The sequence below is a fragment of the Nonomuraea sp. NPDC050227 genome (assembly GCF_044459705.1).
Classification (GTDB): domain Bacteria; phylum Actinomycetota; class Actinomycetes; order Streptosporangiales; family Streptosporangiaceae; genus Nonomuraea.
Window position 1 is genome coordinate 57,243 of the sequence record NZ_JBITJF010000006.1, and the last position, 54,899, is coordinate 112,141.

The following is a 54,899-nucleotide window of genomic DNA, read 5'->3' on the forward strand; positions in this document are numbered from 1 at the left end:
CTCAGCACGCGGGACGTCGTGATCGGCGGCTGGAAACCCGGCAAGGGCCGCAGAGCCGGCGGGATCGGCTCGCTCGTCATGGGCGTCTTCACCGGTGAAGGGCTGACGTACGTCGGCCACGTGGGAACCGGGTTCACCGACGCCATCCTGGACGACCTCCACCAGGCCCTCCGACCTCTGGAGATCCCGCGCAGCCCGTTCACGAACGCGGTCCCGTGGAGAAATCGGTGGGTTAGGCCCGATCTCGTCGGGGAGGTGGGCTACACCATGTGGACCGACGAGCTGCGGCTGAGACATCCGGTGTGGCGCGGGCTGCGCGCCGACAAGCTCCCCGCGGAGGTGACGCTGTGAAGAAGGTGCCGGTCAGGGTCGACGGGCGCGAGCTGACGCTGAGCAACCTGGACAAGGTGCTCTATCCGGAGATCGGCTTCACCAAGGCCGAGGTCATCGACTACTACAGCCGCGTGGCCCCCGTCCTGCTGCCGCACCTCGCCGGCCGGCCCCTGACCGTCAAGCGGTACCCCAACGGCGTCACCGGCCAGTTCTTCTTCGAGAAGAACGCGCCCGAGCACACGCCCGACTGGGTCAGGAAGGTCAACCTGCCCGCCCCCGGCAGCACCAAGGGCCGCGAGAGCATCGACTTCGCCGTCATCGAGGACCTGCCGACGCTCGCCTACTACGCCAACCTGGCCGCGCTGGAGCTGCACGTGCCCCAGTGGCGGGTGGACGACGACGGCGCGGCGCTGCCGCCCGACACGCTCGTGTTCGACCTGGACCCGGGCGCGCCGGCGACCATCGTGGAGTGCTGCCGGGTGGCGCTCACGCTGCGCGAGGTGCTGAAGGGCGAGGGGCTCGACGCCAGGCCCAAGACCAGCGGCAACAAGGGCATGCAGCTGTACGCCGACTGGGACTGCCGCGAGGAGCCCTCCGCGTACGCCAAGAGGCTGGCCCAGGTCCTGGAGAAGGAGCACCCGAAGGAGATCGTCAGCGTCATGGCCAGGAAGGCCAGGCCGGGCAAGGTGTTCATCGACTGGAGTCAGAACAATCCGGCCAAGACCACCGTGGCGCCGTACTCGCTGCGGGCCAGGGAGCGGCCGACGGTCTCGACGCCGCTGTTGTGGAAGGAGGTCGAGGACTGTGAACACGCCGATGACCTGGTGTTCACCGCCCCTGACGTACTCGCCAGAGTGGAGAAGCACGGCGACCTTTTCGGCCGGGCGTAGTCTGGACCCGTCCGCACCAAGAGGGGGGCCGAAGATGTCGGAGATGGACACCCGCGGGGACGAGAGCGTCTACGACGAGGAGGAGGAAGAGGAGTTGTCGCCGGAGACGCCCGAGGCCGACGCCGCCGAGCAGCATCGCGAGATCCGCCAGGAGACCGCCCAGGAGCGCCGCGAGCTTCCGCTCGACGCCGACCCCGCCGACGCGGCCGACCAGGACCGCGTCGTCGACTACGACGACGACGACTACCGCTGAGCACGGGGCGCCCGCCAGATCGAGCGTGTATGACGATGACCGCCGAGGTGACGACCACCCGCACGTAGGATGTCGGCACAGTTCGCTGAGAGACCAATGGAGACCCGCGTGACCGCAACCCCGGACGCGAAGCCCCGGGGCACCCGGCTGCCCCGACTGGCCCGACGCCGGCAACTGCTGAGCGCCGCGCAGGAAGTGTTCGTGGAGAACGGCTACCACGCGGCCGCCATGGACGAGATCGCCGATCGGGCCGGGGTCAGCAAGCCGGTGCTCTACCAGCACTTCCCCGGCAAGCTGGAGCTCTACCTCGCGCTGCTCGACCTGCACGTCGACGACATGGTCAACCGCTGCCGCGAGGCCCTGGCCTCCACCCACGAGAACAAGCTGCGGGTGCAGGCCACGTTCAGCGCGTTCTTCGACTTCGTCTCCACGCAGGGGGAGGCGTTCCGGCTGGTCTTCGAGTCCGACCTGCGCAACGTCGCGCCGGTGCGCCAGCGGGTGGAGCGGTCCCTGCAGGAGTGCGCCGAGATGGTCAGCGCGGTCATCCAGGAGGACACCGGCTGCACCAGCGACGAGGCCCACCTGCTCGGCGTCGGGCTGGTCGGCATGGCCGAGGTGAGCGCCCGCTACTGGGTCACCGCGCAGGGCTCGATCCCCAAGGACGCGGCCGAGCAGCTCATGGCGCGGCTCGCCTGGCGCGGGATCAGCGGTTTTCCGCGTACGGCATAACCCGTTCGCTGGGCGCGATCATTCACCGCCTCCGGGCCTCCGAGCGGCGACGATGGAACCGAGCGCTAACCCAGTCGACTAGGGAGCCACGATGGAAGTCAAGATCGGCGTACGCTCGGTACACCGCGAACTCGTTGTCGAGACCGACCTCTCCGCCGAGCAGGTCGAAGAGGAGATCAGGAACGCGCTGTCGGTAGATCGCGGCGTCTTCGCCATCACCGACGTCAAGGGCCGGCGCGTGGTCGTGCCGGTGGCCTCGCTCGGTTTCGTCGAGATCGGTGAGGACGAGGCCAGGCCGGTCGGCTTCGGCGGCACCCTCTAACCACCCCAAAGGCCCACAACGAGGGTACGGCCACAATCAGCCGTACCCTCACCGGCCACGCACGCCGCCCGACGCCTCCACCAGGCCACGCCGGGAACGCGCCGGCGGCCACACCCGCATCACGGGCCACAGCCCTCGCGTTCGCCCGGTTGTCCGAGGCGGCAGCCCCGGACGCGGCGACGGCGCCGCTCGGCGTACTCCCGTCTCCGGTCGGCGTGGTGGCGGCTCTGGTCGGCGTGATCCGGTGTGTGATCGGCTTGATCCGGTGTGTGATCGGCGTGATCCGGTGTGTGGTCGGCTTGATCCCGTCTCTGGTCGGCGTGATCCCGTGTCTGGTCGTTCATCGGGCATTCCGCGCTTCCCCTCCGCAGCACGACGCGCGAAGTCCAGCGATTCGGCCCACATCTCGTCAAGGAACTGCCGTAGCGGCGCCAGGCCCTCATGTCTGGGACGGTACATCCGTTTCGTCCCCTCGCACCGCCCCACGACCGGACCGGTCTCCTTCGGCACCCGGCAGGAGGCGGCCGAGCTCCGGGGCCCAGCCACCCACGGTCGCCGTCCATCAGCCGGGCTAGATGCCGAGGGTGGCCATTCGCTTGTTGTGCGCCTCCGTCAGCGTCGCGAAGAGGCGTGAGATGTCAGGCGTCTCGCCCCCCGCCGCCCTGGCCGACTCCACCAGCAGCAACGCCAGCTCCGGCCGCGCCGTCGCCACCTGCTGCCCCTGGCTGAGCGCCTCGCCGACGAGCCGCCGGGCCCACAGCGCCAGCCGGCCGCCCGCCGTCGGGTCGGCCTCGATCCCGGCCCTGACCCGCTCGACGGCGAACTGCGAGCGCGCCTCGTCCACCAGCACCTCGTCCACCAGCTTGACGATCGACGGCTCCAGGTGCCGGGCCGCCTCCCGGTAGAAGTCGAGCGCGATCCCGTCACCCACGTACGTCTTGACCAGGGCCTGCAGCCAGTCGGCCGGCCGCGTCTGGGCGTGCCAGGCGTCGAGGGCCGCCACGAACGGCGCCATCGCCTCCTCCGGATCGGCCCCCAGCTCGGCCAGGCGGTCGCGCAGCAGGCGGAAGTGGGCGTACTCGGCCACGGCCAGCTCGCTGAGCGCGGCGCGGTCGGCGAGCGAGGGCGCCAGGGTGGCGGCGTCCTCGGTCATCCGGGCGTAGGCGCTGAGCTCGGCGTAAGCTAGAACCCCGAGCAGGTCGACGACTCCAGGAGACTCGTTCATGGAGGCAGCGTACTTCCCGAAATATGCGGGAACATAAGCGAGCTCGGCCAGCGTTGTGGTATCGAGTACACTGCTCTGTGAAAGTGCGACCGCACTGTGTTAGTTCGGGGGATTCCCCCGATAACCCCCGATTCCCCGGGTGCGCGGTCGCTGATGACGCGAGAGGGCTGGCTCTACCGCGAGGACCCACGTAACGGGGGCTGTTTTCCGCCCGTCGGTCCCGGCAGGCCCGCCTTCATTTGAGACTGAGGCAGGCCACGCTGACGACTTTCCGAGACCTCGGAGTCACACCAGAGATCGCCGATGCCCTCGAGACCGAGGGTATCGTCACACCGTTCCCCATCCAGGAGATGGCGCTCCCGCTCGCCCTGAGCGGCCAGGACCTCATCGGCCAGGCGCGCACGGGCACGGGCAAGACCTACGCGTTCGGCATCGCGATGCTCCAGAGCATCGGCAAGCCGCGCAAGAACCGCAAGAAGCCCCGCGGGCTGGTCGTCGTGCCGACCCGCGAGCTGGCCGTCCAGGTCAGTGAAGACCTGGTCACCGCGGCCGGCAAGCTCGGCTCCCGAGTCCTGACCGTCTACGGCGGCCGGGCCTACGAGCCGCAGATCGAGGCGCTCAAGGCCGGGGTCGACGTCATCGTCGGCACCCCGGGCCGTCTGCTCGACCTGGTCAAGCAGAAGCACCTCGACCTGAGCCAGGTCACCTCCCTCGTGCTCGACGAGGCCGACCGGATGATGGACCTGGGCTTCCTGCCCGACATCGAGCGGATCTTCAAGCTGATCCCCGCGGAGCGGCAGACGATGTTGTTCTCGGCCACCATGCCGGGCGAGATCGTCTCGCTGTCCCGCAAATACCTCAACCGTCCCACCCACGTACGCGCGGAGATGGAGAGCGGCGAGGGCGAGACCACCCCGCAGGTGCGTCAGATCGTCTGGCGCGCCCACCGGATGGACAAGATCGAGATCGTCGCCCGGCTGCTCCAGGCCGAGGGCCGCGGGCTCACCATGGTCTTCTGCGAGACCAAGCGGGCCTGCGACATGGTCGCCGAACAGCTCGACACGCGTGGTTTCGCGGTCGCGGCCGTCCACGGCGACCTCGGTCAGGGCCAGCGCGAGCAGGCTCTGCGGGCCTTCCGGGCGGGCAAGATCGACGTGCTGGTCGCCACCGACGTGGCGGCCCGCGGCATCGACATCGACGACGTCACCCACGTGGTCAACTACGACTGCCCCTCGGACGACAAGACGTACGTGCACCGCATCGGCCGTACCGGCCGGGCCGGGCGCACGGGCATCTCGGTCACCTTCGTGGAGTGGGAGGAGCTGACCCGCTGGAAGATGATCAACCAGATGCTCGGGCTCGACTTCGCCGAGCCGGAGGAGACCTACTCCACCTCGCCGCACGTCTACACCGAGCTGAACATCCCCGCCGGCACCAAGGGCGTCCTGCCGCACGCGAGCCGTTCGCGCGCCGGGCTGGCCGCGGAGCGCATCGAGGATCTCGGTGAGACCGGCCGGAGCCGCACCCGCGGCGGCAAGGGCCGGCGCGAGGAGCGCGAAGAGCGCGAGCGCCCGGCCCGCGCCCAGCGCCAGCGTCGCCGCACCCGCGGCGGCAGGGAACTGGCCGAAACCGCACCCGCCGAGACGCCGGAGGTCGAGATCGTGGCCGCCAAGACGGAGGAGACTCCCGCCATCTTCACGCCCGACGAGGTCCAGACGGCGGCCGCCGAGCCGAAGCGCACGCGCGTCCGCAGCAGGGGGGCCGCGTCGTCGGCCATCGAGCAGGCGCTGGCCGAGGCACCGGAGACCCCGGTGAAGCGGACCCGCTCCCGCAAGGCCGACCAGCCCCAGGCCGCCGACCCGCGGCCGCGCGAGGAGGCCGCCGAGGCGCCCGCGCGGAACCGTGCGGCCGAGGCCGCTCCCGTGGAGCCGGTCCGGAGCCGGGCGGCCGAGGTCGCGCCCGAGCCGGTCGTGGAGTCCGTGCCGGAGCCGAGCTTCCTGGCCACGCCTCCGCCGCCGGTCCGCAAGGAGCCGGAGCGGATCATCCCGCCGAGCCCGTTCGCGGTGATCTTCCAGTCACCCGACCTGGCCACGGACGACGATGACATCGCGCCGTCGGCGGCGACCGAGCGCAAGCAGCAGCGCCGCCAGGCCCGTGGCGGTGGCGGTGGCGGCAACCGCCGCCGCGCAGGCTAGCGACGACGAGAAGGAGGCGCGCATCCCGTTCGCGGGATGCGCGCCTTTTTCGTCCGTACGACACCGGCGCCGAGAGGGAGCCGTACGGGCCCCTCACGGCCTCGCGGACGCACCGCCCGACATATACGCCCTCCAGGCATCGCAGGACCCCAGAGGCCCCCTCAGAGCCCGCCACGCCCCACTGGGGACGAGGACGTCGCCCACCCGCCTCCGGAGCGTGAAAGCCGCAAAGCTCACAACTCACCACAACTCGCATCAGCGTCGAAGCTTTGCCGGTGTCGAGGCGCTGACCTCTGGGTATTGTTGCCCCACGTGAGTACGCCGCGATTCCTCGACCTGCCACCCGGTGTGACGCCGCAGAAGCTCGAAACGCCCCATGGCGCGTTCGCGGCTCTGGAGGCGCTTCCGGTCAGCGGGGTGGTCGAGCGCTGGCCCGCCCTCCTGGTCCCCGGCCTGACCGGCAGCAAGGAGGACTTCATCGCGGTCCTGATGACCCTGGCCCAGTCCGGTCGCCGGGTGGTGGCCGTCGACCTGCGCGGCCAGTACGAGACCCCGGGCCCCGACGACCCCGCCGCCTACACCTGCGCCGCCCTCGGGGCGGACGTCGACCTGATGGCCCAGGCCATCGGCGGCGGCGACCCCGTCCACCTGGTGGGCCACTCCTTCGGCGGCCTGGTCGGCCGGGAGGCCGTGATCGACGGGCGCACCCGGTTCGCCTCGTTCACGCTGATGAGCTCGGGCCCGGCGGCCATCGAGGGCAGGCGGGCGCGCAACGGCCGGGAGATCATGGAGGAGATCCCGGCCCTGGGGCTCGAACACCTCTGGCACCACCGGATGGAGCCCGAGGCGCTGGCCGCCGACGTCTCCGACGAGATCCTGGCGTTCCTGCGCAGGCGGCTGCTGACCAACTCCCCCACCGGCCTGGCCCGGATGGCCGAGCAGGTCCTGCACGCCCACGACCGCACCGACGAGCTGCGCGAGATCGAGATCCCCACCCTGGTCCTCTACGGCGAGCACGACGACGGCTGGTCGCCCGAGACCCAGTCGGAGACGGCCGCCCGGCTCGGCGCCGACTGCGTGGTCGTGCCCGGCGCGGTCCACTCCCCCGCCGTCGAGGCGCCGGAGACGACGGCCGCCGCGCTGGTCAGGTTCTGGAACGCGGCCGAGAAGCACTATTTGGACACAAGGTCCAACGCCATGTAATCATTCACTTACTATGACGGACGAACTCGTCGTCCAGGCGCCGCGGAGCGCGACCTGGCAGGTGCATCTCGACCGTTCGATGTGGGTGGGCGGCGTACGCGGCCTCATGTTGCAGGCGCTGCACCCGCTGGCCATGCTCGGCGTCTGGCAGAACTCCACCTTCCAGGACGACCCCTTCGGCCGCCTGCGCCGCACCGCCGACTTCGTGGGCCGGGTGACGTTCGGCAGCCCGGCCGAGGCCGACGAGATCGGCAGGCGGGTGCGCGGCATCCACAAGGCGCTGCGCATCACCGATCCGCGCACCGGCCGCACGCACCGGGTGGACGACCCGGAGCTGCTGCTGTGGGTCCACTGCGCGGAGGTGTCGTCCTACCTGGAGGTGGCCAGGCGCGGCGGGCTCGGGCTGAACGAGCGGCAGGCCGACCGCTACCTGCGCGAGCAGCGCAGGAGCGCCTCCTACGTCGGGCTGCACCCCGAGGACGTGCCGGGCTCGTGCGCCGAGATGGACGCCTACTTCAAGCAGGCCCGGCCCGCCCTGCGGGTGACCGAGGAGGCGGCGGCGACCGTGCGGTTCCTGCTGTGGCCCCGGCTGCCGCGCGAGCTGCGCATGTTGTCGCCGGGCAAACCGGCCTACTTCCCCTTCGGCGCGCTCTGCTACTACACGCTCCCGGAGTGGGCCCGCCGCATGTACGGCGTGCTGCCCGAGGTGCCTCCGGCGACGGTCACCGCGGCGCTGAAGGCGTTCCGGCTGGGCATGAACGCGCTGCCGGAGCCGGTGCACGACCGGGCGTTCATGCCCTCGACGCGGGCGATGCTGGCGGGCGCGCGGGCCCGCCTCGGCGCGGCCGGCTACGACGTGAGCAAGGGGCTGAAGGGCCTGACCGACCCCCGTCGCTGGCCGGCGACACGGGCCGCCTGACCGCTTCGCCGGGGGTCAGTCGGCCAGGCCGTCCCAGGGGTTGCGGTCGGAGCCGGCGGCCTGGCCCTCCGGGCAGTGGCGGCGGAAGTCGCACCACGAGCAGAGCGGGCCGGGGCTGGCGGCGAACACCGTGTCGAGCTCGGCGGGAACCTGGGCCGGGCCGACGACGGGACGCTCGCCCGCCCCACGACCCGCCGCCTGGGCCGGGCGCCTGGTCGAGGTCGGGGCGCCCATCACGGCGCGGTAGCGGTCGTCGGCGGCGGCGGCCTCGACGGCGATCTCCTCGGCGCGGCGCAGGTGCCGGCCCAGCGACTCGTCGGTGTGGCGCCACTCGACGATCTCGCCGGTGGGCAGGTGGTGCAGCTCGACCGCCCGGCACGGCGTGCGCATCATCGTGGAGGCCGCGATGGCGTACGTGGCCAGCGCGAGGGACGAGCGGGCGTCGTCCTGGGTCAGCGGGCGGCGGCCGGTCTTGTAGTCGACCACGACCAGCTCGTCGCCGCGCCGGTCGAGCCGGTCGATGCGCCCGGACAGCGCGACCACCTTGGTCCGCGTGGCGACCGTGCGCTCGACGCCGACCGGATCGTCCGCGGGATCTAAGGTCGTGACATATCCGGACACGAGGTCGCGGGCCCGGCCCAGCCACTCGGCCGACTGCTCGGCGTCCCTGAACCCCTCGGTGATCCACCCGTTCGTGAGCAGGACGGCGGCCGTCAGCGGCGTGCGCCGCTCGTACGGCTCACGCCACCACGCCGCCAGCGCGTTGTGCACGCTGGCCCCGACGCTGTTGTGCGCCCAGGCGGGCCCCTTGGAGGGCTGCGGCCGGTCCAGGTAGGTGAACCGGTAGCGGCGGCGGCAGTCGAGCCAGGTGTTCAACCGCGACGGCGTGCACGCGTAGAGCCGCCGCGGCATCCCGTCCAGCGGAAGCTGGTCGTACACCTACTCGTCGCCGGGGCCGAGCTTGATGCCGGAGACCCTGGTGCCGTCGGTCAGCGGGCCCTCGTCGTCGCGGGCGGCGGCCGGGTCGCGGGTCAGCGAGCCCGACACCCAGTCGTCGAAGTGCGGCTCCAGGTCGCCGACGGTGACCTCGTCACCGTGGTTGGCCAGCACCCGCGTGTCGGCCGGCAGGGTGAACAGCCGGCCGCCGATCGAGGTGAGCTGGTCGGCCAGCGCCGGGTACTCGCCGCCGAGCTTGCCCGGCCCGTCGGCCTGCAGGGCCTTGCCGGTGAAGACGGCGCCCAGCGCCTCGCAGTAGAGCGAGATCCCGCCGGGCGTGACGCCGGGCGTCTCCATGACGTCGAGCTGGACGTCGGCGACGCCGAAGACGCCGTCGTCCTCCATGTCGATGTCGGGCCAGGTCTCCCGCCAGGTCTCCCGCCACAGCGGCTTGTCCTTGGGGTGCAGGGCGACGACCGCCTCGTCTCTGCTGGCCACCTCGATGGCCGCGCCGACGTGGTCGGGCAGGCCCGCGGTGCAGATGACGGCCAGCACCTCACGCTCGCCGACCTGCTCAAGGATCTTCTCGGCGTCACGCGCCGCGTCGATGACGATGACTTCGTCGTCGTCACCGATGATCCAGGTGTTGTTCTCGACCTTGTGCTCGGTGCCGTCGATGTCGACGACGCCCTCGGTCACCACTCGCTCGATACGCGCTGTCACGCTTCCGAACTTTAGCCCGTCTGCATGAGAGCGCGAATCGCGTTGATGATGAGTTGCACGGCGAGCGCCGAGAGCAGCAGGCCGGCGATCCTGGTGACCAGCTCCACGCCGTTCTCCTTGATGACGCGGATGATGCTGACCGAGAAGCGCATGAACAGCCACAGCAGGATGTGCACGGCCGCGATGGCCAGCATCAGCGCGGCCAGTCCGTCGGCGCGTCCCTCGGCCTGCTGGGCGAAGACGATGGTCGCCACGATCGCGCCGGGCCCGGCCAGCAGCGGCGTGCCGAGCGGCACCAGGGCGACGTTGACGTTCGAGCGCACGGTGTCGGTGCGCGGCTCGGCCGTGCCGCGCAGCAGCTCCAGGGCCACCAGCAGGAGCAGCAGGCCGCCCGCGATCTGCATGGCGGGCACCTCGACGTGCAGGTAGGACAGGATGGCCCGCCCGAACACCGCGAACACCACCACCAGGCAGAACGCCGTCACCGCGGCCTGCCAGGCGATGCGCCTGCGCTCGGCCGGGGTGCGGCCGAAGGTGTAGGCGAGGAAGAGCGGGATGACGCCCGGCGGATCCATGATCACGAACATCGTCACGAACGCCTCGACGAAGAACCTGACCCCGGACACCGCTCCCCCAACCGGCCGCCAGGGGGAGGCGATCCTGTGCTCAGCTCGGCGCCCGGCCCTCCGGGCGCTCGACTTCCGGCTCTCAGTCTTCCAGCAGCGGCGAGAACCCGCCGAACGGCACCTCGAAGTCGCGGTCGCGGGCGTCCTGGAGGGACAGCTCGGCCAGCGCGATCATGCAGCCGGCCTCGGCGGGCCAGGCGATGGTCCACAACCAGTTGCCCAGCGCCTCACCGGCGTACACGGCCCGGTCGTCGATGCCGGCCAGGCACCACATCGCCGTGGGATGACCCAGCACCTCGATCTTCGCGTTGGGCGGCCCGGAGTCGAACCCCTCGCCGGGATCGGGCCCGTCGAGCCCCGCGAACGTCGCGCCGAGCCCGACGCCCGGTTCCTCGGCGATCACCAGCAGGTCGGCCGGCCCTTCGATCGGCGACGGCCCGCTCAGCGCGACCACGCTGGCCCGCGAGCCGGTACGGTCGTCGCCGACCTCGCCGAACCCGGTCACCGTCCAGCCGGGCGGCAATGGCCAGGGCAGCCACACGGGCACCACCGAGCGTTTCCGCATGGCCTCCAGCGATTCGCCCGTGGGCGGTCGCGGAGGCTGGTACGGCAGGACGTCGCCGTGCGTGTCGCAATGGAACGCACCGGACAGGGCGCTCGACCCGTGAAGCGGGCCGAAGCACCTTGGGCAGGTAGGAGCCGCTCTCACAGCTACCCACGGTGCTTCCTCCGGCCCGGTCGCGTCAAGACCGGGACCCGTTATCCCGTCGTAATCTTGGTCATGTGCGCGTAAATTGTGTCGGCGCGATCATTTTCGACGCCTCTGACCAGCTTCTTCTCATCCAGCGTGGCCGCCCGCCGGGCAAGGGCCTGTGGTCGCTCCCGGGCGGCCGGCTGGAGCCCGGCGAGAGCGACGCGGCCGGCGTGCGCCGCGAGGTCATGGAGGAGACCGGGCTGCGCGTCGAGGTGGGCCGCCTGGCCGGCACGGTGGAGCGTCCCGGGCCGGGCGGCGTCACGTACGTGATCCGCGACTACCTGGCGACCTGCGCCGGCGGCGTGCCCGTGGCCGGTGACGACGCCGCCGACGTGCGCTGGTGCGGCCCCGGTGAGCTGGCGCTCCTGCCGCTCACCGAGGGGCTGCTCGCATGCCTGACCGAGTGGGGCGTGCTCACCGGCTGGCGGTGAGGCTGGAGGTCCACAGGATCAGGTGGTCGGTGTCGTACGTCGTGGACCTGCCCAGCGCCACCACCTCCGTGCCGCTGATCGCCACGGCCGTCAGGGCCTGCATGCCGAGGCCGGAGAGCCGGTCCCTGGTCAGGGCCATGCGGTTCCACGACAGGCCGTCCTGGGAGACCCAGGCCGCGCTGTCGCCCTCGCCCGGGACGCCGTGCCAGCCGACCGCCACCAGGCCCTGGTCGCCCGCGGCCAGGTCGTGCACGGCCGCCGCCTGGTCCGCGGGCAGCCAGGCCGTCGTCCAGCTCTCGCCGTCGTCGTCGGAGACGGCGGAGAAGGCGCGGCGTGAGCCGTCCGTCACGGCCGTGCCGATCGCGACGAGCTTGTCGTGGTACGTCGTGACCTGCCGCAGCCCGGCCGACGTGGCGTCCGGCGGGGTGACCCGTTTGCGGGCGCTCCAGTTCACGCCGTCGTCGGAGAACCAGACCACGCTGTTCTCCCGGTCGCCGGTCCCCGACCCGCCGACCGCGACGTAGCCGCCCTGGGTCGCGATCACGTCGTGGACGCGTACGCCCGAGCCGCCCTGGGGCAGCTTCCTGGACCGGGTGTACTTGCGCAGGTCGGGCGTGAACCACATGGCGGCGGCCACCGAGCCCGCCTGGTCGTGGGACTCGCCGGCCAGCACGTACCCCTTCTTGCCCGCCGCGACGGCGTGGGTGTCCAGGTAGGGCCGGTCGCGGTCGCGGGCCAGGTCGCCGGAGACCGGCACGCGCCGCCAGTTCTCGCCGTCGTCGGAGGTGACGAGCAGGGGGTCGGTGACGGCCAGGTTCGTCTGGGTGCTGCCGGCCGCCAGCCAGCCGCGCCCGCCGTGGGCGACGTCCTCCAGGATCTGCCTGCCGGGGCCGCCGAGGCTCATCGACTTCCAGCGCTGCCAGTTGCTGATCGTCCACAGGCCGGCGTCGCCGGAGGCGGCGCCGACCGCTACGTACCGGCCGCCGGCGGCCGCCAGGCGGGTGGTCTCGCGCGAGACCCTGGTCAGGCCCTCGACCTGGCCGAGCTGGACGCGGGAGGCGGCGCCGCGCGGCGGCGCGGTCATCAGCACGAGCTGGTTGTCGACGTCGGAGGCGGCCTGGTCGCCGCCGGCGAACAGGGTGCCGCCGTCGGAGATCGTGAACCCGCGCAGCGTGGCGCCCGCCAGGTCGCCGAGGTCGGCCCGCTTGGCCCAGCCGCGGCCGTCGGCGCTGGTCAGGACCGAGTACTTGCCCAAGGTGGCCTGGCTGATCGCGGCCACGCCGGACCGGTAGGAGACCAGCGACTCCACCCCGGGGCTCTCGCCGCTCAGGCCGCCGATGGAACCGCACTGCGACCACTGGGCGCCGGTGGGCGAGCAGTAGACGCGCACGCCGCCGTCGACCGTACGCTGCCGGGTCGGCACCAGGACGAACCGTTTGGGCAGCACGGCCACCGTGCCCGTGCGCGGCTCGGCCTCGGGCAGCTGGAAGCCGGTCGCCTGCCAGCCGCGTCCGCCGTCGGAGGAGCGCAGCACCCGCGAGCCGCTTCCGTCGGACGGGCGGCCGACGGCCACGACCGTGTCGCCCTGGGCGACGACCGCCCTGATCTCCTGGACGTCCAGCCCTCTGGTCTCCACGCGCTCCCAGGCCCGGCCGTCGGACGAGCGCCAGGCCGCCGGGCCGGGGCCGCCGTCCCCCGGCGTGGCGCCGACGGCGACGAAGCCCGAGGCCGTCCTGGCGATGTCGTAGATCTGGTCGCCGGGGCGGAAGGCGGCCATGCCGGTCGCGTTGACCGTCGTCCAGCTGAAGCCGTCGACGCTGGTCCACAGGCCGCGCTCGCCGGACGGGCCGTCGCCGCCGCTGGCCAGCCAGCGGCCGTCGCCGCCGACCACGCGCTGGACGATGGGCGTGGAGGCGCCGCTCACCTGGCCGAGCTGCCAGTGCTTGCCGGCGTCGGGCGAGAAGAGGAAGAGCGGGCGCGGGGTCGGGCTGGTGGTGTCGCTGCCCACCGCGACCACCGCGCGGCCGACGGAGACGATGTCGTTGAGCTTCTGGTTGGTGCCGACGCCGGCGGCCGGGACGGTGAAGAGGTCGTCCCCCGAACGGCCGGTGCCGGCCTCCAGGCGCAGCCCGGTGGCGTCGGTGTCGCTCCAGCGCCATACGAGCACCCCTGCGGCCACCAGGAGCGCCAGGGCCATGGTGAGGGCTATGGGGGCGGCCCTGCTGCCCCGGTGCACGGGGCTGGACCTGCGTACGGCGGCCGGGGCCGGGCCTCTGTGGTGCCTGCCGCCGGCCCCGGCGGGGCGCGGCGGGCCGGTGGCGACCAGCAGGTCCGGTCTTGTGGGACGCCCGCCGGGCGGCCGGCCCACCCGCCTGACCTCGGCGTCCTCCTCGCCGGCCGCCGCGAGCCCGGCTTCCCGACCCTCGGGATCGCGGGACTCGGGGACGCGAGACTCCGGGACGCGAGACTCCGGATCGCCGGACTCGGGGGCGTCGGACTGGGGGTCGTGCGGTCCAGGGGCCCGGGATCCGGGGTCGTGCGGTCCGGGGGCCTGGGGGCCGGGGGTCTCCGGCTGCGAGGGCGGGGGCTGCGTGACGGGGGCGGTGGCCTCGTCGGCGGGGAGCGGCAGGTGGTAGGGCGGCTCGCGGTAGGGGCCCGCGGGGGCCGTGCCCTCCTGGGGGCCGTCGGCGAGCGGGGCCGGGGGCCCGGACGGGGGCGCAGGGGGTGGGGGCGCGGCGGGGGGTTCCTGGCGGGGCGGGCCGCCGGCGACGAGCTTGTCCGGGCGGTTGACGATGCGCCGGGGGCGACGGCGCGGCTCGACCTCGGGCTCGGCCGTCGGCGAGCTGTACGGTCTGCGCCCCTTGGGCGGCTCCTGCGGCGATTCCTCCGGGATCGGGGACGCGAACGGCGGCATGCCCCAAGGGGAGGTCAAGGGTAAGCCCCGGGCCCGGTCGTCGGTGGGGCCGGGCGGGGAGTGGCGGATCCTGGGCTCCCCGGAAGAGGCCCCGGCCTGCTCGGAAGAGGCCCTGGCCTGCCCGGGAGAGGTTCCGGGCTCCTCGGGAGAGGGGGGTTCCGCGGCGTCCTCGGGACGCGGGTCGTCGTCGTCCGGCGGTCGCCGTGGCGGATCGCTGGGGCCGGAGGCCACGCGCCGCACCTCCTAGTCGAACTCGTCGTACAGGTGGAACCCGTCGAATCGGACCTGGTCAACCGGGTTGCGCGGGGAAACGGTGAGCGAACGGGCCGTTTCTTTACGGACCGTTCCACAAATCCCGTCCCACCTTATGCGCCTATTTTCTACCCCGTCCCACCAAAACGATCACCTCCGTGACGCCCTCGCCTGTCCCACAGGAACCAGACCAGCATGCCTGAGCCGGATTGGCGAGACCTCTCTAGCGAGATTTCCGGAACCTCCCGCCTGATTTATCCAGAAATAGCACTAATTGCCCGCTTTTTGGATATATAGAACACACCAATCGCATACACCGCGAGCTGCACCACCGTTCCCGACAACGCCTGCCACGGGATGGGCGTCTTGCCCTGGTCCAGCGCGTCCTCCAGGCTGCCCGAGGCCGCGCTGAGCCCGAAGGCCAGCATGTTGTTCATCACGTGCAACGCGATCGGCGCCTCCAGCCCCCCGGTCCGCACGGCCAGCCAGCCCATCACCGCGCCGAAGGCGAACACGTCGAGCAGCCCCACCCACGAGTAACCGTGCAGCGACGCGAACAGCAGGGACCCGATGAGGATCGCCCACACCGGATTGCGCACGTGCACGCCGACCGCCTGGACGAACCAGCCGCGGAAGATGTACTCCTCGGTCGCCGCCTGGAACGGCACCAGCAGCACGATCACCACGAGGGCGGGCAGGAACCGCCCCCAGCCGACCCAGCCGAACAGGTCGGAGTAACCCTCCCCCGACAACGACAGGGCCGTGACCTGCGCGATCTGGCCCAGCACCAGCGCCAGCACGGCCAGGCCGAGGCAGCGCAGCAACCAGGACCAGCGCAGCCGTCCGGCGACCGACGACAGCGTGCCGGGCCTGCGGCGCTGGACGAGCGCGGCGGTGCCGAAGACGAGCGGCAGCACGGCCGCGATCGACAGCAGCACCATCACCAGCCCGAACACCGGATCGCCGAAGATCTGCCCGGGGTCGGTCGGCGCGGGCAGGCCGAGGATCAGCTCGGCGGCCTTGCCCACGAGCAGCACGCCGGTGCCGAGGACGAAGAACCCGACGCCCACGAGGATCGTGCCGGCGACGGCCCGCCACGGCTCGTTCGCCGCAGTGCGGGCGAGATGGTCGTAACGCGCCCCCCGCGGCGTCGGCAGGAACCAGGACCGCGGCTGCGGCACGGGCGGCGGCCCATAAGGATAGACGGGCGGCCCAGGCGGCTGACTGCCATATGGCGGATTCGGTCCAGGGTTCTCCTGCATCCATACATTCTGTCTGCCGGGTGAGCATTAGTTCACAGACGACCCGCCCCTTTGGGCGGATGCTCGGAGTCGTACGGCATTTCGCCCTTCCGACTTTGGGAGCAGTCCATGTCAAGGCTGGGACCATTCATCACCCTGGCGGCGGGCGCGGTCCTGGCCGCGGGGCTGGGCGTCGCCAGCGTCACCGCGGCACCGGCGGCCGACACCGCGGCCGACACCGCGGCCACTACCGACACGGCCGCGGCGGGATCCCCCGCCGAGGCCGCCGCCGCGCCGTCGCCCTCCGTGTCATCGTCCGTGTCGCCGTCCGTGTCATCGTCCGCGTCGCCCGCGCCCACCGAGGCCGTGAAGATCCCCAAGGCCGACTACGGCGGGTACGTCAAGGGCAACGGCGGCCTGATAGCGATCTCCGTCCGCGACGGCAAGGCCGTCGGCTACTTCTGCGACGGCAGGTCGGAAGCCTGGTTCAAGGGCGGCGAGGCCGGCGGGAAGGCCGTGCTGAAGGGCCCCGGCACGGCCCGGCTGACCGCCACGCTCGGCGGCGGACGCGCCAGGGGCAGCCTGTCCGTCGGCGGCGGGAGGTGGACGTTCACCGCGCCCGCCGTGGTCCGGCCGTCCGGGCTGTACCGGGCGACCGCGCAGGTCAGAGGCGCGAAGCTGCGGGCAGGCTGGATCCGCGTCCCGCGCCCCGGCGGCGGCTACGACCAGGTCGGCGCCGCGTTCCTGGGCCAGGACCAGGTGGAGATCCCCCGGCTGGACGCCGGGCGGCCCACCACCCCCGTGACCGTCGCCGGCGCCACCGTCCTGCCGAAGGACGTGGACGGCTTCATCGAGGAGATGCAATGACCGCCGTCCACCGGCCCTCGCACCGGCCCTCGCGCCGCACGGCCGCCGTGCTCCTGCTCCCGCTGCTGGTCGGCGGCCTGGTGGCGCTGGGGCTCGGCGTGTACGGCCGGGCGCACACGCCCACGGGGTTCGCGATCGGCCCGGCCGGGTTCTCCGGCGCGCTGCCGATGAAGGCGTGGCTGACGACCGGGGCGTTCGCGCTGGCGATCGTCCAGGTGGTCTCGGCGCTGTCGATGTGGGGAAGGCTGGGGATCGAGCTGCCGGACGGCGTCCACCGCTGGTCGGGGCGGCTGGCCTTCCTCCTCACGATCCCCGTCGCCTTCCACTGCCTGTACGCCCTGGGCCTGCAGTTCGACGTGCCGCGCGTGCTGGCCCACTCGCTGCTCGGCTGCTTCTTCTACGGCGTGTTCACGGCGAAGATGCTGGCGCTGCCCAAGCGCGACGCGCCGGGCTGGACGTTGCCGCTGCTCGGCGGGCTGGCGTTCACGGCGCTGGTCGGGCTCTGGCTGACCTCGTCGTTGTGGTTCTTCACCGCGGTGGGCGTCAAGGTGTGAACGACTTCGTCCTCGCCAGACCGGCCGCCCTGCCCTTGGCGGCGACGACGAGCGCCATCTTGCGGGACGCCTCGTCGATCATCTCGTCGCCCAGCATGACCGCGCCGCGCCGCTCCACGGTGGTGTAGTGCTCGTACGCCTCCAGGATCAGCTCGGCGTGGTCGTAGTCGTCCTGGCTCGGCGAGAACACCTCGTTGGCCGCCTCCACCTGCAGGGGGTGCAGCACCCACTTGCCGTCGAACCCGAGCGCGGCGGCCCGGCGGGCGATCCGGCGGTAGCCCTCGACGTCCTTGATCTGGAGGTAGGGGCCGTCGATCACCTGGAGGTCGTGCATCCTGGCGGCCATCAGCAGGCGCATGAGGATGTAGTGGTAGGCGTCGCCCTCCTCGTAGCCGGGCGGCTGCTCGCCGACCACGAGGGTGCGCATGTTGATCGAGGCCATGAAGTCGGCCGGCCCGAACACCAGGGCCTCCAGCCTCCTGGACGACCCGGCGATGGCGTCGACGTTGACCAGGCCGCGGGCGTTCTCGATCTGGGCCTCGATGCCGATGCGGCCCACCTCGTAGCCCATCGACCGCTCGATCTGGGTCAGCAGGGTGTCGAGCCAGACGACCTCGGTCGGGTCCTGGACCTTGGGCAGGATCAGGCAGTCGAGGAACTCCCCGGCGCCCTCCACGACCTCGATCACGTCCCGGTACGTCCACATCGTGGTCAGGTCGTTGACCCTGACCGCGCGGGTCCTGCCGGTCCAGTCGCCCTCGCGCAGCGCGGTCACGACGTTCTTGCGGGCCTCGTCCTTGGCCAGCGGCGCGACGGAGTCCTCAAGGTCGAGGAAGACCTCGTCGGCGGGCAGGGTCTGGGCCTTCTCCAGGAAGCGGGGGTTGCTGCCCGGCACGGAGAGCACGGAACGACGTGAGCGCATGCGCCAACGCTAACGGCTGCGGGGCCGCCCGCGGCAGGCGTCCCCCGTCTATGGGGACGATCAGCTGTTCCAGTAGCGCTGCTCGCGCCAGGGGTCGCCGTAGTTGTGGTACCCGGCCCGTTCCCAGAAGCCGGGCCGGTCGCGGTCGAGCAGGCGCAGGCCCTTGACCCATTTGGCGGACTTCCAGAGGTACAGGTGCGGGACCAGCAGCCGGGCCGGGCCGCCGTGCTCGGCGGGCAGCGGGTCGCCGTCGAAGGTGTGGACGATCCACGCCCTGCCGCCGCGCAGGTCGGCGAGCGGCAGGTTGGTCGTGTAGCCGCCGTGGCAGTACGCCTCCGCGAACTCCGCCCGCGTGTCCACGTCGTCGAGCAGGACGTCGATCGACACGCCCTGCCAGTCGGTGTCGAACTTCGACCAGCCGGTGACGCAGTGGAGGTCGGTGTGCGGGGCGCTCTGGGGCAGGTCGAGCAGCTCGTCCCAGGTCCAGACGCGTTCCCGGCCGGCCTCGGTGACCAGGGTGAACGTCCAGCCGGCGGTGTCCACCCGGGGCGTCGGGCCCGCGGACAGGACGGGGAAGCCGGGCGTGAGGTACTGGCCGGGCGGCAGGCGGTCGTCGTGCCCGCCGCGTCCCTTGAAGCCCTTCGAGACGACGGCCACGGTCAGCCACCTCCCTGCACGGGCGTCTCCAGCAGGCCGAGGCCCGGCATCGCGGCCATCATCCGGCCCGGCGCCTCCACGAGGGTCATGAGCACGTTGTCGCAGTTCGGGCAGCGCAGCACGGTGCCGGGGGCGGGGCCGTACACGGTGGCCTCCCCCAGCGGGCCGTTCATGCCGCACTGCGCGCAGACGCCCTGGGCGGCCGTCATGTCCCGGCCGAAGAACTGGGCCAGCGGGCCTGCCGCGGCGTTGCCGTCCACGGGTTGTTGCATGGTGTCTCTCCTAGCCGTACCGCTCGGTGCGGATGTCGGTGGGCGGGTAGCCCAGGGCGGTGAGGATCGCGGCGACGTGCTCGACGAACGCGGTCGGGCCGCAGACGTAGGCCAGCGGCTCGTGGGCGGGCGGCCAGGCCAGCCGGACCAGTTGCGAGCGGTCCACCCGGCCCACGGGCTCGGGCCAGTCGGTGGGGGCCGAGCGGGTGTAGACGAAGGTCACCTCGGCGCCGGCGGACTCCAGCTCGTCGCGGTAGATCACCTGGCCGGGGTCGCGTACGGAGTAGACCAGCCGTACCGGGGTGCCGTCGCCCAGCCGGGCGCGGTGGCGCAGCATCGAGCGCAGCGGCACCACGCCGGACCCGCCCGCGACCAGCAGCAGCGGCCGCCGCTCCGGCATGGGCTCCCACACGAAGTAGCCGCCGATCGGGCCGCGCACCTCCACCTGGTCGCCGGCCTCGGCCACCTCCACCAGGTACGGCGACACCTCGCCGCCCGCCACCCTGACCACGGTGATCGAGGGCCGCTCGCCGGGCGCGCCGGCCAGCGAGTACGCCCGGGTCGCCTGGTAGCCGTCGTCGGCCGTCAGCCGCACGTCCACGTGCTGACCGGCGCGGTGACCCGGCCAGCCGGGCACGTCGAGCAGCAACGTACGCGTCTGGTCGGTCTCCGGGACGACCTCGGCGATCGTGGCCGGCTGCCAGGTCAGTCGTCGTAGTACCGCTGTTCCCGCCATGGGTCCCCGAAGTTGTGATAGCCGGACCGCTCCCAGAAGCCTGGGCGGTCCTCGTCCATGAGCCACAGCTCGTGGATCCACTTGGCGCTCTTCCACAGGTAGTGGGCGGGCACCAGCATCCGCACCGGGCCGCCGTGCTCGGGCGGGATCGGCGCGCCCTCGTAGGCGTAGACCAGCCACGCCTTGCCGTCCACGATCTCCTCGACCGGCAGGTTGGTGGCGTAGCCGCCGTAGCTGACGGCCAGGGCGTACCCGGCCGCCCGGTCGGCGCCGGTCAGCAGCCGGTCGAGGGACACGCCCGTCCAGGTGGTGTCGAGCTTGCTCCAGTGGGTGACGCAGTGGATGTCCACGGTGATCTGCTCGGCGGGCAGCGACAGCAGGTCCGTCCACGTCCAGGTGGGCTCGCCCGCGCCGCCTCTGACGGTGAACGACCAGCGCTCGGTCCGGATGTGCTGCGTCGCTCCCGCGGTGAGCACCGGGAAGCCCTCGGCCAGGTACTGCCCCGGCGGCACCCGCCCGGCCAGCTCCGGCCGCGGCCGCCGGAAGTGTTTTCCGGCGAAGCCGCGAGAGACGATCCCCATGAATGCGGTTCTCCCCGACAGAGCACCCGGCGGACACCAGAAAAGGGCAAAGTGTTCAGCCGGTGACTCCGTGGGCGCGCAGGCGGGCGATCAGGCCGTCGATGCCGCACGGCTGGTTCCAGCCGGTCGAGGAGAAGATCTCGTCCCTGCCGCCGACGGCCCGGCCGCCGGGATCGTCGGTCACCTCGTGCAGGATCACGCCCTGCGGGGGCGTCGACCAGGCGACCGCACGTCCCTCGACGACCTTGCCGGTCGGTCTGGCGCGGTTCATGAACAGCAGCACCCGGGTGCCCGGGGGCACCGCGCGGGCGAAGTCGGCCACGCTGTGGACCGGCGTGCCCGCGTCGTCCACCGCCGCCCCTTGGTAGAAGGCGACGTCCGCGACGTCCGCTGCGGCGGCCTTGAGCCGCTCGCCGACCTGGGTGCGCATGAGGACGTAATGGGTGCGGTCCCCCAGGATGCCCTCCTCGACCACGGGCCCGGCGACCCAGCCCGTCACGTGGCCGGTGACGACGGTCTCCACCTTCCCGGCGAGCGCCTCGGGCGTCGGGGACGCCGGGTAGTCGTACACGACCTGCCGCAGGACGCGCGTGTCCAGCGGGCCCGTACGGGCGGAGGCCCCGCACCCGGCCGGCGGTTCCGGACCGGCGGCGCCGCAGCCCGCGACGAGGAGGAGCACGAGGATGAACGACCGCATACCGGTGAAACGCGCGCGGGCCCCGAGCGGTTCGGGGGTTACAGTCTGATCGTGAGCGACGACATCGCGGCCATCGAGGAGGGCGCCAAGAAGTCCGGCATCCTCTGGCTCGCCCTCGACCGCCCGCGCCTGGCCTGGCACGCCTGGCACGACGGCGCCATCTACCTCGTGACCGGCGGCGGCGAGCAGGACCTGCCGGGGCTCGGCGCGCTCGACCGGGTGCGCGTGACCCTCCGCAGCAAGGACAACGGCGCGCGGCTGGTGGAGTTCGACGCGGCGGTCTCGGTCGTCGACCAGGCCGCGGCGGCCGACGCCGTGGCGGTGCTGGCCAAGGAGCGGCTCAACGCCCCCGACAGCGAGCACCTGACCGAGCGCTGGGCCCGCGACTCGACCGTCCTGCGCCTCACGCCGGACCGCTGACCCTCGGCCGCGCCAGGCCCGCGGCGGCCGGGCTCACACCTGGGCGGTGATCTCGGCCGGCCGGTCCGGGGCGGGGGCCGGTTCGCCGCCCGAGGTGGCGGTCTGGGCGAGCAGCGCGCCGCCGAGCACGATCAGCCCGCCGACGATCTGGAACACCCCCAGCGTCTCGCCGACCAGCGCCCACGCGACCACCGCGCCGCCGATGACCTCCAGCGAGGCGACCGTCGCCCCCACCGCCGCCGACAGCCGCCGCACCATGTTCATGCTGAGGATGTACGCCAGCGCGGTCGCCACCAGCACCAGCCACAGGTACGCCCCCAGCACCGGCAGCGTCGTGCCGCCCTGCGGGGCGACGGAGACCGTGAAAGCCTCCCAGGGGATGTCCCAGGGCTGCGCGAAGGGGACGAGCACGACGGCCGAGCCGACCATGCCCCACGCGACCAGGCCGAGCAGGTCGATGTCGGGGCCCATGCTGTCGCCCATCAGGAAGTAACCGGCGCAGCACGCCCCGGCCAGCAGGCCGAGGAGCAGGCCGACCGCGTCCAGGCGCATGCCCTGCCACGCCTCGACGACGATCGCCAGGCCGACGAACGCGATCACCGCGCCGACGTACGCGGCCCCGGCCAGGCGTACCTTGCGGACGAGCCTGACCCAGGCCACCACCATCACCGGCGCCATGAACTCCAGCAGCAGCGCGATCCCCACCGGCAGCCGGGTGATGGCGACGAAGTAGAGCGACTGCACGCCCGCGACGGCCATCACGGTGTAGAGCCCGAGGAACGGCAGCCGGGCCCGCGGGATGCGCAGGGCCCGCGGCTTGACCACCGCCAGCACCGCGACCAGCAGCAGCCCGGCGCCCGCCATCCGGGTCCAGACGGCCTCGACCGGCGCCAGCCCGGCGGTGATGAGGTACTTGGCCATCGGCCCGGAGAACGCGAAACAACACGACGACACGAATGCCAGTGCGAGCCCCGCCAGCCTCATGGTGTACCCCTAGTGCCCAGTAATCAGCGTTAAATGCGTTTGATACTGACATGCCAGGCAACCGGGGCGCAACGGCGTCTCACTGTTAGCCTGGCCCACGTGAAGATCTTCGTGGCCCGGCTGGCGGGGACCCCCGTCTTCGACCCCACGGGCGATCAGATCGGCCGGGTCCGCGACGTGGTCGTGGGCCTGCGCATCACCGGCAACCCCCAGGTGCACGGCATGGTCGTCGAGGTGCAGCCGCGCCGCCGGGTGTTCCTCCCGATCACCCGCGTGCGCCGCATCGAGGCGGGCGCGGTCGTCTTCACCGGGCGGCTGAACATGCGCAGGTTCGAGCAGCGCGCCTCGGAGACCCTGGTCATCGGCGAGGTGCTCGACCTGTCCGTGCGCGTCGGCGACGAGCCCATGACCGTCTACGACGTCGCCATGGAGGAGACCCTGCCGTCCCGGTGGGAGATCACCAAGGTCGCGCTCTTCAAGGGCCGCCGGCGCGAGCCCAGGACGGTCGACTGGACCGAGGTGTCCGGCTTCGACACCCTGCAGAAGGACCAGGGCGCGGCCGGGCTGATCGCCGCGTTCGAGTCGCTGCGCGCCGCCGACATGGCCAGCGCCCTGCACGAGCTGCCCAGCAAGCGGCGCATCGAGATCGCCCGCGAGCTCGCCGACGACCGCCTGGCCGACGTGCTGGAGGAGCTGCCGCCCGACGACCAGATCGGCATCCTCGGCACCCTCGAACCCGAGCGGGCCGCCGACGTCCTGGAGGAGATGAGCCCCGACGACGCCGCCGACCTGCTGCACGACCTGCCCGAGGACCAGGCGGCCAGGCTGCTGGCGCTCATGGAGCCCGGCGAGGCGGCCCCGGTGCGGCGGCTGCTGACCTACGCCGACGACACCGCGGGCGGCGTGATGACCAGCGAGCCGGTCGTTCTGCCGCCCAACGCGACGGTGGCCGAGGCGCTGGCCCACATCCGCCAGCAGGACCTGCCGCCCGCCGTCGCCGCCCAGGTCTACGTGACCAGGCCGCCCACCGAGACGCCGACCGGCACGTACCTGGGGGTCTCGCACTTCCAGCGGCTGCTGCGCGAGCCGCCCTCGACGCTGCTGGGCCGCGTGCTCGACCCCTCGCTCGACCCGATCAGGCCCGACTTCACCCTGCGCCAGGTCCACGCCTTCCTGGCCAACTACAACCTGGTCGCCGCCCCGGTCGTGGACGAGCTGGGCAGGCTGGTCGGCGCGGTGACCGTCGATGACGTCCTCGACCACCTGCTTCCCGACGACTGGCGCGAGGGGGACCACCGTGACCACTGACCGGCTCGACCAGCCGCGGGCGCTGCGCCGATCGCTGCGCCCGCACTACGACCCCGAGGCGTTCGGCCGCCTCTCGGAGCGCATCGCCCGCTTCCTCGGCACGGCCCGCTTCATCGTCTACATGACGGTGTTCGTGGCGATCTGGGTGATCTGGAACATCGCCGCTCCCCCGGCGCTCAAGTGGGACCCGTACCCGTTCATCTTCCTCACGCTGATGTTGTCGCTCCAGGCCAGCTACGCCGCGCCGCTCATCCTGCTCGCCCAGAACCGCCAGGACGACCGCGACCGCATCCAGTACGAGCAGGACCGCGAGGCCGCCGACCGCAACCAGGCCGAGATCGAGTACCTCACCCGCGAGATCGCCGGCCTGCGCCTGGCGCTCAACGAGGTCGCCACCCGCGACTACCTGCGCGCCGAGCTCGGCCGGCTGCTGGAGGAGCTCAACAAACGTCAGTGACGTCGAGCCTGGCCAGCAGCGCCCGCACCTCGCCGAGGTCGCCCGCGTCCAGCAGGTCGAGGAACTGGTTCTTGACCCCGCGCAGGTACGTCGGCGTGGCCTCGGCCAGCCGCGCGGCGCCCGGCTCGGTCAGCACCGCGAACAGCCCGCGGGCGTCGTCGGAGCACGCCTCCCGCCCGACCAGCCCGTGGCGCTGCAACCGGTCGATCAGCCTGGTCAGCCCGCTGCGCGAGAGCAGCACGCGATCGGCCAGGTCGTTCATGCGCAGCCGCCGCCCCGGCGCCTCGGCGAGCTGCGCCAGCACCTCGTACGAGGCCAGCGGCAGGTCGTGGGCCACCAGCAGCTCGGCCTCCAGGCGGCGGGCGATGCGCACCTGGGCCCGCTGCAACATCCGCCAGACCGCCAGTTCCTCGGCGGTGAGCCCCTCGTCGCGCAGCAGAGTCACGCAGTAACCTTAGACGTTGTTGCACAGACACCTAACAGCGCGGATTAACTGAGCGGCGCCCCTGGTTCATACCATGGAGGGGCATTTCTCACTGGCTTTCAGCGCCTGTCACACATAGACCGACTAAGGAGGGACGGCACTCCCTCGTGCCGAGACTTCGATGGCACCAACCCAGGAACAGGTGACGGCCGCCCTCGCCACCGTCATCGACCCCGAGATCCGTCGCCCGATCACGGACCTCGACATGGTCAAGAACATCGAGATCGCCCCCGACGGCGCGGTCCGGGTGGGCGTCTACCTCACCGTGTCAGGCTGTCCGATGAAGGACACCATCACCCGCGACGTGAAGACGGCGGTCGGCAAGGTCGGCGGCGTGACGGACGTCCAGATCGAGCTCGACGTCATGAGCGCCGAGCAGCGCAAGACCCTGCAGACCAAGCTGCGGGGCGACCGGGGCCCGGAGAAGGAGATCCCCTTCAACCAGCCCGGCTCGCTCACCCGCGTCTTCGCCGTCGCGAGCGGCAAGGGCGGCGTGGGCAAGTCGTCGGTCACGGTCAACCTGGCCGCCGCGATGGCGTCCAACGGCCTCAAGGTCGGCATCGTCGACGCCGACATCTACGGTCACAGCATTCCTCGCATGCTGGGCGCCGCCGAGCGTCCCACCAAGGTCGAGGACATGATCATGCCGCCGTCGGCGCACGACATCAAGGTCATCTCCGTCGGCATGTTCAAGCCCGAGGGCAACTCGCCGGTCGTGTGGCGCGGCCCGATGCTCGACCGGGCGCTCCACCAGTTCCTGGCCGACGTCTACTGGGGCGACCTCGACGTCCTGCTGCTCGACCTGCCGCCGGGCACCGGCGACATCGCCATCTCGGTGGCGCAGCGGCTCCCGTCGGCGGAGATCCTGGTCGTGACCACGCCCCAGCAGGCCGCCGCCGAGGTGGCCGAGCGGGCCGGCTCGATCGCCGCCCAGACCCACCAGCAGATCGCCGGCGTCATCGAGAACATGTCCTGGCTGCCCTGCCCCCACTGCGACGAGCGCGTGGCCGTGTTCGGCGAGGGCGGCGGCCAGACCGTCGCCGACGCCCTGACCCGCACGCTGGGCGCCCGCGTCCCGCTGCTCGGCCAGGTGCCGATCGACCTGCGCCTGCGCGAGGGCGGCGACGAGGGCAAGCCGCTGGTGCTGACCGACCCCGACTCGCCCGCCGCCGCGGAGCTGCGGAAGATCGCCGCCGGTCTGAGCAAGCGCTCCTCCAGCATCAAGGGCATGCAGCTCGGCCTCGCGCCCAACCGTTCCTGACCCGCTCATACGAAGACGGGCCCGCCCAGCGGAAGCTGGGCGGGCCCGTCGCGCGTCTGCAGGGTGCGTCAGGTGGCCTCGGAGTCGTAGGGGGGCAGCTCGCCATAGGCGAGCTCCGACGGCGGCTCAGCGGCGTCGTAGGACGCGACGGCGGCCGGCTCCAGGTCTTTGGGCCGGCCGTTCCAGTCGTCCTCCAGCTCGTCGAGGAGGTGCTTGCGGACGAAGTTCTTCGGGTTGAGGTCGGCGGGGTCGAAGTTCTGGAACTCCGGCCCGAGGCCCGCCCGCAGGTCGTCGCGCGCGTTGTTGGCCATGCGCCGCAGGTTGCGCAGCGTCTTGCCCGCCTGCGAGGCGGCCTGCGGCAACTTGTCAGGACCGAAGACCAGGAGCGCGATGACGATCAGCGCTCCGACCTCCATCCACCCGAGTCCGAACACCGTACGCTCCTACCCGCAGTCCACAATCCTCTCCACAGACTAAAGGCTCCAGTCCGTGGCTGAACCGTCCCCCATGGGTCATATCACTCAGGACGGGGTGGGAGCCGGCTGATCGTCGGCGACGACGGTGAGGGTGGCGGTGCGTTCCGCTCCGGCGCGCTGGTACTTGATGGTGATCTTGGCGCCCGGCGCCTTGCTGCGGATCAGGGCGATCAGCTCGTTGCCGTCCTGCAGCGCCAGCCCGTCGACCTCCAGGATGACGTCGCCCGCCTTCAGCCCGGCCTTGTCGGCGGGACCGTTGGCGTCGACCGGCTGGCGGCCCTCGGCGGGCTCGGAGGCGATGCGCACGCCCTGGCCCTTGTAGTCCTTGTCCAGCACGATGCCGATCTTGGGACGCTTGGCCTTGCCCGTGGTGATCAGCTCCTCGGCCACCCGCCGCGTCTGGTTCACCGGGATCGCGAAGCCCAGGCCGATGCTGCCGCTCTGGCTGTTCACCGAACGGCTGAGGGTGGCGATGGCCGAGTTCACCCCGACCACCTCGCCCCGGCCGTTGACCAGCGGGCCGCCGGAGTTGCCGGGGTTGATGGCGGCGTCGGTCTGGATGGCGCTGATGTAGGCGGGCTCCTCGGTGGCGGCGCCCGTCTCGTCGCCGGCGATGACCGGACGGTTGAGCGAGCTCACGATGCCCGTGGTGACCGTGCCGCTGAGGCCGAGCGGCGAGCCGATGGCGATCACCGGGTCGCCCACCACGACCTGGTCGGAGTTGCCGAGGGTGATCTCCGGCGTGCCGAAGGTCTCCTCGGGCTTGACCACGGCCAGGTCGGAGCCCGGGTCGCGGCCGACGATGCGGCCCGCGGTGGTCTTGCGGTTGTTGAACATGATCTTGATCTCGCCGCCCTTGGCGGCCATGGCGACCACGTGGTTGTTGGTCACCACGTAGCCGTTCTTGATCAGGAATCCGGAGCCGGAGGCGCCCTCGGTGTTGGTGCCGTTGCCGACCTCCAGCGAGACCACGCTGGGCAGGACCCGCGCGGCCACGCCGGCCACCGAGTCGGGTGCCCTGTTGGTCGCGCCCGTCGGGGCCGGGCCGAGGCTGTAGGACGGGTCGGTGCCGCTGCTGCCCGACCTGGTCAGCAGGTACGTGCCGAGGCTGCCGAGCACGGAGGCCACCAGCGCGATGACCACGGCGATCGCGATCAGCGCGCCGGCGTTGAGTCCGCGCCTGGGCAGCGCGCCCGCGCCGGGCCCGCCCTGCGGCGGCGGCGCCCACCCCGGGCCCATGCCCAGGGCCTGCCGCGGCGGCGGCGGGTGGTTGCCGCCGTACGCGCCCATGAAGGGCGGCGGCTGCATCGGCCGCGGCCCGGTCTCCGCCGGCCCGAAGGACGGGGTGTCGTAGGCCCGCGTGCCGCCAGGGCTCTCGAACGGGCTCTCGAACCCCCGCGGCCCGGCGGGGCTCTCGAACGACGGGCCCTCGTACGCCCGCGTGCCCCCGTCCTGCGGCGGCACGCTATCGGAACGGCCCGGCGGCTCGTACGGCGACGCCGGGCTCTCCGAACGACTCGGCGGCTCGTAGGCCGACGCCGGACTGTCGGAACGGCCCGGCGGCTCGTACGGTGACACGCCCGGGGTGTCGGGGCGGCCCGACGGGTCGCCCCAGGACGCGCCGAACGAGGCGGGCGGGTCGGACCGGCGGTCCGCCTGCTCGCCCGGCTCGTCGGCGGGCAGGAACTCCGGCCGCCCCTGTGGCTCGGGGAAGTCCGACGTCGTGCGTCCTTCGCCCGGGCGCGTCTCGTCGGTCATCTACGTCTCACCACTCCTTGCTCGGCCACCGCAATCTTTGCTCTGGCGGCATACGAGGGTCATAAAAGGCTTTGTTTGCGACAAATCCCGAACCCAGATCGTATGCCCCTGGCATCGTCGACTACGCCACCCGAGTATCCCAGGCGAGCCCCCGGTTCAAGGCGTGGCGGTGGGCGGCGCGCTGGTGGCCGGTGAGTGCTGGACCCGCCAGAGCTCGACCGGCGGCGGCGAGGTCTGGGGCCCTGTGCCCGAGACCGCGAAGAAGGTGCCGAGTGCGACGGCGGCGGACACCACGCCCACCGCGACGTAGGCCCCGCGTCGCCTACCGCCCCGCCCAGGGCCCGAGGCCCCAGCGGTGGCGTCCCGGCGCGGGCGGTTGTCCAGGGGCGCGATGCTGTGGGGCCCAGGAATGGGCACCCCCCCGAACGTACGGGTAGGAAAAGGGCGCTCCCTCGGCGGCAGCGGCCCGCCCGGCTCCGCCATGCGCAGCAGCGACATGGTCAGATCGGCCGGCATCGCCGGGCCGTCGAGCGAGCGCAGGCGCGACTTCAGCGCCCGCATCGACTCGACCTCCCGCCGGCAGTCAGCACAGAAGGTCAGGTGGGCGAGCGCGCGATCGCGCTCGGTGTGGTTCAGCTCTCCGTCGACGAGCGCCGAAACGCGTTCTCCTAGATGAGCCATATCAGACTTCCTCCCCACTGATCACGGTCGGGGGGAGTTGGGTAGTACGGGGGGCTCGATGGTCGAGCGCCTCCCGCAACTGCGCCCGGCCACGGTGAATACGGCTTCGGACCGTACCCAGCTTGACGCCGAGCGTGGCCGCGATCTCCTCGTAGGACAGGCCCTCGATGTCACACAGCACGATCGCGGCCCGGAACTCGGGGGCGAGCGCGTCGAGGGCGGCTTGGATATCGGGCTCCAGGTGGGCGTCGTCGAACGCCTGCGCCGGCGACGGCTCACGGCCGCGCAGCCGCTCGGCGGCGTCGTCGGCCAGCCCCTCGAACCGGATGCGCTGCTTGCGCCGCGCCATGTCGAGGAACAGGTTCGTCGTGATCCGGTGCAGCCAGCCCTCGAACGTGCCGGGGGTGTAGCTCGACAGCGACCTGAAGACCCTGACGAAGACCTCCTGCGTGAGGTCTTCGGCATCGTGGACATTGCCGGTAAGCCGGTACGCCAGCCGGTACACGCGTGCGGAGTGAGTCCGCACCACTTCCTCCCATGTGGGAGGCGTCCAATCAGACGACACGGGAGTATCCGCCTGGTGGTCGCTTTCGTCCACCAGCACTCCTCTCTCTGGGACCACCGCTACCGTCATAGTGCCTGGTTTCGTCCCTTCGTGCGCACTGCCTGCCTTCCGGACCGGCAAAGCCCGTTTAAACCTGCAACGCCTTCGGACCGTCCTGAGTTCCCGTGCAGGCGTGACTCCCCTAGGCTGCGATCGGTGACCAATCGCACGAAAGTGGGGGGAGGAGGCCGATGACCAGTCCGGTGGAGGCCACTCTGGCCTATGCGGAGCAGTTCCATCACGAGGATGAGATCCTGCACGCGGCGCGTCAGCGCGGGCTGGAGATGGGTGCGGTGCCCATCCTTCCCGGGGGCGGGGCGGCGCTCTGCTTCCTCGCCACCGTCGTCAACGCCAAGTCGGTCGTCGAGATCGGCACCGGCTGCGGCGTCTCGGGGTTGTGGCTGCTGCGCGGCATGCGCGGCGACGGCACGCTGACCAGCGTCGACGTCGAGCCCGAGCACCAGCGGCTGGCCCGGCAGGCGTTCGCGGAGGCGGGCTTCTCCGGCGGGCGGGTGCGGCTGATCTCGGGCCGGGCGCTCGACGTGCTGCCCCGGCTCTCCGACGGCGGCTACGACATGGTCTTCGCCGACGGCGCCAAGCAGGAGTACGTCGACTACCTGGCCGAGGCGGTGCGCCTGCTGCGCGTCGGCGGCGTGGTGGCCTTCGACAACGCCCTGTGGCACGACCGGGTGGCCGACCCCACGCAGCGCGACCCCGACACGGTCTCGCTGCGCGAGCTGGGCAAGCTGGTGCAGGGGGACGACCGGCTGCGGTCGGTGCTCATGCCCCTGGGCGACGGCCTGCTGGCCGCCGTGAAGATCGCCGACTAGCCCGAGCCGCCCGGGTCAGCCCCGGGTCAGCCACTCCAGCAGCACGCGCACGCCGAACCCGGTCGCGCCCTTGGTCAGGGTGCCCTCGTCGACCGTGCTGCGGCCGACCCCGGCGATGTCGAGGTGCGCCCACGGGCGCTTGCCCGCGAACTCCCGCAGGAACAGCGCCGCCGTGATGGACCCGGCGCCGTAGCGGGAGCCGCTCTCGACGTTGGCCAGGTCGGCGATCGACGACTCCAGGGCCGGGGCGTAGTCGTCGATCAGCGGCATGCGCCAGAGCCGGTCGTCGCTGGCCTGACCGGCGGCCAGCAGCTGGGCGGCCAGGTCTTCGTCGGAGGCGTAGACGGCGCCGACGTTGCGGCCGAGCGCCACGGAGATGGCCCCGGTGAGGGTGGCGATGTCCACGACCGCGTCGGGGTCGAGCTCGGCGTCGGCGTAGGCCAGCGCGTCGGCCAGCACGAGCCGGCCCTCGGCGTCGGTGTTCAGCACCTCGACCGTGCGGCCGCCGTAGTGCCTGATGACGTCGCTGGGACGCTGGGCGGTGCCGGACGGCATGTTCTCGGCGGCGGCGATCAGGCCCGTCACGCGTACGGGGGCGCCCAGCCGGGCCAGCGCGGCCAGCACGGCGATCACCACCGCGCCGCCCGCCATGTCGGTCTTCTGGGTCTTCATGTTCTCGGTCGGCTTGAGCGACAGGCCGCCCGAGTCGAACGTGATGCCCTTGCCCACCAGCACGACGTGCCGCTCGGCCGGCTGCTCGGGGACGTAGGAGAGCTGGATCAGCCGGGGCGGCCGGACCGAGCCGCGCCCGACGGCCAGGATGCCGCCGAACCCCTCGGCCTGGAGCTGCTCCTCGTCCCACACCCGCACCGGCAGGCCCTGCTCGGCGGCGCGCTCGGCGAGCCAGGCGGGATGCTTGACCGAGGAGGGCATGTTGGCCAGGTCACGGGCCAGCGCGACGGCCTCCGCCACGACCTCGGCCCGGCGCAGCGGCTCCGCGTCGGCGCCGGCGAACTCGATCGCCCGCACGCCCTTCCGGGCCTCTTTGCCGATCTTGAAGGTGTATCCGGCCAGCAGCGCGGCCTCGGCGAACGCCGCGACGTCGCCCTCGGGCGGCACCACGGTCAGCGTGTCGCGGCCCTTGACCTTGCGCGCCAGCGCCGCGCCGGCCCTGCGCAACGCCCGCGGCGAGCCGTCGCCGACTCCGTACAGGAGCACGCGCCCGATTCCACCCGCCCGCGCCACCGGGACCTCGACGATCTCGCCCGCCTCGCCCTTGGCCTCGTAGTGGGCCAGCAGGTCGGCGACCGGAAGGTGCAGCTCGACGTACGGCTCGACAGCGGGACGCAGGTCGGCGGCGTAGGGCACGGCCAGCAGCTCGGCGCCCTCAGGAACCTCGGCGACCGCGGAGACGGTGGTCTCGATGGGCACGGAACCCTCCAAACGTCAGCGACCCTGGCGCCGGACTTACGCCAGGGTCGGAGGATCAGGTTGTCTCGGGAGCGCTCAGCCGACGACGTTCTTCAACGCCTCGCCGAGCGCCTTTGCCTCGTCGGCGGAGATCTCCACGACGAGCCGGCCGCCACCTTCGAGAGGGACCCGCATGACTATGCCGCGCCCTTCCTTGGTGACCTCGAGCGGACCATCGCCGGTCCGCGGCTTCATCGCCGCCATGCGTGCATCCCTTCCTGCCTTGGGCTCCCGCGGCCCGCGATTTCCGACCGCCCGAGGGGGTGGTCGGCGCATTCACGTCTTCTGTGATGTCCTATTCTCCCGCATCGAGAGCCCTCATGGGTAACGATCTCCTCCCAGAATGCGTTGTCGAGCCAGGCGATGGCGTCCAAACTGGACTTCGTGCACGCTCGCGCCGCTCTCTTCGACCTGTACGGAGACCACCTGCGTTCGCGCGGTGGGCAGGCGACCGTGGCCGCGCTCGTACGGCTCATGAACCCCCTGGAAATCGCCGCTCCGGCCGTCCGCACGGCGGTCTCGCGGATGGTCCGGCAGGGCTGGTTGCGCCCGCTGCGGCTGCCCCAGGGAGCCGGCTACGGGCTCACGCCGAAATGTGTCAGGCGCCTGGATGAGGCAGCGCTGAGAATTTACCGATCAGGGACACTCGCCTGGCACGGCCGCTGGCACGTGATCGTCATCGAGCCGGTCAGGGAGCGCCAGCGCCGGGAACGGATCAGGGCCGACCTGACCTTCCTCGGCTACGCCTGCCTGTCGGAGACGACGTGGATCGGGCCGCGCTCCTCCATCGAGCTGGACAACCTGCTGGACGGCGAGGGCGTGCGCGCCGACCGGTTCGACGCGGCGCTGGAGGGCGACCCGCGCGAGCTGGTGGCGCGGGCCTGGGACCTGGCGGCCATCGGCGAGGCGTACGAGCACTGGCACGCCGAAGCTGTCACGCTGATCAGCACCCTGCCCGAGGACGCCCCGCCCGACCGGGTGTTCGCCACCAGGAGCAGACTGGTGCACGGTTGGCGCAACTTCCTGTTCCGCGACCCCGGGCTGCCGGCCGAGCTGCTGCCCGCGGGCTGGCCGGGCGAGAAGGCCCGCACGTTCTTCGAGCAGGAGGCCACCAGGCTGCTGCCCGCAGCCGCCGCGTTCGTCGACAGGGAGCTCATGTGATCCGTTACGACATGGCCGACGCCGTCGCCACCGTCACCCTCGACCGGCCGGAGTCGATGAACTCGCTCACGGCCGAGGTCAAGGCCGCGCTGCTGGCGGCGGTCGGCAGGGCGGCGGCCGACCCCGAGGTCAGGGCGGTGCTGCTCACCGGCTCCGGCCGGGCCTTCTGCGCGGGCCAGGACCTGCGCGAGCACGCCGCCAACCTGGCCGCGGGCCGCGGGCTGGCCGACACCGTGCGCGAGCACTACAACCCGATCGTCGAGCTGATCGCCACCATGCCCAAGCCGGTCGTGGCGGCGGTCAACGGCGTCGCGGCGGGCGCGGGCGCGGCCCTGGCCTTCGCCTGCGACCTGCGCGTCGCCTCCGACAAGGCCAAGTTCGCGCTGGCGTTCGCGGGCATCGGGCTGGCCCCCGACTCCGGCGCGTCCTGGACGTTGCAGCGCCTGGTCGGCCGGGGCCGCGCGACCGAGCTGCTGCTGCTCGGCGAGCCGCTCGACGCCTCCGCCGCGCTCGACCTGGGGCTGGTCACGCGGGTGGTGCCCGCCGACGACCTGCCGAAGACCGCTCACGAGCTGGCCGTACGCCTGGCCGCCGGGCCGACCACGGCCTACGCCGCCACCAAGCGCGCGCTGGCCCACTCCGCCACGCACTCGCTGGCCGACTCGCTCGCGCTGGAGGCCGACCTGCAGGACGCGTGCGTGGCCACCGACGACCACCAGGACGCCACCCGCGCCTTCCTGGCCAAGGAGCGGCCGGTGTTCAGAGGCCGCTGACCGGCCGGTGCTCAGGGCCGCTCAGCGGGCCAGGCAGCCCTCGATGTGGTCGTTGACCAGCCCGATCGCCTGCATCAGCGCGTACGCGGTGGTCGGGCCGACGAACCTGAAGCCGTGCTTGCGCAGCTCCTTGGCCAGGGCCTTGGAGCCGGGGGTGATGGCGGGCACGTCGGCCATCGTCCGGGGCACCGGCGCGTCGGGGTCGGCGAACCGCCACACCAGCTCCGACAGGCCCTCGGGCAGGTCGAGCGCGGCCCTGGCGTTGCCGATGACTGCCTCGATCTTGGCCCGGTTGCGGACGATCCCGGCGTCGCCGAGCAGCCGTTCGACGTCGCGCTCGGTGTAGGCGGCCACCTTGACGGTCGAGAAGCCGTCGAAGGCGGCGCGGAAGTTCTCCCGCTTGCGCAGGATCGTCAGCCACGACAGGCCCGACTGGAACGCCTCCAGCGCCACGCGTTCGAAGACCTCGTCGTCGCCCTTGACCGGGCGGCCCCACTCCTCGTCGTGGTAGGTGATGTACAGCGGGTCGCCCATGCCCGGCCAGGTGCACCGGATGAGTTCGGTCACGGGCGCTCGTCCTTGTCCTTGTCCTCTTTGCCCGGAGTCGTGCGCACGGAGTCGTCGTCGTCCTTCTCGAGCTCGTCCTGCTCGGGCTCGTCGTTCTCGGGGTCGTCGGTCTTGGGCTCGGCCTGCTCCGGGAGGCGCCAGTCCGGCTCCTCCGACGGGTCGCGCAGCTCCGGCTCGCCCGCCCACTCCACCGTCGCGCCGCTCGACGTGACCGGGTCGCCGGACTCCGGCAGCTCCCTGGGCGCGGCGGGCGCCTCGGGCTCGTGGTCGGTGCGCAGCCCGGCCCCGGGCGTGGCGTAGATCTCCTGGCGCGCGTGCAGCCGGCTGGACAGCAGCTCCGACACCCGCTGCTCCAGGACGGCGATCCTGGTGTCGCGGGCGCTGATGGCCTGGGCGGCCCGGCGCAGGGTCTCGTCGACGCTCTGCGTGTGGTAGCCGACCAGGTTGACCGGCAGTTGCAGCGCCATGAAGTCGACCGCCGTGAGCGGTCCGGCCTCGGGCAGGTCGAGCGGCGGGACGTCCGGCGGGAACTCGGTCAGCTCCCCGCCTCTGCCGAGGGAGACCAGGACCACGCAGGCCAGGATGGCGATCGCGGCGATGGCGAGTATGACCAGCACATTGGCATCGTACTCATATGGACGAGCACGTTCAGCGATCTACCACAAGTGCGGGCAATCCGGGGCAGGCTGCTCAGCCGGTGGCCTCACCCAGCTCGGCGACGCTCGGACGGACCGGCTGCGGACGCGCTTCGAGATGGGCGAACGCCTCCTCGACCGTGGTCGTCCAGGAGATCGCGTCGAAGACGTCGGCCCGGGTGAAGCCCTCGGCGTGCATGCCGGAGACGAGCTGCCGCAGCGGCTGGTACAGGCCCCACGGGTCGAGGATCACCAGCGGGCGGTCGTGGATGCCGAGCACCCGCGCCGTCCAGATCTCGAACAGCTCCTCCAGGGTGCCGATGCCGCCGGGCAGCACGAGGAAGGCGTCGGAGCGGGCGTCCATGACGGCCTTGCGCTCGCGCATGCCGTCGGTGACGATCAGCTCGTCGGAGTCGGTGTCGGCCACCTCGATGTCCACCAGCACCTGCGGGATCACGCCGACCGTGAACCCGCCGGCGGCGCGGGCGGCGGAGGTGACCGCGCCCATGCACGAGACCGTGGCGCCGCCGCTCACCAGCGTGTGACCACGCCTGGCGAGCTCGGCGCCCACCTCTTCGGCCAGGTCGACGTACTTCCTGTCGATGCGGAGGCTGGAGGCGCAGAAGACGCAGATGTTCACGGGCCGACAGCCTATTGGGGCTCCGCGGTCTGGGCGGCGGCGGCCTCCAGCTCCTCCTCCCGCTGGCGGGAGCGGGCCCGGTCGGAGTCGGCGATGATCCGCACGGCCTCGTCGGGGTCGTCGGTGACGGAGATCAGATCGAGGTCCTGGGCGGCGATCTTGCCGGTGCCGAGCAGGGTGTTCTTGATCCAGTCGAGCAGGCCGCCCCAGAACTCCGAGCCCATCAGCACGACCGGGAACGAGGTGACCTTGTGGGTCTGGACCAGCGTCAGCGCCTCGAAGAGCTCGTCGAGCGTGCCGAAGCCGCCGGGAAGGGCGATGAAGCCGCGCGAGTACTTGACGAACATCGTCTTGCGCACGAAGAAGTAGCGGAACTCGATGCCGAGGTCGACGTAGTCGTTCATGCGCTGCTCGAACGGCAGCTCGATGCCGAGCCCGACCGAGACCGCGCCCTCGACCTCGGAGGCGCCCCGGTTGGCCGCCTCCATGACGCCGGGGCCGCCGCCCGTGATCACCGCGTAGCCGGACTCGGCCAGCGCCCGGCCGAGCCGCCGGCCCATCTGGTATTCGGGGGTGCCCTCGGGGGTGCGGGCCGATCCGAAGACCGTGATCGCCGCGGGCAGCTCGGCGAGCTGGCCGAACCCCTCCACGAACTCGGCCTGGATGCGCAGCACCCGCCACGGGTCCATGTGCACCCAGTCGGACGGCCCCTGCCGGTCGAGCAGCCGCTGGTCGTGGGTGGAGCTGGGGACGAGACTCCCGCGCACGACCGCCTGCCCCTGACGGCGTTCGGCTCGTTGCTTCTGTTCCATGGTGGTCACGCTAGTCCTCTCCGTACCGGCCCGCGGCGCCGTTCCCGACCCCGGCCGCGCCCGCCGAAGCGGACACTTCGAGGATGAACGCCCAGGTCGAAGGCCAGATGAAGGCGCCGAAAAAATCTTGGGAAAAGCAGGGAACCGAATTTCGACCCCCCTGCGTCTAACTGCCGAGGGTGCTGCTCGGGACTGAAAGTGGCTTTCCCCGCCAAATGGCCGGCGAGGAAAGCCACTTTCATTTTGTCAGCCAGTTGAGCAGGGCCCGCTCGCTCTCCGTGATCTTCGGCAGCGACACGTACTCGCCCTGCTGGTGCGCCAGGTTGGGGTCGCCGGGGCCGTAGTTCACGGCCGGGACGCCGAGCGCGGAGAAGCGGGAGACGTCCGTCCAGCCCAGCTTGGCGCGCGGGGTGCCGCCGACCGCGGCGGCGAAGGCGGCGGCCACGGGATGCGTCAGGCCGGGCCTCGCCCCGGGCGCCGCGTCGAGGAAGCTCACCTCGTAGCCCTCGAACACCTCGCGCACGTGCTGCTCGGCCTGCTCGACCGTCAGGTCGGGGGCGAACCGGTAGTTGACGCTGACCACGCACTCGTCGGGGATGACGTTGCCGGCCACGCCGCCGCGCACCGCGACCGCGTTGAGCCCCTCGTGGTACTCCAGCCCGTCGACCACCGGCAGCCGCGCCTCGTAGGCGTTGAGCCTGGCCAGCACCGGCTCGATGCCGTGGACGGCGTTGACCCCGAACCACGACCTCGCGCTGTGGGCCCGCTTGCCGGTCACGGTGACGTCGGCGCGCAGGGTGCCCTGGCAGCCGCCCTCGATCACGCCGTCGGTCGGCTCCATCAGCACCGCGAAGTCGGCCGCCAGCCACTCGGGGTGGTCCCTGGCGACCCTGGTCAGGCCGTTGCGCTCGGCCTCGATCTCCTCGCAGTCGTAGAAGACGTACGTCACGTCGCGGTTGGGGGCCGGGACGGTGGCCGCCAGCTTCAGCGCGACCGCCACGCCCGCCTTCATGTCGGAGGTGCCGCAGCCGTAGAGCAGGTCGCCCTCCACCCGGCTGGGCAGGTTGGCCGCGACCGGGACCGTGTCGAGGTGGCCCGCGATCAGCACCCGCTCGGCCCGGCCGAGGTCGGTGCGGGCCACGATCGTCTCGCCGGAGCGGTCGACCTTCAGGTGCGGCAGCGCGGACAGCGCCCGCTCGACCGCGTCGGCCAGGGCCTTCTCGTCGCCGCTCACCGACTCGATGTCCACGATCACGGCGGTCAGCGCGCGTACGTCCTGTGTCAGGTCCAGCATCAGGTGTTCACTCCATGTTCGCGCAGCACCTCGTTGAGTGCCGCCTTGTCGTGCCGCTGTTCCGGCTCCAGACGCTTGATCACCAGCACGCACGGCAGCCCGAACGTGCCGCCGGGGAACTCCTTCTGCCGCGTGCCGCCGACCGCCACGCACCAGTCGGGCACCCTGCCCCTGGCCAGCTCCTCGCCCGTCTGGACGTCGATCACGGGGATCGTGCCGGACAGGATCGTGCCCGCCCCGATCACCGCGCCCCGGCCCACCCGCGCACCCTCGACGATCATCGAGCGGCTGCCGATGAACGCGTCGTCCTCCACGACGACCGGCACCGCGCCCGGTGGCTCCAGGACGCCGCCGATGCCCACTCCGCCGGACAGGTGCACGTTCTTTCCGATCTGGGCGCATGAGCCCACCGTGGCCCACGTGTCGACCATGGTGCCCGAGTCCACGTACGCGCCGATGTTCGTGAACGACGGCATCAGCACCACCCCCGGCGCCAAGTACGAGCCCCAGCGCGCGATGGCGCCCGGCACCACCCGCACCCCCTCGAAGGAGGTCTTGAGCGGCACCCTGTCGTGGTGCTGGAAGTCGCCCACCTGGGAACGTGCCATGCCCAGCAGCCGGAAGGCGAGCAGGATCGCGCGCTTGGCCCGCTCGTCCACCACGACCTCGCCGCCGACCAGGCGGGCGACCCTCGCCTCACCCTTGTCCAGCAGGTCGACGGCGCCGACGACCTGGATGCGGGCCTCCACGTCGGCCGGGGACAGCTCCGCGCGTCGTTCCCACAGCTCGTCCACCACCGGGGACATCACGTGACTCATGGCCACGGAGCTTATCCGGCCGGGTAGGTTCTTCAGGGTGCGCCTGCGCTTCTCCCGTGGAGTCATCACCATCGCGATCATCGTCGTGGTGCTCGCCGTCGGCGTCTCCGTGGGGCTCTACCTCCTGCTCAAGCGAGCGACGCCGCTGGTCCTCCCGGAGGCCTACTGCATGGTGCGCACCCCCGAGGGCGTCCTGACCCTCGATCCGGAGCAGGCGCAGGTCTCCGCGACCATCGCCGCGGTCGCGGCCCGCCGCCGCCTGCCCGAGCGGGCCGTCGTCATCGCGTACGGCACCGCGTTGCAGGAGTCGAAGCTGCGCAACCTCTCCTGGGGCGACCGCGACTCGGTGGGCGTGTTCCAGCAGCGCGAGTCGCAGGGCTGGGGGCGCAAGAAGCAGCTGATGGACCCGGTCTACGCCAGCAACAAGTTCTTCGCCGCCCTGGTGAAGGTCAAGAACTACCGCAAGCTGCCGCTGGCCGAGGCGGCCCAGGAGGTGCAGCGGTCGGCGGGCGGCTACGCGTACGCGCAGCACGAGCAGGACGCCAAGATCCTGGCCGCCGCCTTCACCGGCCGGGTGCCCAGGTCCGTCCACTGCTGGTATCCGCCGCCCAAGCAGACGCCCGCGCCGCGGGCCAGGACCGCTGAGGCGCGCAAGCAGCTGGCCAGGGCGCTCGGCGATCCGGCGATCACGACGAAGAAGCGGGGCTGGCTGGTGGCGTCCTGGTCGGTGGCGTACGCGGAGAAGTACCAGCTGCGGCGCGTCGGCTACAGCGGCGCGACCTGGGTCAACGACGTCGAGGCGGACGGCTGGAAGAAGGGCGGCCAGGCCGGCGACGGCGAGGTCGAGCTGTCCTGACCGCCCGCGTCCGCGGTGGCCGTCAGGTGGCGCGGGTGACGATGGTGATCGAGCCCGGCGGCAGCGGCTGGGCGTAGCTGGCGCTCCAGGCATGGCCCTGGATGCGGTCGAAGGAGAGCAGACGGCCGTCGGAGGCGTGGTAGTCGGCGAAGTCGAGCAGGCCGCGTTCGGGGTTGCCGGTCTCGCCCTCGCTCCTGAAGGCCGCCGTGCCGCGCTGGATCGGGAAGAACTCCACGCCCTCCATGATCAGCATGCTCTTGGCCGGGACCATGCCCTGCGTCGGCACCTCGGTCCACAGCAGCACCTCAAGATGGGACGCCTCGCCCGCGGCCTTGCCCTCGCGCACCTCGACCGAGAGCCACAGGCGGCGGCGGGCGACGTCGCGCAGCAGGTATTCGATCCACTGCCGGCCCTGCCAGGAGACGTGCATCGCGCCGAGCACCCGGTAGGGGGAGCCGTGCACCTCGATCCGGTCGGCGACCTGGATCGTGCGAGGGTCGGCGTAGTCGGTGCCGGCATGCCCGGGGGCCTCGACCGGCGCCGGCAGCGGGGCCTCGACCGGAGCGACCTCGGCCGGTGGCGGCGGCGCGCTCGACCGGCCCCTCCTGTCCTGCCGCATGGTGGCCAGGAACGCCCCCAGCAACAACAGGACGGTGGCGATGCTCAGCCCGAGTACGACCATGGAGGTCATGCTCATCCGTCAGCTCGCTCCACTCGCGGTCTGTCTCGGCAGACGCCTTTTTTTCAATTTGTCCGTGCGTTACGACGGGCGATCCTACTGGAGGCGGCGCACGGCCGCACTGATGCGTTCGTCGGTGGCGGTCATCGCGACGCGGATGTGCCGTCCACCAGCCGATCCGTAGAAGTCTCCCGGCGCGACCAAAATCCCGATTTCGGACAGCTTACTCACTTGATCCCACGCGTTCTGCCCATTCGACGCCCATAGGTACAGACCGGCGGTCGAATGGTCGATCGTCCACCCCGCCCGCTCCAGCGCGGGACGCAGCACGGCGCGCCGCGCGGAGTACAGCTCGCGCTGGCGTTCGGCGTGCGCGTCGTCGCCGAGCGCGACCGTCATCGCGTCCTGGACCGGCTTCGGCATGAGCATGCCGGCGTGCTTGCGCGTCTCCAGCAGCCGCTTGACCAGGACGGGATCGCCCGTCACGAACCCGGCCCGGTAGCCGGCCAGGTTGGAGCGCTTGGAGAGCGAGTGGACGGCGAGCAGCCCCTCGTGGGAGCCCCCGCAGACGTCGGGATGGAGGATGGAGACCGGCTGCTCTTCCCAGCCGAGCTCGATGTAGCACTCGTCGGAGGCCACGACCGTGCCGCGCTCGCGCGCCCAGGAGACCACCTTGCGCAGGTGCTCGGCGGGCAGCACGCGCCCGGTCGGGTTGCCCGGGGAGTTGATCCAGAGCAGGTCGACGTGCTCGGGGCCGACCGACAGCGTGCTGTCGGAGGCGGTGGCGGTCGCGCCGGCGAGCCGGGCGCCCACGTCGTAGGTGGGGTAGGCCAGCTCGGGGAAGACCACCCGCCGGGCGCCGAGGTAGGTGGGCAGCCAGGCGACGAACTCCTTGGAGCCGATCAGCGGCAGGACGTCCTGCTGGTCGACGGTGACGCCGTGGCGGCGCCGCAGCCAGCCGGCGGCGGCCTCGCGCAGCGCCTTCGTGCCGTGGGTCAGCGGATAGCCGGGGCTGTCCGCCGAATCGCGCAGCGCCTGCTGGACGGCCTCGGGCACCGGGTCGACGGGGGTGCCGACCGAGAGGTCGACGATGCCGTCGGGGTGCGCCAGGGCGCGTTCCTTGTACGGTTCGAGCCGGTCCCAGGGGAAGTCGGGCAGCTTGTTCACGGTTCTCCAGGGTCGTTCGGGGCCGTACACGCCTGCGGCGGACGCGGGCGCGCGGGGGCCGCCCGACGTGGACGGCCCCGGCGCACGCGACTCGCTAGTGGTCCTCGCCCTGCGGCGGCAGCGCGGCCACCACCGGGTGGTCCTTCTCGATCTTGCCCACCTTCGAGGCGCCTCCGGGCGAGCCGAGGTCCTCGAAGAAGTCCACGTTCGCCTTGTAGAAGTCCTTCCACTGCTCGGGAAGGTCGTCCTCGTAGAAGATGGCCTCGACGGGGCACACAGGCTCGCACGCGCCGCAGTCCACGCACTCGTCGGGGTGGATGTAAAGCATGCGCTCGCCCTCGTAGATGCAATCGACGGGGCACTCCTCGATGCACGCCTTGTCCAGGACGTCCACGCAAGGCTGCGCGATGACGTAGGTCACCTCGAGCTCCTTTTTCTCCGCACCATGGCATGACTCTGACCGCGGTTTGCTACGCCCTAGTATTGCCGTGCTTGCCAGCTGGCCGAAACGGAGGGTGGCAAACTCATGGCCGCACGCCTCGTCGTCGCGATCACAACTCAGGACATAGGCGCACGGATCACCACTCGAAGGCGCGTCCCAGAGGGCTTTCGGGACGCCGTCGGCGTGCTCGAATCCTGGACGGACGGCGTGTTGCGCGTTCGCAAGCGGGACGGCACTTTGGTGGAGATCGACGAGGAATCGCTGGTCGCGGCCAAGGTCGTTCCGGTCGCGCCTCCTCGACCTCGGGCGAAGTAACGGTAAGTATTCATTGTGTGACCGTACGTATCTGCGCCGCCGTAGCAGCCGTTCTCGCCAGCGCCGGATGCGGCGCGTCCACATCGCCGTCCACGTCCGAGGGGTCCAAGGACCTTCCGGTGCTCAACGTCCGGGCCGCGTCGCTGAAGCAGGGCTTCGGCACGATGGAGCGCCTGGCCGAGGCCGCCAAGCGCGAGGGCCAGCTCACCGTGATCGGCCTGCCGCACGACTGGGTGAACTACGGCGAGATCATCGACACCTTCGCCGACAAGTACGACATCAAGGTCAACGAGCTGGAGCCGGGCGCCAGCAGCAAGCGTGAGCTCGACGCCGCCGACCAGCTCAAGCCGGACGTGTTCGATCTCACCCTGGACATGGCCGTCTACGGGGCCGACAAGTTCGCGCCGTACAAGGTGACGGGCTGGCAGGACCTGCCCGACTTCGTCAAGGACCCCAAGGGGGCCTGGTACGGCGCGTACGGCGGCTACATGTCGATCGGCTACGACCCGCGCGAGGTCAAGGCCCCGGCCTCCTTCGCCGACCTGCTCAAGCCCGGCTACCGCGTCGCGCTCGACGGCGACCCGCTGCGCTCGGCGGCGGCGTTCGGCGGCGTGATGGCCGCGTCCATGAAGGCCGGCGCCAAACCGGACGCCAGGCAGGGGGTGGACCTGTTCGCCAAGCTCAAGCAGGCCGGGCAGCTCGTCGAGCCGGCCAAGGCGAACGTGATCATCGACTGGGACCACCTCAACGCGGCCCGCAGCGCCGACCACGCCGACTCCTGGGAGGTGACGATCCCGCGCGACGCGCCGTTCGGCGGGTACCACGTCCAGGCGATCAGCAAGACCGCCCCGCACCCGGCCGCCGCCCGGCTGTGGCAGGAGTTCCTGTTCTCCGACGAGGGCCAGAACCTGCTGCAGAAGGGCTACGCCCGTCCGGCGCGCGGCGAGGCCATGCTCATGAAGGGCAAGCTCGACACCGAGCAGGCCGCCCGGCTGCCCAAGGCCGCCGGCCCGCCCGTGCTCATGACGATCCCGCAGACGGACGCGGCGAAGGCGTACCTCAAGCGGGAATGGAGCAAGAGCGTGGGATGAGTCCGTTGTGACTTGATATGTCGTAGAGACGATCAGGCTCTAAAGTGAACGGACAGCACGGCCACGGGGGCCCGATGTCTGACGAATGTGAGCTGATCGTCTTGCGATACGACGCACCGAGCTTGGAGCGGTGGAACAGTCGCGCCTACGACAGCAGTTTCGGGTACGTCTCCACCCAGGGCGCGCCGCTGGTCGACCTCCTCGACCCGCAGCCCGGGGAGCGCGTGCTCGACCTCGGGTGCGGCACCGGGGTGCTGACCGCGCAGATCGCCTTCAGGGGCGCGGACGTCCTGGGCATCGACGGTTCCGCCGCGATGATCGAGAAGGCGCTGGCCCAGTACCCGGGGATCGACTTCATCATCGGCGACGGCCACGACTTCACCGTGGTGGACCCGTACGACGCCGTCTTCTCCAACGCGGCACTCCACTGGATGAGCCGCGACCCCGCCACCGTGATCGCCAACGTCCGCGAGGCGCTGAAGCCGGGCGGCCGGTTCGTCGCGGAGATGGGCGGCGCGGGCAACTGCGCGGAGCTGACCGCCGCGATGCTGACCGCCTGGCGCGAGTACGGCCTGCGCGAGCCCGATCTGCCGTGGTACTTCCCCACTCCCGCCGAGTACGCGCGCCGGCTGGAGCAGGAGGGCTTCGTGGTCCGGCTGCTGGAGTACTTCGACCGGCCGACGCCGCTCGACGAGTGCCCCGGCGGGGCCGCCGACTGGGTGCGCATGTTCGCCTCGTCCGTGCTCGAAGGACTGCCGCCGGAGATCGTGGACCCCCTGCTCGGACGGGTCAACGAGCTGGCCGCGCCCGCCCTCCGGAGGGAGACGGGCTGGATGGCCGACTACGTGCGTCTACGCTTTGCCGCTGTTCGGCGCTGATGCGTAGTGCATGATGCGTAGGGCTGTTTTGCCGGACTATGGTCTGTTCCGTGGGCGGCGAGATGTTGGCTGCGCCGCTCCGGCGGCGTGAGGGGCTGGTGAACGGAACGGGATGAACTTCTGCCTGAGCGACCTCGTTCCACCGTTGAGGTGGAGCGACGCGTCGACGATCACGCTACTGACCGGGCAGCCGGATCTGCCGGACGCGTGGTGGCGAAGCCTGCCCATGCCGCTGGTGCTCGCAGCCATCGGCCCGGAGTCACTGGGCGAGCTGCTGACCGAGATCGCGCTGGAGCACTGGCCGGCCGCCGCCATTGGCGACGTCCTGCCGGCTCTGCACGTCCTGGACCCGGACGAGGCCGACGAACCCGCCGTCGCCATCGCGCTCGACCGCGCCGGGTCGTGGACGGGGCTGCTCTCGCTGACCGGGCGGGAGCTGGTGGACCAGCCGTTCATCCAGGCCCGGCCGGTGCTCAACACGTTGTTCGGGGCGGTGCTCGTCCGGCTGGCGCATCCGTACGCGGGTGGGCGGCAGGCCGAGGCGCACGTGCCGGCGGCTCTCGCGGCCCCGGCGGACGCCGTCGTGGCGGCGGAGCTCGACCACGAGCCCGCGTTCCCTGAGGGCGGGGCCGCTGCGGAGGCCGTCGGGGAGGCGGCCGGCCGTGACGGCGAGCGGGTGCTCGACGCCGACTCCGAGCCGGTCGTCGAGGAGGTGCCGCGGCCCGAGGCCGAGCCCGTGCTCGACGCCGCCGAGGAGCCCGCGCCCGAGCCCGCCGCCGCGGAGGCGTCCGCCCTGGAGGCGGAGGGGGTCGGCGGCGAGCCGGAGCCTTTCTCCACGGACGATCACGACGAAGAGGCTGAACGGCGCGAACCCGCCGACCTCGACAGCTCCGCCGACGTCCCTGAGGTCCTTGAGGGGCGGGAGGAGGAGCGGGCCGAGGCCGCACAGTCCGAGGCATCCACCGATCACGCCGAGCCCGAGGCGCACGCCGAGCAGCCCGAGCACGACACCGAGCCTGAGCGCGAGGCCGAGCCCGAGCGCGAGGCCGACTTCGAGCACTCCGAGGCCGACGCCGAGCACGCCGAGCCCGAGGCGGACGCCAGGCACGCCGAGCACCGCGAGGCCGAGGCTGAGCACCGCGAGCCTGAGGCCGACGCCAGGCACGCCGAGCCTGAGGCCGACGCCGGGCACGCCGAACCCGACGGGGCGGACGCCGAGCACGCCGCGTCCGCCGAGGGCGGCGAGGAGTTGTCCGAGCTGATCGAGGCCGCGTTCGCCGGGCTCGACGACAAGAGCTGGGCCGTGGCGCAGAACCGCGTCTTCACCGACGAGCCCTCGGCGGTCGACCAGCTGGCCAAGCTGTTCGCCGTCCCCCCGGCCGACATCTCCGCCACCGAGCGGGAGCTGCGCGTCCGTCTCGACCAGTGGCTGGCCAGCGAGGAGGCCGCGCCGTACCGCGCCCACCTGGACGAGCTGCGCAGGACGCTGGGCCCGGCCGCGCCCAAGGAGCAGCTGATCGGCGCGGCCGACTGGCACGCCAGGGAGATCCGCGCGCTGGAGGTGCCGGCCTGGCAGTTCGTGCTGGCCACGCTGCCCGCGCAGCCGAACCAGCCGGCGGAGTTCCAGCAGCCGGTGGAGTTCCAGCAGCCGCACTCGGCGTTCGCCGCGATGCAGCCGCCGCCTCCCCTGCCGCCACCGCCCATGCCACCGCCGCCGCCTCCGGCCGGTCCGCCCGGTCCGCCGCAGTTCCAGGCGTTCACGCCGGTCCCGCCGCCGCCCGCGGAGGGCAACGGCGGGGCGGAGCAGAACAAGCCGTACCAGCCGCTCAAGGACGTCTCCCAGACCAGGCGCTGCTTCCGGCAGCCGGACGGCCGCTGGTGGCTGCGGATCGACGTGACCGCCGAGCAGCTGGCCGGCGGCGAGTGCGCCCTCCCGACGGGCTTCGCGGCCTACCTGGGCCTGTCCCCCGGCGAGAGCCGGGCGGTCAGGAGCGCGGCTGGCGAGCTGACCATGACCTGGCACGGCAGGCCGGTGCTGGAGTCCATCGAGCGTCTGCTCGTGGACGTCGGCGCCAAGGAGGGCGGACACCTGTTCCTCACGCTGTCGGACGAGGGCGTCCTGCGCGCCCGTCACCTGCCGGTCGCCGCCCAGAACGCCGAGAGCATCACCAAGGCGCTGCGCCTGGTCGGCTACACGGCGCCGGGCGGCACCCGGGACCAGGCGGCCAGAGTGATCGCGACGAGGATCGGGCTCACCGGCCCCGTCGGGCTGCCCGACCTGCTCACCAGGCTCCGCGAACGCGGCGACCGCGACCTGCTCGCCCTCTTGGACTGACCGCCCGTGCCGCGGCTCGCGATCGGCCCTGACTTTCCAGGGGAGCTCGGCGCACTGGCTCAGCCGGTGCGCAGGGACGCCGTGGTCGCGCTGCGCCGGTTCCTGCTGAACGTGTCCGGAGCCCCGCACCCCGAGCGGGTGCGGGGCTGCCGGGACGCCAAGGTCGCCACGCTGCGCCTGGCCGACGGGCATCGCGGCGTGGTGGTCCGGCAGCGCGACGTCTACTGGCTGCTCGCCGTGCGGCCCGATCCGGAGGCGTGGTCGTACGCCCAGCGTCACCGGTACGGCGTCAACCCCGTGATCGGCGTCGTCGAGGAGTGGGACGCCGAGACTCTGGACCGGGTCGAGCCCGCCTTACGCAGGTCGGCCCGCCCCTCGCGGCTGTTCGAGCAGATCTGCGACGGCGACCTGCTCGCGCTCGGCATCGACGTGCACGCGCTGCCCCTGGTCCGGCTGATCTCCACCGAGGCCGACGTGGCCGCGCTCGAACCGCTGCTGCCGCCCACCCAGTACGCGCCGCTGGCCGTCCTGGCCAGGGGCGGCACGCTGTCGGAGGCGTGGCGGGAGCTGGACAACTGGCGCGCCCGCGACGAGGAGACGGGCGCGATCGACCCCGACGACCTGCACGCGGCGCTGCTGCGCAGCCCGGACCGCGCGGTGTTCGCCGCCGACAAGGTGGAGCTCGACCGGGTGCTCGGGGCCCCGGACTGGTGCACGTTCCTGCACCCGACGCAGCACCGGCTGGCCAGGGCCGGACGGTACGAGCAGCCGGTGCTGGTGGTGGGCGGCGCGGGCACCGGCAAGACGATCATCGCCCTGCACCGGGCGGCCCACCTGGCGGCGCGGGGCAGCGGCCCGGTGCTGCTGGTGACGTTCTCACAGAGCCTGGCCGAGGAGCTGGCCGGCCGGCTGGACGTGCTGATCGACGACGAGACCGTGCGCAAGCGCGTCGAGGTGGACAACGCCGAGCGCCTGGCCGTGCGGATCGTCGCCGACGCGGAGGGACGCCGTCCCGCCCTGGTCGGCCCGGGGGCCCGGTCGCTGGCCCAGCTCACCGACGAGGCGATCAGGCTGCTGTCGATCACGACCGGCGACCTGCTGGACGACGTGGAGCCGGGGCGCAAGCCGTACCGGCACATCGTGGTGGACGAGGCGCAGGACATCAGCCCGGCGCAGTGGCGGCTGCTGCGGGCGGCGGCGCCGCACGCGCACGACGACCTGTTCGTGGTGGGCGACCCGCACCAGCGGGTGACCGACACGCGGGTGGCGCTCGGCGCGGTGGGCATCCCGGCCGTCCAGCACGACCTGCGGATCTCCTACCGGCTGCCGCAGGAGATCCTGTCCTACGTGGTCCGGCTGCGCGGCGGCGGCCCGGCGAACGGCCTGGTCAAGGGCGTGGCCGAGCTGTTCGGCTACCGCGCCACGCACAACGGCCGGCGGCCGGTGGTCCGGGCGTACGACACACCCGAGTCCGAACTGGCCGGGCTGCGGGCCACGGTCGGCGGCTGGCTGGCGGACGGCGTGCCGGAGGGCGAGATCGCCGTCGGGGCGCGCACCCCCACGCTGGTCCGGGCCGCCCGGGAGGCGCTGGACGGGCTGGACGTGCGCGTGGCGACCTTCCAGCATCTGAAGGGCCTGGAGTTCGAACGGGTGGCGCTCGTCGGCGTGGCGGAGGGCGTGGTGCCCGGGCCGCTGCCCGCGGAGCCGGCCGCGCGGGCTCGGGCGCTGCAACGCGAGCGGAGCATACTGTTCGTCGCCTGCACACGGGCCCGAACGATGCTCTATATCTCGCATTCCGGAAGGGGGAGCCCATTTCTGTCCCCCTGATCACATAGTCTGAACTGCGGATATCTTCCCTTTGCCGGTTGGACCTCAATGAACCTCAGCCTGAGCGACCTCGCGCCACCCCTGCGCTGGACCTCCCCTGGTCAGATCGCGCCGATCGTGGAGGAGCCCCAGCTGCCCGAGGCCTGGTGGCAGGCGATCCCCCTCGACCGCGCGTGCGCGATCGTCGGGACGCAGACCGTGGCGGGCCACCTGGCCGATCTGGCCGTGGCCTGCTGGGGGCACCTGCTGCTCGGCGACATCCTGCCGCTGCTGCGTTTCTCCGACCCCGCCGAGGCCGAGCGCACGCCGGAGTCTCTGGGCAAGGACGTGGTGCAGAAGCTGTTCACCGGTGTGTTCGAGCGGCTGCTCGAACCCGCGCCCGCCGCCCTGCCCGTCCCGGCCCGGCCCGACAAACCCCTTCCCGAGCTGATCGACGCGGTGTTCGCCGCGCTCGACGACCGGCAGCGCGCCATCGCCCGCGACCGGCTCTACGCGGCGCAGCGCGCCACGCTCGACGAGCTGGCGCAGCGTTTCTCGGTCACCCGCGAGCGGATCAGGCAGATCGAGCGGGACCTGCGCGACCACGTGGAGGCCTGGCTGGGCTCGCCTGAGGCGGCGGGGCTGGTGGCGCACGTGACGTGGCTGAGGGGCAGGCTGGGGTCGGCGGTCCCGGCCGACGACCTCGCGGCCGCCGTGCCGTGGCACCGCGGCGACCTGCGCACGCTGGGCATCCCCGCGTGGCGGTTCGTCCGCACGCTGCTGACCGGCTACGAGCAGGCCGACGGGTGGCTGGTCTCCGGCGGGGCCGACGAGCTGCGGGAGAAGACGCGGCAGCTGTTCACCGACGGGCCGCGGCCGCTCGACGAGGCGGTGTCCATGGTGGCCCAGCTCGGCGTCCGCGAGGACGTCGCCGAGCGGTGGATCCTCGCCGTGCCGCAGCTTCGGGTGCTCGGCCGGCACGTGGTGCCCTGGCCGCGCAGCATCAACGAGAAGGCCGAGGCGGTGCTGGCGGTGGCGGGCACGCCGCTGTCGCCCGAGGAGATCCAGGAACGCATCGGCGAGGACTACAGCCTGGTCGGCATCCGCAACCAGCTCACCGCCGACGAGCGCTTCCGCCGGGTGGACCGGAACAAGTACGGGCTGACCAGGTGGGGCGGCGACGAGTACCTGGGCATCAGGGAGATGATCTCCAGGGAGATCGAGCGAGCCGGCGGCGAGGCCTCGGTGAGCACGATCGTGACGAACCTGACCTCCCGCTACGACGTGAGCGAGAGCTCGGTGCGCGCCTACTCGGGCGGCCCCGGGTTCGAGCGCACGCAGCGGGGCTGGATCAGGGTGGCCGGAACGTCGCCGACCGGGGAGTCGGAGCCGTACCAGCCGCGCAAGGACGTCTCGGAGACGCGGCGCAGCTTCCGCTCCCGCGACGGCCGGTGGTGGCACCGCGTGGACGTCAACGCCGAGCACCTGCGCGGGTCGGGCTCGCCCCTGCCGACCGGGTTCGCCGCCTACCTGGGCATGGCTCCCGGCGGGTCGCTGACCGCCTCGACGCCATCTGGCGACGTGGTGATCAGCTGGCACAACCAGCCGACCATGGGGTCGATCCGCAACGTGCTGGCCGACTTCAAGGCGAGCGAGGGCGACCACGTGTTCCTGACCGTCTCCGACGGCGGCGAGCTGCTGACCCGCTACCTGCCCGCGGCCGCCGTGGCGATGCCGCCGCTGAACCGTGCGCTCTACCTCATCGGCTACACCGCACCGGTGCACTCCGAGATGGAGGGGCTGCGGCTGATCGGGGCCCGCATCGGGCTGCCCGACACGGCCACCCGCGAGGAGGTGCTGGCCCGGCTGCGCGAGCGCGGGGACCGGGACATCCTCGGCTTCCTCGGCGGCTGAGGGCTAGGCTCGGGTGATGTTGCGGATCCACGACACCCGGGCCAGGCAGGTCGAGGAGATCTCGGGCGGGCGGGCGGTGCGCGTGTACACGTGCGGGCCGGCGCTGCACCGCCGCGTCCATCTGGGCGACCTGCGCACGTACGTGCTGTCCGACCTGGTCAGGAGGGTCCTGGAGGGGCGGCGTACCCGGGTCGTGGCCTGCCGGCACGTCGCCGACCTCGGGCGTCCCGACGGTGAGGCCGGGGGGACGGTCCGCGCTCACGAGGACGCGTTCGTCGACGACGCGGCCGCGCTCAACCTGCGGCCGCCGGAGCACGCGCCGCGCGCCGGGGAGACGGTCGACCTGATGATCGAGCTGATCGCCGGGCTCGTCGAGCGCGGGCACGCCTACCCGGCGCCGGACGGCTCGGTGTACTTCGACGTACGGACGTTCCCGGCGTACGGCGAGATCTCCGGCACCGGCCTGGACGACCTCAAGCCCGCCGACCCGGTCGCCGCCGATCCGCACCGGCGTTTCCACGCCGACTGGGCCCTGTGGCGGCCCGCCGACGGCGACCAGGGCCGGGACGCGCCCTGGGGCCGGGGCCTGCCCGGCCCGCACGTGGCGTGCTCGGCGCTGTCGCTGCGTTTCCTCGGCGAACGGATCGACCTGCACGTCGGCGACGCCGCCCGGTGCTTCCCGCACCACGAGGCCGAGCGCGCCCAGTCGGACGCGGCGACCGGCCACGAGGTGGTGCGCCACTGGGTGCACGGCGAGCGCCCGCTGTTCGACGGGCGCGAGATGGCGGAGTCCGCGGGCGAGGCGGTGCTGCTGTCCGACGTGGTGGCGGCCGGGCTCGACCCGCTGGCGGCGCGCCTGGCCTTCCTCGGGCACCGCTACCGGGAGCGGCTCGACCTCTCCTGGGACGTCCTGCGGGCCGCCGACCGCACGGTGCGGCGGTGGCGGGCGCGGGTGGCCGAGTGGTCGGAGTCGCCCAGCGCGCCCATGGCCGCGTCGTACGCCGAGCGCGTCGGGGCGGCCCTCGACGACGACCTGGACACCCCGGCGGCGCTGGCCGTCCTGCGGGAGCTGGAGCTGGACGAGTCGGTGGCGCCCGGGTCGAAGTTCGAGACGTTCCTGCACCTGGACCAGGTGCTGGCGCTCGACCTGTCCACGGAGATCGGCAAGCCGCGGGTGCCGCCCGCCGGGGCCGGCGAGCTGCTGGCGCAGCGGGAGCGGGCGGTGGCGGCCAACGACTGGGCGGCGGCCGACCGGCTCCGGGACGAGCTGGCCGACCTGGGGGTTCGCGTCACCGACACCCCGGAGGGGCAGAGCTGGGCTCTCTGATCGGGAGCCCTCCGCGCGAGGCCGCTCCGGCCGTCTGAAACGGCTGGAGCAGTGAGCCGGTACTGCCAGACTTGTTCCAGTTCGGCAAGATGGAGGTATCGGTGAGACCCTTTGCGTGGATGCCGTGGCCTTTCCGGTGGTTCGCCCGGGTGTTGACCGTGCTTCTCGTGCTGGCGCTCGTGCTGGCCGGGGTCCTGGTGTACACGGTGCGGAAGTCGTTCCCGCAGGTGGACGGGACGCTGCGGCTGCCCGGTCTGGCCGGGAAGGTCGAGATTTATCGCGATAAATCGGGGATTCCGCATATCTATGCCGACACTGCGGCCGACCTGTTCATGGCGCAGGGCTTCGTCCACGCCCAGGACCGGTTCTTCGAGATGGACTTCCGCCGCCACACCACCGCCGGACGGCTCTCCGAGCTGTTCGGCAAGGCCACGCTCGGCAACGACAAGGCGCTGCGGACCATGGGCTGGCGCCGGGTGGCCGAGCAGGAGCTGCCCGCCCTCGACCGGCAGACCCAGGACTTCCTGGCCGCGTACGCCAAGGGCGTGAACGCCTGGCTGGACGCCAACCCCAACGCCTCCGACCGCAGCCTCGAATACTCGGTGCTCAAGCTGCAGAACGGCGAGTACCGGCCGGAGCGGTGGACCGCGGTCGACTCCGTCGCCTGGCTGAAGGCCATGGCGTGGGACCTGCGCTCCAACATGGAGGACGAGATCGACCGCGCCCTGGCGCTGACCAAGCTGCCCAAGGAGCGCGTCGAGCAGCTCTACCCCGGCTACCCGTACGACCGCCACTCCCCGATCGTCGGCCAGGGCGCGCTCTCCCAGGGCCGCTACGACCAGCAGGCCGAGCCGCGGACCGGCGGCGTGCGCGCGCTCTCCCAGGCCGCCGCGACGCTCGACGCCGTGCCGAGCACGATGAGCAGCGAGGAGCGCGAGGGCATCGGCTCCAACTCGTGGGTGGTCTCCGGCGCGCACACCACCAGCGGCAAGCCGCTGCTGGCCAACGACCCGCACCTGTCCCCGCAGATGCCGTCCGTCTGGTACCAGGCCGGGCTGCACTGCAGGAAGCTGTCCGAGCAGTGCCCGTACGACGTCACGGGGTTCACCTTCTCCGGCGTGCCCGGCGTGATCATCGGGCACAACGACAAGATCGCGTGGGGGTTCACGAACCTCGGGCCGGACGTGGCTGACCTCTTCCTGGAGAAGGTGGACGGCGACACGTACCTGTACAAGGGCGAGCAGGTCAAGCTCGAGACGCGGCAGGAGCAGATCAAGGTCGCCGGCGGCGACCCCGTCACGATCACCGTGAAGAGCACCCGGCACGGCCCGCTGATCAACGAGGTGATGGCGGACGCCCGGCCGAGCGGCGAGGCGAACGCCGTGGCCCTGCAATGGACCGCCCTCACCCCCGGCAGGACCGTGGACGCGATCTTCGCGCTCAACAAGGCGGGCGACTGGCCCGAGTTCCGCTCGGCGGCGGCGCTGTTCGAGGTGCCGTCCCAGAACCTGATCTACGCCGACACCAGCGGCAAGATCGGCTACCAGGCGCCCGGGCGCATCCCCGTACGGGAGAAGGGCGACGGCGCCTGGCCGGTGCCCGGCTGGACCGGCGAGTACGACTGGAAGGCCGCGCCCATCCCCTACGACCAGCTGCCCACGGTGGAGGACCCGGCCGAGGGGTTCGTCGTCACGGCGAACAACGCCGTCATCGACCCCCGCCGCTACCAGCCGCTGCTGACCAAGGACTGGTCCTACGGCTACCGCTCCCAGCGCATCCGCGAGCTCATCGAGTCCGCGATCGCCAAGGGCAAGATCGACGCCGGGACGATGTCGGACATCCAGCAGGACACCTCCAACGAGTTCGCCGAAACGCTGGTGCCCGCGCTGCTGCGGGTGGACCTGGCCGGTCCCGCCCGCCAGGCCCGCGAACTGCTGCGCACGTGGGACCACTCCCAGGGGCTCGACTCCGCCCCCGCCGCCTACTACAACGCGGTGTGGCGGCACCTGCTCATGCTCACGTTCGACGACGACCTGCCCGAGCAGGTGTGGCCCGGTGGCGGCGACCGCTGGTACGACGTGGTCGCCAACCTGCTCACCGCCCCCGACGACCCTTTCTGGGACGACGTGACCACCAAGAACCTCACCGAGACCCGCGACGACATGCTGCGGCAGGCGATGGCCTCGGCCTACCACGAGCTGTCGGAGCTGTTCGGCACCGACGTCAGGTCCTGGAAGTGGGGCGACCTGCACCAGCTCGAACTGGTCAACGGCACGCTCGGCACGTCGGGCCTCGCGCCCGTGGAGGCGCTGTTCAACCGCGGCCCGTTCGCCGTGCCCGGGAACAAGGACGCGGTGAACGCGACCGGGTGGAACGTGCAGAAGGGGTACGGGGTCACGGCGGTGCCGTCGATGCGCATGGTCGTCGACCTGGCGGACCTGGACAAGTCCCGCTGGATCAACCTGACGGGCGCCTCGGGGCACGCCTTCCACGACAACTACTGGGACCAGGCCGAGGCGTGGGCGCGGGGCGATCTGCTCCCGATGTACTCCAAGCCCGAGTCGGTGAAGAACGCCGCCGTCCACACCCTCACCCTCACCCCCTGACCCCGGGGCCACGTCCCGGCCTCCAGGGGGCGGGAGGACCTGCGCGGGCCCGGCGTACGACCGTGGGTGTAGTCGAAGGCCAGACCGTGGTCCGACGCGCCGGGCCCCGGCCGCTGTCAGCATGGCCGCATGACTCGCCTCCGGTACTCCGATCGCCTCTGGTACTCCGTCGGGATCTTCCTCCTGCTCGTGGGCCTGGCGCACCTGGGCGTGCTCGTCGTGGCCGGCGGCCCGTGGGAGGGGGCCGTGTCGTGGCGCAAGCCGTTCACGTTCGGGGTGTCGTTCGGGTTGAGCGTGCTGACCCTGACCTGGGTGTCCCAGTGGTTACGGCTGCGTGCCCGCACGTTCGTCCTCGGGGCGTTCGCGGCGGCCTCCACGGTCGAGGTGGCGCTGATCACCCTTCAGGCGTGGCGCGGGGTGCCGTCCCACTTCAACATGGAGACCCCCCTCGACACGGCCATCGCCCGCACGCTGGCCGCGTTCGGCATCACGCTCATCGTCCTCGCGATCACCATGACGATCGCCGCCTTCCGCCCGGCGCCGGAGGTCGCCCCGAGCACCCGTCTGGCCGTACGGGCCGGCTTCGCCACGCTGCTGGCGTCCATGGTCTTCGGCGGCGTGATGATCGCCCGTGGCGTCGTGGCGGTGATGACGGGCAACCAGCAGCTCGCCTACACGGTGGCCACCGCGCTCAAACCGGCCCACGCCGTGCTCATGCACGGGGTGCTCCTCCTGCCGGCCCTGTCCTGGCTGCTGTCCCGCACGCTCCCGTCCGAGGGCGCGCGGCTGCGAGCCGTACGCCTGGCCACCTGGGCGTA

At 72.0% G+C, this 54,899-nt stretch carries 58 protein-coding genes (2 of these 58 cut by a window edge); 28 read left to right on the forward strand and 30 right to left on the reverse strand.

Annotated features, from left to right (window positions below; translation table 11 throughout):
* The 5 genes from ligD (ACIBK9_RS23735) to ACIBK9_RS23755 form a co-directional block, all read left to right on the forward strand.
* A protein-coding gene (ligD, locus tag ACIBK9_RS23735) for a non-homologous end-joining DNA ligase (RefSeq protein WP_397161150.1) crosses the window boundary here: on the forward strand, positions 1-351 show its 3' end. 531 nt of this gene lie to the left of the window's left edge; 351 of the gene's 882 nt are visible here — the last part of the coding sequence; the start codon falls outside the window, past its left edge; its stop codon occupies positions 349-351.
* Positions 348-1,223, forward strand: coding sequence for a non-homologous end-joining DNA ligase (gene ligD, locus ACIBK9_RS23740; RefSeq protein WP_397161152.1), 876 nt, complete (start codon positions 348-350; stop codon positions 1,221-1,223). Before ligD (ACIBK9_RS23735) ends, ligD (ACIBK9_RS23740) begins: the two co-directional genes overlap by 4 nt.
* Before the next feature lie 43 nt (positions 1,224-1,266).
* Entirely contained in the window at positions 1,267-1,476 is a 210-nt protein-coding gene (locus ACIBK9_RS23745; RefSeq protein WP_352352847.1) for a hypothetical protein, read from the forward strand.
* A 108-nt stretch (positions 1,477-1,584) separates the two neighbouring features.
* Positions 1,585-2,205, forward strand: coding sequence for a TetR/AcrR family transcriptional regulator (locus ACIBK9_RS23750; RefSeq protein ID WP_352319259.1), 621 nt, complete (start codon positions 1,585-1,587; stop codon positions 2,203-2,205).
* 91 nt (positions 2,206-2,296) lie between these two features.
* Positions 2,297-2,527 (forward strand): DUF3107 domain-containing protein, encoded by a 231-nt coding sequence (locus tag ACIBK9_RS23755; protein WP_352319257.1) that lies wholly within the window; start codon positions 2,297-2,299, stop codon positions 2,525-2,527.
* Between the two features lie 571 nt (positions 2,528-3,098).
* Here ACIBK9_RS23755 and ACIBK9_RS23760 read toward each other — a convergent pair.
* A complete protein-coding gene (locus ACIBK9_RS23760) occupies positions 3,099-3,752 on the reverse strand; it encodes a ferritin-like fold-containing protein (protein ID WP_357974257.1) in 654 nt (217 codons plus the stop codon).
* A gap of 350 nt (positions 3,753-4,102) precedes the next feature.
* Here ACIBK9_RS23760 and ACIBK9_RS23765 point away from each other — a divergent pair, with 350 nt between their 5' ends.
* The 3 genes from ACIBK9_RS23765 (at position 4,103) to ACIBK9_RS23775 (ending at position 8,069) form a co-directional block, all read left to right on the forward strand.
* A complete protein-coding gene (locus tag ACIBK9_RS23765) occupies positions 4,103-5,947 on the forward strand; it encodes a DEAD/DEAH box helicase (protein ID WP_397161155.1) in 1,845 nt (614 codons plus the stop codon).
* A gap of 312 nt (positions 5,948-6,259) precedes the next feature.
* Complete coding sequence (locus ACIBK9_RS23770; RefSeq protein WP_358294368.1) at positions 6,260-7,150, forward strand: alpha/beta hydrolase; 891 nt, start codon at positions 6,260-6,262, stop codon at positions 7,148-7,150.
* A 13-nt stretch (positions 7,151-7,163) separates the two neighbouring features.
* Positions 7,164-8,069, forward strand: coding sequence for an oxygenase MpaB family protein (locus tag ACIBK9_RS23775; protein WP_397161157.1), 906 nt, complete (start codon positions 7,164-7,166; stop codon positions 8,067-8,069).
* Positions 8,070-8,084: 15 nt separating this feature from the next.
* On the opposite strand, the gene ACIBK9_RS23780 is transcribed toward ACIBK9_RS23775, so the two are convergent.
* From ACIBK9_RS23780 to ACIBK9_RS23795, 4 genes are all read right to left on the reverse strand, one after another.
* The gene (locus ACIBK9_RS23780) at positions 8,085-9,008 is read right to left on the reverse strand and encodes a RecB family exonuclease (RefSeq protein WP_397161159.1); all 924 of its coding nucleotides are present in this window, start codon (positions 9,006-9,008) and stop codon (positions 8,085-8,087) included.
* Positions 9,009-9,728, reverse strand: coding sequence for an MBL fold metallo-hydrolase (locus ACIBK9_RS23785; RefSeq protein ID WP_352352854.1), 720 nt, complete (start codon positions 9,726-9,728; stop codon positions 9,009-9,011). It lies immediately after the preceding gene.
* A gap of 11 nt (positions 9,729-9,739) precedes the next feature.
* Positions 9,740-10,354 (reverse strand): MarC family protein, encoded by a 615-nt coding sequence (locus ACIBK9_RS23790; RefSeq protein ID WP_352319244.1) that lies wholly within the window; start codon positions 10,352-10,354, stop codon positions 9,740-9,742.
* Positions 10,355-10,436: 82 nt separating this feature from the next.
* Positions 10,437-11,063 carry a DUF6758 family protein gene (locus ACIBK9_RS23795; protein ID WP_397161161.1) on the reverse strand — a complete coding sequence of 209 codons (627 nt, stop codon included), beginning with the start codon at positions 11,061-11,063 and terminating at the stop codon, positions 10,437-10,439.
* 74 nt (positions 11,064-11,137) lie between these two features.
* Between ACIBK9_RS23795 and ACIBK9_RS23800 the strand changes: the two genes are divergently transcribed.
* Positions 11,138-11,539, forward strand: a complete 402-nt coding sequence (locus ACIBK9_RS23800) for an NUDIX hydrolase (RefSeq protein WP_397161163.1) — start codon at positions 11,138-11,140, stop codon at positions 11,537-11,539.
* Here the strand turns inward: ACIBK9_RS23800 and ACIBK9_RS23805 are convergent.
* Entirely contained in the window at positions 11,523-14,453 is a 2,931-nt protein-coding gene (locus ACIBK9_RS23805) for a hypothetical protein (RefSeq protein WP_397161165.1), read from the reverse strand. The two genes, ACIBK9_RS23800 and ACIBK9_RS23805, sit on opposite strands and share 17 nt — an antisense overlap.
* A 506-nt stretch (positions 14,454-14,959) precedes the next feature.
* Complete coding sequence (locus tag ACIBK9_RS23810) at positions 14,960-15,886, reverse strand: lysostaphin resistance A-like protein (RefSeq protein WP_397161167.1); 927 nt, start codon at positions 15,884-15,886, stop codon at positions 14,960-14,962.
* A gap of 189 nt (positions 15,887-16,075) precedes the next feature.
* Here ACIBK9_RS23810 and ACIBK9_RS23815 point away from each other — a divergent pair, with 189 nt between their 5' ends.
* Both ACIBK9_RS23815 and ACIBK9_RS23820 read left to right on the forward strand, forming a co-directional pair.
* A complete protein-coding gene (locus ACIBK9_RS23815) occupies positions 16,076-16,813 on the forward strand; it encodes a hypothetical protein (RefSeq protein ID WP_397161169.1) in 738 nt (245 codons plus the stop codon).
* Positions 16,810-17,367 (forward strand): DUF6529 family protein, encoded by a 558-nt coding sequence (locus ACIBK9_RS23820; protein ID WP_397161171.1) that lies wholly within the window; start codon positions 16,810-16,812, stop codon positions 17,365-17,367. The genes ACIBK9_RS23815 and ACIBK9_RS23820 overlap by 4 nt, the downstream gene beginning before the upstream one ends.
* On the opposite strand, the gene ACIBK9_RS23825 is transcribed toward ACIBK9_RS23820, so the two are convergent.
* From ACIBK9_RS23825 to ACIBK9_RS23850, 6 genes are read right to left on the reverse strand one after another with little or no spacing between them, the layout of a single operon-like run.
* Positions 17,357-18,289: a CoA ester lyase gene (locus ACIBK9_RS23825; RefSeq protein WP_352352861.1), complete on the reverse strand. Its 933-nt coding sequence runs from the start codon at positions 18,287-18,289 to the stop codon at positions 17,357-17,359. The two genes, ACIBK9_RS23820 and ACIBK9_RS23825, sit on opposite strands and share 11 nt — an antisense overlap.
* 60 nt (positions 18,290-18,349) lie before the next feature.
* Complete coding sequence (locus ACIBK9_RS23830; protein WP_358294377.1) at positions 18,350-18,946, reverse strand: sulfite oxidase-like oxidoreductase; 597 nt, start codon at positions 18,944-18,946, stop codon at positions 18,350-18,352.
* Positions 18,947-18,948: 2 nt separating this feature from the next.
* Positions 18,949-19,218 (reverse strand): DUF6510 family protein, encoded by a 270-nt coding sequence (locus ACIBK9_RS23835; RefSeq protein ID WP_352319227.1) that lies wholly within the window; start codon positions 19,216-19,218, stop codon positions 18,949-18,951.
* 10 nt (positions 19,219-19,228) lie between these two features.
* A complete protein-coding gene (locus ACIBK9_RS23840; protein WP_352352863.1) occupies positions 19,229-19,954 on the reverse strand; it encodes a ferredoxin reductase in 726 nt (241 codons plus the stop codon).
* Complete coding sequence (locus ACIBK9_RS23845; RefSeq protein WP_352319223.1) at positions 19,924-20,535, reverse strand: molybdopterin-dependent oxidoreductase; 612 nt, start codon at positions 20,533-20,535, stop codon at positions 19,924-19,926. Before ACIBK9_RS23845 ends, ACIBK9_RS23840 begins: the two co-directional genes overlap by 31 nt.
* A gap of 55 nt (positions 20,536-20,590) precedes the next feature.
* The gene (locus ACIBK9_RS23850) at positions 20,591-21,232 is read right to left on the reverse strand and encodes a hypothetical protein (protein ID WP_397161175.1); all 642 of its coding nucleotides are present in this window, start codon (positions 21,230-21,232) and stop codon (positions 20,591-20,593) included.
* Positions 21,233-21,283: 51 nt separating this feature from the next.
* Here ACIBK9_RS23850 and ACIBK9_RS23855 point away from each other — a divergent pair, with 51 nt between their 5' ends.
* Positions 21,284-21,652 carry a hypothetical protein gene (locus tag ACIBK9_RS23855; RefSeq protein WP_387677305.1) on the forward strand — a complete coding sequence of 123 codons (369 nt, stop codon included), beginning with the start codon at positions 21,284-21,286 and terminating at the stop codon, positions 21,650-21,652.
* Between the two features lie 33 nt (positions 21,653-21,685).
* Here ACIBK9_RS23855 and ACIBK9_RS23860 read toward each other — a convergent pair whose 3' ends face one another.
* On the reverse strand, positions 21,686-22,636 hold the full coding sequence (locus tag ACIBK9_RS23860; RefSeq protein WP_397161179.1) for an EamA family transporter: 951 nt from the start codon (positions 22,634-22,636) through the stop codon (positions 21,686-21,688).
* 99 nt (positions 22,637-22,735) lie between these two features.
* Here ACIBK9_RS23860 and ACIBK9_RS23865 point away from each other — a divergent pair, with 99 nt between their 5' ends.
* The gene (locus tag ACIBK9_RS23865; protein ID WP_387677300.1) at positions 22,736-23,944 is read left to right on the forward strand and encodes a magnesium transporter MgtE N-terminal domain-containing protein; all 1,209 of its coding nucleotides are present in this window, start codon (positions 22,736-22,738) and stop codon (positions 23,942-23,944) included.
* On the forward strand, positions 23,934-24,401 hold the full coding sequence (locus ACIBK9_RS23870; protein WP_387677298.1) for a DUF1003 domain-containing protein: 468 nt from the start codon (positions 23,934-23,936) through the stop codon (positions 24,399-24,401). Before ACIBK9_RS23865 ends, ACIBK9_RS23870 begins: the two co-directional genes overlap by 11 nt.
* Here ACIBK9_RS23870 and ACIBK9_RS23875 read toward each other — a convergent pair.
* Complete coding sequence (locus ACIBK9_RS23875; protein ID WP_397161182.1) at positions 24,385-24,846, reverse strand: MarR family winged helix-turn-helix transcriptional regulator; 462 nt, start codon at positions 24,844-24,846, stop codon at positions 24,385-24,387. The genes ACIBK9_RS23870 and ACIBK9_RS23875 overlap by 17 nt on opposite strands.
* A 160-nt stretch (positions 24,847-25,006) precedes the next feature.
* Here ACIBK9_RS23875 and ACIBK9_RS23880 point away from each other — a divergent pair, with 160 nt between their 5' ends.
* Complete coding sequence (locus tag ACIBK9_RS23880; RefSeq protein ID WP_397161184.1) at positions 25,007-26,146, forward strand: Mrp/NBP35 family ATP-binding protein; 1,140 nt, start codon at positions 25,007-25,009, stop codon at positions 26,144-26,146.
* A 68-nt stretch (positions 26,147-26,214) separates the two neighbouring features.
* On the opposite strand, the gene ACIBK9_RS23885 is transcribed toward ACIBK9_RS23880, so the two are convergent.
* The 4 genes from ACIBK9_RS23885 to sigE form a co-directional block, all read right to left on the reverse strand.
* On the reverse strand, positions 26,215-26,580 hold the full coding sequence (locus ACIBK9_RS23885; RefSeq protein WP_358294385.1) for a sec-independent translocase: 366 nt from the start codon (positions 26,578-26,580) through the stop codon (positions 26,215-26,217).
* 87 nt (positions 26,581-26,667) lie between these two features.
* Complete coding sequence (locus ACIBK9_RS23890; protein WP_397161186.1) at positions 26,668-28,380, reverse strand: trypsin-like peptidase domain-containing protein; 1,713 nt, start codon at positions 28,378-28,380, stop codon at positions 26,668-26,670.
* Positions 28,381-28,536: 156 nt separating this feature from the next.
* Positions 28,537-29,061 carry an anti-sigma factor gene (locus ACIBK9_RS23895; protein WP_352325383.1) on the reverse strand — a complete coding sequence of 175 codons (525 nt, stop codon included), beginning with the start codon at positions 29,059-29,061 and terminating at the stop codon, positions 28,537-28,539.
* Position 29,062: 1 nt separating this feature from the next.
* On the reverse strand, positions 29,063-29,695 hold the full coding sequence (sigE, locus tag ACIBK9_RS23900; RefSeq protein ID WP_352325382.1) for an RNA polymerase sigma factor SigE: 633 nt from the start codon (positions 29,693-29,695) through the stop codon (positions 29,063-29,065).
* Between the two features lie 161 nt (positions 29,696-29,856).
* Here sigE and ACIBK9_RS23905 point away from each other — a divergent pair, with 161 nt between their 5' ends.
* The gene (locus tag ACIBK9_RS23905; protein ID WP_352325381.1) at positions 29,857-30,495 is read left to right on the forward strand and encodes an O-methyltransferase; all 639 of its coding nucleotides are present in this window, start codon (positions 29,857-29,859) and stop codon (positions 30,493-30,495) included.
* Between the two features lie 15 nt (positions 30,496-30,510).
* Here the strand turns inward: ACIBK9_RS23905 and ACIBK9_RS23910 are convergent, their stop codons facing one another.
* Both ACIBK9_RS23910 and ACIBK9_RS23915 read right to left on the reverse strand, forming a co-directional pair.
* Complete coding sequence (locus ACIBK9_RS23910; protein ID WP_397161189.1) at positions 30,511-31,926, reverse strand: leucyl aminopeptidase; 1,416 nt, start codon at positions 31,924-31,926, stop codon at positions 30,511-30,513.
* Between the two features lie 75 nt (positions 31,927-32,001).
* Positions 32,002-32,169, reverse strand: coding sequence for a DUF3117 domain-containing protein (locus ACIBK9_RS23915; RefSeq protein ID WP_020545024.1), 168 nt, complete (start codon positions 32,167-32,169; stop codon positions 32,002-32,004).
* A 159-nt stretch (positions 32,170-32,328) separates the two neighbouring features.
* Between ACIBK9_RS23915 and ACIBK9_RS23920 the strand changes: the two genes are divergently transcribed.
* Positions 32,329-33,126: a PaaX family transcriptional regulator C-terminal domain-containing protein gene (locus ACIBK9_RS23920; RefSeq protein ID WP_387677288.1), complete on the forward strand. Its 798-nt coding sequence runs from the start codon at positions 32,329-32,331 to the stop codon at positions 33,124-33,126.
* An 11-nt stretch (positions 33,127-33,137) separates the two neighbouring features.
* Positions 33,138-33,899, forward strand: a complete 762-nt coding sequence (locus ACIBK9_RS23925; RefSeq protein ID WP_358294613.1) for an enoyl-CoA hydratase-related protein — start codon at positions 33,138-33,140, stop codon at positions 33,897-33,899.
* A 21-nt stretch (positions 33,900-33,920) separates the two neighbouring features.
* Here ACIBK9_RS23925 and ACIBK9_RS23930 read toward each other — a convergent pair whose 3' ends face one another.
* The 6 genes from ACIBK9_RS23930 to ACIBK9_RS23955 form a co-directional block, all read right to left on the reverse strand.
* Positions 33,921-34,466 carry a DNA-3-methyladenine glycosylase I gene (locus tag ACIBK9_RS23930; RefSeq protein ID WP_357974337.1) on the reverse strand — a complete coding sequence of 182 codons (546 nt, stop codon included), beginning with the start codon at positions 34,464-34,466 and terminating at the stop codon, positions 33,921-33,923.
* On the reverse strand, positions 34,463-35,083 hold the full coding sequence (locus tag ACIBK9_RS23935; protein ID WP_397161191.1) for a hypothetical protein: 621 nt from the start codon (positions 35,081-35,083) through the stop codon (positions 34,463-34,465). Before ACIBK9_RS23935 ends, ACIBK9_RS23930 begins: the two co-directional genes overlap by 4 nt.
* Positions 35,084-35,156: 73 nt before the next feature.
* Positions 35,157-35,741 carry a TIGR00730 family Rossman fold protein gene (locus tag ACIBK9_RS23940; RefSeq protein WP_397161193.1) on the reverse strand — a complete coding sequence of 195 codons (585 nt, stop codon included), beginning with the start codon at positions 35,739-35,741 and terminating at the stop codon, positions 35,157-35,159.
* Positions 35,742-35,752: 11 nt separating this feature from the next.
* A complete protein-coding gene (locus ACIBK9_RS23945) occupies positions 35,753-36,553 on the reverse strand; it encodes a TIGR00730 family Rossman fold protein (RefSeq protein WP_352352877.1) in 801 nt (266 codons plus the stop codon).
* Positions 36,554-36,791: 238 nt separating this feature from the next.
* Positions 36,792-37,847: a succinyl-diaminopimelate desuccinylase gene (gene dapE / locus ACIBK9_RS23950; protein ID WP_397161196.1), complete on the reverse strand. Its 1,056-nt coding sequence runs from the start codon at positions 37,845-37,847 to the stop codon at positions 36,792-36,794.
* On the reverse strand, positions 37,847-38,665 hold the full coding sequence (locus tag ACIBK9_RS23955; RefSeq protein ID WP_352325370.1) for a 2,3,4,5-tetrahydropyridine-2,6-dicarboxylate N-succinyltransferase: 819 nt from the start codon (positions 38,663-38,665) through the stop codon (positions 37,847-37,849). Before ACIBK9_RS23955 ends, dapE begins: the two co-directional genes overlap by 1 nt.
* On the opposite strand from ACIBK9_RS23955, the gene ACIBK9_RS23960 reads away from it, so the two are divergent.
* Complete coding sequence (locus ACIBK9_RS23960) at positions 38,664-39,521, forward strand: hypothetical protein (protein ID WP_397161198.1); 858 nt, start codon at positions 38,664-38,666, stop codon at positions 39,519-39,521. The genes ACIBK9_RS23955 and ACIBK9_RS23960 overlap by 2 nt on opposite strands.
* 22 nt (positions 39,522-39,543) lie before the next feature.
* On the opposite strand, the gene ACIBK9_RS23965 is transcribed toward ACIBK9_RS23960, so the two are convergent.
* From ACIBK9_RS23965 to fdxA, 3 genes are all read right to left on the reverse strand, one after another.
* Entirely contained in the window at positions 39,544-40,218 is a 675-nt protein-coding gene (locus ACIBK9_RS23965; RefSeq protein ID WP_352352881.1) for a DUF4178 domain-containing protein, read from the reverse strand.
* Positions 40,219-40,296: 78 nt separating this feature from the next.
* Positions 40,297-41,367 (reverse strand): succinyldiaminopimelate transaminase, encoded by a 1,071-nt coding sequence (gene dapC / locus ACIBK9_RS23970; protein WP_397161201.1) that lies wholly within the window; start codon positions 41,365-41,367, stop codon positions 40,297-40,299.
* A gap of 94 nt (positions 41,368-41,461) precedes the next feature.
* Positions 41,462-41,788, reverse strand: a complete 327-nt coding sequence (gene fdxA / locus ACIBK9_RS23975) for a ferredoxin (RefSeq protein WP_106240826.1) — start codon at positions 41,786-41,788, stop codon at positions 41,462-41,464.
* 105 nt (positions 41,789-41,893) lie between these two features.
* Between fdxA and ACIBK9_RS23980 the strand changes: the two genes are divergently transcribed.
* The 9 genes from ACIBK9_RS23980 to ACIBK9_RS24020 form a co-directional block, all read left to right on the forward strand.
* Positions 41,894-42,124, forward strand: coding sequence for a hypothetical protein (locus tag ACIBK9_RS23980; protein WP_352325366.1), 231 nt, complete (start codon positions 41,894-41,896; stop codon positions 42,122-42,124).
* 119 nt (positions 42,125-42,243) lie between these two features.
* On the forward strand, positions 42,244-43,215 hold the full coding sequence (locus tag ACIBK9_RS23985) for an ABC transporter substrate-binding protein (protein ID WP_358294394.1): 972 nt from the start codon (positions 42,244-42,246) through the stop codon (positions 43,213-43,215).
* Positions 43,216-43,316: 101 nt separating this feature from the next.
* Positions 43,317-44,093, forward strand: coding sequence for a methyltransferase domain-containing protein (locus tag ACIBK9_RS23990; RefSeq protein ID WP_352352883.1), 777 nt, complete (start codon positions 43,317-43,319; stop codon positions 44,091-44,093).
* A 226-nt stretch (positions 44,094-44,319) separates the two neighbouring features.
* A complete protein-coding gene (locus ACIBK9_RS23995) occupies positions 44,320-46,428 on the forward strand; it encodes a hypothetical protein (RefSeq protein WP_397161204.1) in 2,109 nt (702 codons plus the stop codon).
* Positions 46,429-46,434: 6 nt separating this feature from the next.
* A complete protein-coding gene (locus ACIBK9_RS24000) occupies positions 46,435-48,255 on the forward strand; it encodes a UvrD-helicase domain-containing protein (protein ID WP_397161206.1) in 1,821 nt (606 codons plus the stop codon).
* Positions 48,256-48,303: 48 nt separating this feature from the next.
* On the forward strand, positions 48,304-50,148 hold the full coding sequence (locus ACIBK9_RS24005) for a sigma factor-like helix-turn-helix DNA-binding protein (protein ID WP_352352886.1): 1,845 nt from the start codon (positions 48,304-48,306) through the stop codon (positions 50,146-50,148).
* Between the two features lie 16 nt (positions 50,149-50,164).
* Positions 50,165-51,475: a cysteine--tRNA ligase gene (locus tag ACIBK9_RS24010; RefSeq protein WP_397161208.1), complete on the forward strand. Its 1,311-nt coding sequence runs from the start codon at positions 50,165-50,167 to the stop codon at positions 51,473-51,475.
* Between the two features lie 119 nt (positions 51,476-51,594).
* Complete coding sequence (locus ACIBK9_RS24015; protein ID WP_397161210.1) at positions 51,595-54,081, forward strand: penicillin acylase family protein; 2,487 nt, start codon at positions 51,595-51,597, stop codon at positions 54,079-54,081.
* A gap of 129 nt (positions 54,082-54,210) precedes the next feature.
* Positions 54,211-54,899 carry the 5' portion of a hypothetical protein gene (locus ACIBK9_RS24020; protein WP_397161212.1) on the forward strand. The gene runs 163 nt beyond the window's last position, so only the first 689 of its 852 coding nucleotides appear in the window; the start codon lies at positions 54,211-54,213; its stop codon lies off the right edge, out of view.

What these genes read in the sequence shown, in the direction of transcription:
- ACIBK9_RS23745 (WP_352352847.1), top strand. Translation starts at nt 1,267, where the DNA reads ATGGACACCCGCGGGGACGAGAGCGTCTACGACGAGGAGGAGGAAGAG.
- ACIBK9_RS23755 (WP_352319257.1), top strand. Translation starts at nt 2,297, where the DNA reads ATGGAAGTCAAGATCGGCGTACGCTCGGTACACCGCGAACTCGTTGTC.
- ACIBK9_RS23760 (WP_357974257.1), bottom strand. Translation starts at nt 3,752, where the DNA reads ATGAACGAGTCTCCTGGAGTCGTCGACCTGCTCGGGGTTCTAGCTTAC.
- ACIBK9_RS23765 (WP_397161155.1), top strand. Translation starts at nt 4,103, where the DNA reads ATGGCGCTCCCGCTCGCCCTGAGCGGCCAGGACCTCATCGGCCAGGCG.
- ACIBK9_RS23775 (WP_397161157.1), top strand. Translation starts at nt 7,164, where the DNA reads ATGACGGACGAACTCGTCGTCCAGGCGCCGCGGAGCGCGACCTGGCAG.
- ACIBK9_RS23805 (WP_397161165.1), bottom strand. Translation starts at nt 14,453, where the DNA reads ATGCCGCCGTTCGCGTCCCCGATCCCGGAGGAATCGCCGCAGGAGCCG.
- ACIBK9_RS23815 (WP_397161169.1), top strand. Translation starts at nt 16,076, where the DNA reads ATGTCAAGGCTGGGACCATTCATCACCCTGGCGGCGGGCGCGGTCCTG.
- ACIBK9_RS23820 (WP_397161171.1), top strand. Translation starts at nt 16,810, where the DNA reads ATGACCGCCGTCCACCGGCCCTCGCACCGGCCCTCGCGCCGCACGGCC.
- ACIBK9_RS23825 (WP_352352861.1), bottom strand. Translation starts at nt 18,289, where the DNA reads ATGCGCTCACGTCGTTCCGTGCTCTCCGTGCCGGGCAGCAACCCCCGC.
- ACIBK9_RS23835 (WP_352319227.1), bottom strand. Translation starts at nt 19,218, where the DNA reads ATGCAACAACCCGTGGACGGCAACGCCGCGGCAGGCCCGCTGGCCCAG.
- ACIBK9_RS23840 (WP_352352863.1), bottom strand. Translation starts at nt 19,954, where the DNA reads ATGGCGGGAACAGCGGTACTACGACGACTGACCTGGCAGCCGGCCACG.
- ACIBK9_RS23845 (WP_352319223.1), bottom strand. Translation starts at nt 20,535, where the DNA reads ATGGGGATCGTCTCTCGCGGCTTCGCCGGAAAACACTTCCGGCGGCCG.
- ACIBK9_RS23850 (WP_397161175.1), bottom strand. Translation starts at nt 21,232, where the DNA reads ATGCGGTCGTTCATCCTCGTGCTCCTCCTCGTCGCGGGCTGCGGCGCC.
- ACIBK9_RS23860 (WP_397161179.1), bottom strand. Translation starts at nt 22,636, where the DNA reads ATGAGGCTGGCGGGGCTCGCACTGGCATTCGTGTCGTCGTGTTGTTTC.
- ACIBK9_RS23880 (WP_397161184.1), top strand. Translation starts at nt 25,007, where the DNA reads ATGGCACCAACCCAGGAACAGGTGACGGCCGCCCTCGCCACCGTCATC.
- ACIBK9_RS23890 (WP_397161186.1), bottom strand. Translation starts at nt 28,380, where the DNA reads ATGACCGACGAGACGCGCCCGGGCGAAGGACGCACGACGTCGGACTTC.
- ACIBK9_RS23895 (WP_352325383.1), bottom strand. Translation starts at nt 29,061, where the DNA reads ATGGCTCATCTAGGAGAACGCGTTTCGGCGCTCGTCGACGGAGAGCTG.
- sigE (WP_352325382.1), bottom strand. Translation starts at nt 29,695, where the DNA reads ATGACGGTAGCGGTGGTCCCAGAGAGAGGAGTGCTGGTGGACGAAAGC.
- ACIBK9_RS23905 (WP_352325381.1), top strand. Translation starts at nt 29,857, where the DNA reads ATGACCAGTCCGGTGGAGGCCACTCTGGCCTATGCGGAGCAGTTCCAT.
- ACIBK9_RS23915 (WP_020545024.1), bottom strand. Translation starts at nt 32,169, where the DNA reads ATGGCGGCGATGAAGCCGCGGACCGGCGATGGTCCGCTCGAGGTCACC.
- ACIBK9_RS23920 (WP_387677288.1), top strand. Translation starts at nt 32,329, where the DNA reads ATGGCGTCCAAACTGGACTTCGTGCACGCTCGCGCCGCTCTCTTCGAC.
- ACIBK9_RS23925 (WP_358294613.1), top strand. Translation starts at nt 33,138, where the DNA reads ATGGCCGACGCCGTCGCCACCGTCACCCTCGACCGGCCGGAGTCGATG.
- ACIBK9_RS23945 (WP_352352877.1), bottom strand. Translation starts at nt 36,553, where the DNA reads ATGGAACAGAAGCAACGAGCCGAACGCCGTCAGGGGCAGGCGGTCGTG.
- dapE (WP_397161196.1), bottom strand. Translation starts at nt 37,847, where the DNA reads ATGCTGGACCTGACACAGGACGTACGCGCGCTGACCGCCGTGATCGTG.
- ACIBK9_RS23960 (WP_397161198.1), top strand. Translation starts at nt 38,664, where the DNA reads ATGGCCACGGAGCTTATCCGGCCGGGTAGGTTCTTCAGGGTGCGCCTG.
- ACIBK9_RS23955 (WP_352325370.1), bottom strand. Translation starts at nt 38,665, where the DNA reads ATGAGTCACGTGATGTCCCCGGTGGTGGACGAGCTGTGGGAACGACGC.
- ACIBK9_RS23965 (WP_352352881.1), bottom strand. Translation starts at nt 40,218, where the DNA reads ATGAGCATGACCTCCATGGTCGTACTCGGGCTGAGCATCGCCACCGTC.
- ACIBK9_RS23980 (WP_352325366.1), top strand. Translation starts at nt 41,894, where the DNA reads ATGGCCGCACGCCTCGTCGTCGCGATCACAACTCAGGACATAGGCGCA.
- ACIBK9_RS23995 (WP_397161204.1), top strand. Translation starts at nt 44,320, where the DNA reads ATGCCGCTGGTGCTCGCAGCCATCGGCCCGGAGTCACTGGGCGAGCTG.
- ACIBK9_RS24005 (WP_352352886.1), top strand. Translation starts at nt 48,304, where the DNA reads ATGAACCTCAGCCTGAGCGACCTCGCGCCACCCCTGCGCTGGACCTCC.
- ACIBK9_RS24010 (WP_397161208.1), top strand. Translation starts at nt 50,165, where the DNA reads ATGTTGCGGATCCACGACACCCGGGCCAGGCAGGTCGAGGAGATCTCG.
- ACIBK9_RS24015 (WP_397161210.1), top strand. Translation starts at nt 51,595, where the DNA reads ATGCCGTGGCCTTTCCGGTGGTTCGCCCGGGTGTTGACCGTGCTTCTC.